This window comes from Litoreibacter arenae DSM 19593, from assembly GCF_000442275.2.
Lineage (GTDB): Bacteria > Pseudomonadota > Alphaproteobacteria > Rhodobacterales > Rhodobacteraceae > Litoreibacter > Litoreibacter arenae.
In genome coordinates, this window is sequence record NZ_KE557310.1 from 1 (window position 1) to 56229 (window position 56229).

Genomic DNA, 56229 nt, shown 5'->3' on the forward strand with positions numbered 1-56229 from the left:
AATAGCCCTAAACTGGCCCATAAGCGCTGAAGTCAGACACTTCTCGGAAATCATCAACAAGTTCCGCTCCGGTTACTCCCTGCGCGACGCGCTCGACATCATCGACACGCTGAACTTCGGCTCCTCCGAGGCCAAGCACGAACTGTCCGACCTTTATGAGACCCGTATCAAGAAGATGGGCAATGCCGGGCGCAACGGCGGCGAATACTACACGCCCCGCCCGCTGATCCGCGCCATGATCAAGGTCGTCGATCCGCAGGTGGGCGAGACGATCTATGACGGTGCCTGCGGCTCTGCGGGCTTTTTGTGCGAGGCGTGGGACCACCTGCGCACCGACAACCTTTCCGCTTCCGACTGGGACACGCTCCAGCGGCGCACTTTCTACGGACAGGAAAAGAAATCCCTCGCCTACGTCCTCGGCGTCATGAACATGATCCTGCACGGTATCGATGCGCCCTCCATTCGCCACACCAACACGCTGACCGAAAACGTGATGGACATACAGGAGGCCGACCGCCACGACATCGTGCTGGCCAATCCTCCCTTCGGCGGCGGCGAGCGCAAGGAGGTGCAGCACAACTTCCCGATCAAATCGGGCGAGACCGCATATCTGTTCCTGCAACACTTCATGCGCAAGCTGCGCGCGGGTGGTCGTGGCGCGATCGTCATCAAGAACACGTTCCTGAGCAATACCGATCAGGCCAGCGTCGCTTTGCGCAAGGAGCTGCTGGAGACCTGCAACCTGCACACCGTGCTGGACTGTCCCGGCGGCACGTTTCAGGGCGCGGGGGTCAAGACGGTGGTGCTGTTCTTCGACAAGGGCAAACCGACCCGCGACGTGTGGTATTACCAGCTCGACCCCGGGCGCAGCTTGGGCAAGACCAACCCGCTGAACGACGCCGATCTGGCGGAGTTCATCAGACTGCAACCGGACAAGACCGACAGCGCGCACAGCTGGTCGGTCCCCGTGGCGGGGCTGGACCGCGACACATGGGATCTGACAGTGAAGAACCCCAACGCGCCCGAGGCCGAGGCCCTGCGGGCACCCGCGCAAATTATCGAAGACATGCTGGCACGGGATGCGGAGACGGCGGTGATACTGGAAGAGATCAGGGGGATGTTGTGAAGGACGGTGTGGCGTCAACCATGGACCTGCCAGACAAATGGAAAATCACGCCCCTGTCTGATATTTGCCAGTTCAAACCACCCAAGAGCATTCCGCGCACGGAATTGGCCGCGAAGGCTCAGGTGTCCTTCGTTCCAATGAACGATCTCGGGGAAATATCTAAGGACTTCACAGCAACGGACACGCGCCCTCTGGAGAGCGTCATCAAGGGTTATACGTATTTCGCGGACGGCGATGTGATATGCGCAAAGATCACGCCTTGTTTCGAGAATGGAAAACTCGGTCTTGCTCAGGGGTTGAGTAACGGCGTCGGATTTGGGTCCAGTGAATTTGTAGTCATGCGAACGAGTCCAAAGCTGGAAGCCGAATACTTGTATTATTTCTTAGCCCGCGATGAATTCCGCGAAGCGGGTCAAAAGGTCATGTCTGGCGCGGTTGGCCATAAGCGCGTTCCGAAAGAATACTTCGAAATGTTGCCCATCCCCCTCCCCCCACTGGAGGAGCAGAAGCGGATCGTGGCGGTGCTTGATCAGGCCTTCACCGCCCTCGACCGCGCCCGCGCCCATGCAGAGGCCAATCTGGCGGATGCGGGGGAGTTGTTTGAGGTATCGGTAGGTGAAATCTTCGAGGCGCTGTCTGAGAATCACGCAAACGAAGCGCTCGCTGACATTGCGGAGAAGATTACCAAGGGATCGTCTCCAAAGTGGCAAGGCATCAGTTACGTCGACGAACCTGGCGTCCTATTCGTCACGAGCGAGAACGTGACAGCAAACGCCATGGATTTCACGAAGACCAAATATGTCGAAGATGCGTTTAATGAGAAAGACAAAAAATCTATCCTTCAACGCGACGACGTGCTGACAAACATCGTTGGCGCTTCTATTGGGCGAACGGCTGTATTTGACCGCGATGATATCGCGAATATCAATCAGGCAGTTTGTCTTATTCGACCTGATCGGGAAAAACTCCGTAGTTCCTATCTTGCTTATCTGTTGAACTCTCCGTTCTTCAAAGTCATGCTTCATGCAGGGGAGGTGAACATGGCACGTGCAAACTTAAGTTTGACATTTTTTAGAGATTTCCGAGTGCCTTTGCCTTCGATCGAAGATCAAGATGCGGCGGTGAGCCAAATCGAGGAATTGCATCAGAGGTCGCTTAATCTGAGCAATCACTACCAAACCAAACTCACCGACCTCGCCGACCTCCGCCAATCCGTCTTGCAAAAAGCCTTCTCGGGCCAGTTAAAATGAAAGCCTCCTGACCATGGCGAAAAATAAATTCACCAAGAAACGAGCAAAACTGCTTGCAGATCTTGAGCATCTCGTTGGGAAGAATTGCTACAACGGCAATATTCAAAACTACGGTGCTGGCGGGTTTTATGAAGGTGCCGGCCGCGATTTTCGGTATCCGCTAACCATGATTGATGAGGCAGGTGAGAAACGCAAACGGAAATTCCCTCCTGCAACTGAAGTATCACCAGAAATGCTCTCATCTGGATACTATGCTTTTGGAGCAAATCGCCTCCACATCATCAAAGCACTCAACGAGGTCTTGGAGTACCTCGAAGTCAATTCTAACTTGAAGATCTGATGCTATGATCGAGACCGAAGCCGACACCCGCGCCAACCAGATCGACCCTGTCTTGCGGGACGCGGGCTGGGGTGTCGTCGATGGCTCACACATCGCCCGCGAACTGACCATCGCACCTGGCCGGATCATGGGCGCAGGCCAGCGCGGCACGTCCCTGTCAGCCGACTACGTCTTGTCCATGCGCGGGCGGCAACTGGCGGTGGTCGAGGCCAAGCGCGCAGGCCTCGGTCACACGGACGGCGTGGGACAGGCCAAGGACTACGCTCGCCGCCTGCAAGCCCGCATGGCCTATGCCACCAACGGCCACGGCTGGTACGGCATCGACATGAACACCGGGGCCGAGGGCGACCTGACCGCCCCCTTCCCCGCCCCGCAAGAGCTGTGGGACCGCTGCTTTCCCACCGGCAACGATTGGCGCGATCGTTTCGGCGCGGTCCCGTTCGAGACGGGGGGCGGCAAATGGCAGCCGCGCTATTACCAGCACAACGCCATCACCGCCACGCTGGAGGCCATCGCGCGCGGCGACACCCGCATCCTGCTGACGCTGGCGACGGGCACCGGCAAAACCTCCATCGCGTTCCAGATCGCGTGGAAGCTGTTCCAGTCGTCCTGGAATCTGACTGGCGATCCCATACGCCGCCCGCGCATTCTGTTTCTGGCCGACCGCAACATTCTCGCCGATCAGGCCTACAACGCCTTCAGCGCCTTCCCGCCCGACGCCCTGTCGCGCATCAGCCCCGACGAGATCCGCAAACGGGGCAAGGTGCCCAAGAACGCGAACATCTTCTTTACGATCTTTCAGACCTTCATGACCGAGGATGGGCAGTTCCGGTTTCAGGATTACGACCCCGATTTTTTCGACATGATCGTGATCGACGAATGCCACCGCGGCGGGGCCAAGGACGAAAGCACATGGCGCGGCATTTTGGAGTATTTCGCGCCTGCCGTGCAACTGGGCCTGACCGCGACGCCGAAACGCAAAACGAATTCAGATACCTACGCCTATTTCGGCGATCCGGTGTATACTTACGCCCTGAAAGAAGGCATCGGTGACGGCTTTCTCACGCCCTTCAAGGTGCGTCAGATGGCGAGCACGATGGACACCTACACCTTCAGCGATGGTGACGAGGTGGTGAGCGGCGAGATCGACCCCGACCGCGAATACACCGAAGCCGATTTCAATACCAAGCTGGTGATTGACGAACGCGAAGAAAGCCGCGTGACCGAATTTATGGACCAGATCGACCAGCGCCAGAAGACACTGGTGTTCTGCGCCACCCAGGACCACGCCGCCCGCGTCCGCAATTTCATCAACCAGATCAAGGCTGACCCCGACCCGCATTACTGCGAACGGGTCACGGCAGATGACGGAAAGCTGGGCGAGCAGCACCTGCGAGAGTTCCAAGACAACGAAAAGAGCCTGCCGACAATCCTGACGACCTCCCAAAAGCTCTCCACCGGCGTCGACGCCCGCAACATCCGAAACATCGTGCTGCTGCGCCCGATCAAGTCGATGATCGAGTTTAAGCAGATCATCGGACGCGGGACGCGGACCTTCGACGGCAAGGACTTCTTCACCGTCTACGACTTCGTGAAGGCCTACGAGCATTTCAACGACCCGGAATGGGATGGCGAACCGCTCCCACCCGATGATCCCAAGCCGAAACCCACGCCCGGCGACCCTCCTCTGCCGCCTGCCGACCCACCTGGAGGCGGCGAAGATCCTCCGCCAACGGAAAAGATCGTGATCAAACTGGCCGACGGCAAGGACCGCAAGATCCGCTACCTCGCAACGACGACCTACATGTCCCACGACGGTCGCCAAATCACGGCCCAGGAGTTCATGGAGCAGCTGTTTGGCGATCTCGGCACTATGGTCGCCGATGAAGACGAATTGCGCGCGATCTGGAGCGACCCGGAACGGCGCGAGGCATTCATGCAACGTCTCAAGGAACTCGGCTACGGCACTGAACGTCTCGCCGACATGCAGCGCCTCATTGATGCGCCCAACAGCGACATCTTCGACGTTCTCGCCTACGTGCGATTCACGCTGGCACCTCTCGCGCGGTCCGAGCGCGCAGAGGTCGCAAGGGCGAATGGACTGTCCGGCTATGAAGATGAAATGCGCAGTTTTCTTGACTACGTCCTGCATGCCTACGAGACAAATGGGGTAGAGGAGCTCTCTCCGCGGAAGATCTCAGATTTTCTCCGAATTCGATATGGTGGCACGAACGATGCGAAGGCAAAGCTCGGACCCGTGAAGGATATCCGAGGTGCATTTGTCGAGATTCAAAGACATCTATTTCGGTAGCTCAGAACGCCAGTACCGGCCCTTACCTGCCATCGGTGAGCAGCGCAGCGAACGGCTGGTCTCGACTTGCGAGCAAAATTGATGAAATATCAGAATTTTACTCGACCTTGGACCATCGGGAACGCCGAAAAGTGGTCCAAAACCTCCTCTATTCTGTCAAGGACAGGGGAGAAGGAGGCGAAATCAATGCTTGCGTGGTCTCTCGACACCTTCTCAGCTAAAATTCTTTTCCCATAATGCTTTTTCCTGTCGAAAGTCTTCTCGTCCGGGTTGAAGAATTTTCCACCAAGTTTTTGAGTTACTACCGAAGAAGGTAGAAAGTCTTCGATCATGCTATCTTTTCCGCCGGTCAGCTTGGGTGTCGGAACGACATAAAGGTTCTTGGTGACATGGTAGTATCCCTTTGTTCCATCAACTTTCTTCGTTGCGCCTGATGCTGTCTTGACTGCCCCCCAAAGGCCCTCTCGCGATCCCTGATCATTATCGACCAAGAGGATGACTGGAGAAACGAATCCTCTGTTCGCCAAACTATTTGTGCGGACCTTATATTTATGAATAAGTTCCTTGAGGTCACCAGTGCCGCCATTGAGGTGCTGAACCGAGCTTGGCACTCTTAATTTGCTTCCAATCTTTGGATATTGGAACAGCTTGATTGCCAAGCCGCTTAAAGACTTGGCATCTTGGAGTTTCGGGCGCGCGGCTTTGCTGCGCTTAATTGCACATTTGATGTAGATACTGTCAGTTATGCCTTCGCAAATAACCACAGGCTGGGGAGAAGCAACAAACGTTTTGTAATCGAGGAAACGTCGATATTCCCTGTAGAAGCCTGGTTCGTTAGGGCCTGTTGGCCTATTAAGCCTCTTATAGTTAAACTCTGCACCCTTGACCCAGAAAATGTGGCTAAGCATTCCCTCGAGTGCGGCCTCTGATACTTTTACCTCCCTTTTCACACCTCCAATCTTCACTTTCTTAAAGCAAACGTCATCTTTAATGAAACTATGCACTTGAGCTCGAACTTGTTTGTAGAGTTCTCGCTTGACATTTACTTTTGTATTGACAACGAGCCCGGTTACGTCTTGTCGAGACCTCCTAAAAAGCATTCGAGTCTTTTTGGCGTTTATTTCAAAACCCGACCTTCTAACTTCAGAGCGGATTCTTTTGGATAGCTCCCAATCTCCAGATGGGCTGCCATCATCACGATTCGCCGCAATACCTTTCGGAAAGTCCTTTTTATTCGTGGAGAAAGTTATGTCATCAGCATAACGGGTGTAGGTGCATCTATTCTTCGTGGCAACTCTCGAAAGTCTGATGTCCAGATGGTTGGCTATGAGATTGGATATAACTGGAGATGTAGGCGCCCCCTGGGGAAGAGCTCCCTTATGGCACGCCAATTGCGCAACTATAGTGGCCACCTTCTCGTCAAGTAGAAAGTGCTTATTCTTCATAAAAAACCCACGCACTCTGCCAAAATTTATCGAGGGAAAGAAGTCCTTCAGGTCGAAATTCAGAACCCACTTCCTATTGACATGCCGGGCGCCGTTTGTTGAAATTGATAGGTGGCGCTTGAATCCGTGAGATATGATGCAATTCTCACCACTGGCTTGCCCCTTCTCAATTTCCGCCAGGCAATCTTGCAGAACATGGGCCAGCCGACTTTGAGCAAGCTTAAGTTCGGGGATCGGCGCGGATATTTTCCGAACGCCCTTCGTCGCCTTTGGAATCTCAAATTCCATATACTTCGATTCATCTGGAATTTTATAGAGAATGTAGGACAACTTCTTGGGCTGATATCCGACGAGATACGCAAGATCAGAGACGTTTTTACAAGACCTAAATCTGGATAGAGAACTCATATGACCAGCCAAATATCTATTTTGGTGAGCCCGTGGGCACTCTTAGGCAACCGAAGGGTCACATAAAATATGCTGAAGGAAACCCGATAGGGCATATCCACCTAACAGTGGTTTCATCCGTTGCGAACGCACAACGGTAAAATCTGCCCACGCGCTCGGACCTTACAGTGCCACTACAGTAGGAGGCGTGCAACCTGCTATTGCTCTTCGCTTGTTTCACTTGCCAAACGCCACTTGCACATTGCGGTCCTCCAAGTGACGTGCCGCGAAAGTCCGAGACCGCCCAAACTAATTACGCTCCTGGCTATCGATGATTCATACTCTATTCATGGCTCAACCGATTTTGCACAGCGCGCAATCCATCCGGTGATCCCAAAGAGGGTACATGGCCGCCTTATGCTTGCAAACTGGCAGCCATTAGCTTGTGGGCGGTCATTATATGCTTGTCCCGACACGACAATACACCTTCAAATGGTCAGCTACACTTCGAATGCCCACAAGCGCCACAAGTCATGCAACCTTCGACCATGCGCATATCGTACTGCCCGCAACTCGGACACGCAGGCCCCCGGTTGCCGTTGAGGTTCACAACCTGCGCCTGAGGATCGGCCTTCAGGCCCATTCCCTCGCCCGCGATGAAGCCAGTGGCGATCATGTGTTTCTCGATCACCCCGCCAATAGCCGCCAAAATGGAAGGGATATATTTTCCCTGCATCCACGCGCCGCCACGGGGGTCAAACACGGCCTTCAGTTCTTCGACCACAAAGGACACATCCCCGCCCCTCCGGAATACCGCCGAGATCATGCGGGTCAGCGCCACGGTCCAGGCAAAGTGCTCCATGTTCTTGGAGTTGATGAAAACCTCGAACGGGCGCCTGTGGCCGTTCAACACGATGTCGTTGATGGTGATGTAGATAGCATGCTCGCTGTCGGGCCATTTCACCTTATAGGTCTGGCCTTCCAACTCCGCCGGACGATCCAGCGGCTCGGACATATAGATTACATCGCCATCCGTAGCTGTTTCCGGATTTTCAGATGGCGTGGTATCGGCGCTCTCCGACACGCTCAGAACCGATCCCGTCACTGCGTTAGGGCGGTAGGTGGTGCAACCTTTGCAGCCGGTATCCCACGCCGCCATGTATACGTCCTTGAAGGCGTCAAAGCTGATATCCTCGGGGCAGTTGATGGTCTTGGAAATTGACGAATCCACCCATTTCTGCGCCGCCGCCTGCATGCGCACATGATCCAGCGGGGCCAAGGTTTGCGCATTGACGAAATAATCGGGCAACTCCTTATCACCGAACTTGTCGCGCCACATTTGCACGGCGTAATCGATCACCTCCTCCTCGGTGCGCGAGCCGTCTTTTTGCAGAACCTTCCGCGTGTAAGCGTAGGCGAAGACCGGTTCGATCCCCGAGGACACGTTGCCCGCATAAAGCGAAATCGTCCCGGTCGGCGCGATGGAAGTCAACAGCGCGTTGCGGATACCATGTTCGCGGATCGCGTCGCGCACGTCCCCGTCCATCGCCTGCATGGTGCCGGACGCCAGATAGGCCTCCGCGTCGAATAGGGGAAACGCCCCCTTCTCCTTCGCCAAATCCACCGAGGCCAGATATGCGGCGCGGGCGACCGCGTGCAACCACCGCTCCGTCAGACGCGCCGCCTCCTCGGAGCCATAGCGCGAACCGACCATGAGAAGTGCATCAGCCAAGCCGGTCACACCCAGCCCGATCCGCCGTTTCGCAGCTGCTTCCCGAGCCTGCGCCTCCAACGGAAACTTGGACGCATCGACCACATTGTCCATCATTCGGACGGCTACAGCGACCAATTCTGTCAGTTTTGCAACATCCAGGTCTGCGCCCTCTTCAAACGGACGGTCGACCAGTCGGGCCAGATTGATCGAGCCCAGCAGGCACGCGCCATAGGGCGGCAAAGGCTGTTCACCGCACGGGTTGGTGGCCGCGATCTGCTCAACATAGGACAGGTTGTTGGCCTGATTGATCCGGTCGATGAAGATGACGCCCGGCTCGGCATAGTCATAGGTGCCGCGCATGATCTTGTTCCACAGATCAAGCGCCTGCACGGTCTTGTAGACCTTGCCGTCGAAGACCAGCTCCCAAGGGCCATCGGCCTTCACCGCATCCATGAAATCGTCCGTAATCAGTACGGAAAGGTTGAACATGCGCAGCCGAGCGGAGTCCTGTTTGGCGGCGATGAACGCCTCTACGTCGGGGTGGTCGCAGCGCATGGTCGCCATCATCGCGCCACGTCGCGAGCCTGCGGACATAATCGTGCGACACATCGCGTCCCACACATCCATAAACGACAGCGGGCCAGAGGCGTCCGCCGCTACGCCCTTCACATCCGCACCTTTGGGCCGGATGGTCGAGAAATCGTAGCCAATACCGCCGCCCTGCTGCATGGTCAGCGCGGCCTCTTTCAGCATCTCGAAAATACCGCCCATATTGTCGGGGATCGTGCCCATCACGAAGCAGTTGAACAGCGTCACCGACCGCTTGGTACCGGCGCCTGCGATGATCCGGCCTGCAGGCAGGTATTTGAAGTCCGACAGCGCGTCGTAAAACGTCTCTTCCCACTTCGCAGGATCGTCCTCGACCTTCGCCAGATCACGGGCGATGCGCCGCCAAGTATCCTCGACCGTCTGATCCACCGGAGTGCCGTCCGCGTCCTTGAAGCGGTACTTCATATCCCAAATTTGCTCGGCAATGGGGGCGGCGAAAGCGGTCATATCGGCATCCTAGGGGTTGGAATCGCATTGAAGTCGGGAGCGGGAAGCATACAATATATAGATATGATCAATCTCATCAAGCTAAGCGTTGGCACAGAATCGGTAGAAAGCCTGCAAGCGTGGCACAATTCACCGCGCCCGAAAGGTCCCGATGGCCTGCCCCGCCATATCACCCGCATGTGGCCCAAGCGGGAGGCCGAACTACTGGACGGCGGCTCCATCTATTGGGTCATCAAGGGCGTGGTGCAGGCCCGCCAGAAATTGCTGCGTCTGGATGAGGTTATCGGAGAAGACGGCATCCGCCGCTGTGCGCTGGTGTTCGAGCCGGAGCTGATCCGCACCGCCCCTGTCCTGAAGAAGCCGTTCCAAGGCTGGCGCTACCTCAAACCAGAGGACGCGCCGCCCGACATATCCGCCCGCCGCGCCACGGAAGACGCGCTGCCGCCAGAGTTGTCCGCTGCCCTAGCCGATATCGGTATTCTCTAGCCCCAGAACCCGTGTCAAACCGGCCAGATCGCAATCTGTCCAGTCAGCCACCTTGCTGGCAAACAAGGTCGCCTGAGACGCCAAAATCGGCCCGTCCGACAACATCCGCAAATGGTTCGCCTCCAGCGTGGCACCAGTGGAGGTGATGTCCGCCACCGCCTCCGCCGTCAGGTTCGCCACGGTGCCCTCCGTGGCCCCTTGGCTGTCGACCAACTGATAATCCGCGACCCCATGCTTTTGCAGGTATTCCCGCACCAACCGATGGTACTTGGTGGCGATCCGTAACCGAAACCCGTGTTCTTTTCGAAACGCGGCGGCAGCGGCGTCGAGGTCGTCGACGGTCTCCACATCCACCCAGAAGTTCGGCACGGCGATAATCAGGTCGGCATGGCCAAAGCCCATCTCCGCCAGCGTCTCGGTTTTCTCGAACCAAAGCGGCATCTTCTCACGCACCATATCGGTGCCGGTCACGCCCAGATGAATGCGCCCCGCCGCCAGCTCGCGCGGGATCTCGCCCGCTGATAGCAACACCAGCGACACGCCATCCACGCCTGACACCTCCGCCGCATATTCGCGGTCGGAGCCGGTTCGCGCCAGCGTCACGCCCCGCGCGGCGAACCACGCAAACGTGTCCTCCATCAACCGCCCCTTGGAGGGGATGCCCAGCTTTATCATAGCAGGGCCTCCAGCAATTCGGGCCGGATCACACCACCCACGGCGGGGATTTCCCGACCCTGCCCCAGCACGCGGGTCAGCGCGTCGTAGCGCCCGCCTGTGGCGACCGGCACCGGATTGCCCGCATGAAAGCCGAAGACGAAACCGTCGTAGTATTCCATCGTGGTGCGCCCGTAGGTGCCGGAAAATGGCAGAGCATCCACGTCGACGCCGCGCTTTGCCAGCGCAGCCAAGCGCGCCTCGAACCGGTCCAGCGCAGGCTTGATCGCGGGCAAATCCTGCGCGATCTCGCGCAACTGCGCCAAGGCGATCGGGGCCATGTCGGACACCTCAAGCACAGCCTGCAACGCCCGCAACTCCACCGCATCCAGCGGTGCCGTTTGCGCGTCCTCGCGCAGGGCGACGAGCCGTGCCTCGACCTCCGCGACCGAGCGCATCCCGATCTCCGGCACCTCCGCCCTCACGGAAGGGATAACGCGGGTTAAAGCCTGGCTAAACCGCTCCAGCAACGCGCGGAACCGCCCAGGCCGCCACAAGTGGCGCAGCAACGCGGCGCGACGCCGCTCGGTCGTCGACAGCCCCGCAACAGCGGCAATCAGCACGCCAATGTCGCCTGTTTCCGCCTGCACCGGAGCGCCCTGCAATGCCTCCGCAAACAAGGCGAACACCTCCGCATCCGCGCTCGCGGGATCGCTACGGTCAAACACTTCGTAGCCCACTTGCAGATATTCCGAGGCGCGACCCGTCCCAGCTTCCTGCTTCCGGAAAACCAGTCCCTGATACGTATATCGCGCAGGCTCCGCCCCGTCCGCCATATGCCGCTGCACCACAGGAACGGTGAAATCCGGTCGCAACATCTGCTCCCCCAAAACAGGGTCCGAGGTCACATAGGCCCGCGCGCGGATGTCCTCCCCGTAAAGGTCCAACAGCGTGTCCGCAGGCTGCAAAACAGACGTCTCCACAGGCACCGCGCCCGCGTCGCGGAACAGGGCCGACAGCCGCTCCGTCTGTTGGCGAACCCGATCCACTAGCCCAGCATCTTCTTGACTTCAGACACCAAATCGCCCCGCGCGACTTCACGCTGCGCGGGCTGGTCTTTCCATTCCTCGTGGGTCGCGGTCTCAGCGATCTTCGCGCCCAGCACAAGGTCCTTGACCTGCAGCACGCCCCGCTCCGCCTCGTCGGAACCTTCGATAATGGCTATCGGCGCGTTCCGTTTGTCGGCGTATTTCAACTGGTTGCCGAAGTTCTTGGGATTGCCCAGATAGACCTCCGCACGGATACCGGCGGCCCGCAGCTCGCCCACGATGCTTTGGTATTCCGCCATCCGCGCGCGATCCATGACGGTCACGATCACCGGGCCAACCGTGTCTTTGCCCAAGCGGCCTTTCGCGTGCAGTGCGGCCAGCAGCCGGTCGACGCCGATCGAGACCCCCGTCGCAGGCACTTCCTGCCCAGTGAACCGCTTGACCAGATCGTCATAACGGCCCCCGCCAGCGACCGAGCCGAACTGCCGCGGGCGGCCCTTCTCGTCCTTGATTTCGAAGGTCAGCTCCGCCTCGTAGACGGGACCGGTATAGTAGCCAAGACCACGGACGACGGAGGGGTCGATGACTATGCGGTCGGGGCCGTAGCCTTGGGCGGCGAGTAGTTCAGCCATAGTTTCGAGTTCGGCGACGCCTTCAAGACCTACTTCACTCTCGCCGATCAAAGATCGAAGCTGCTGAAGTGCAATGCTGTTCCAAGCAATTTGCGCATCAGTGAATTTTCTCGCGTTTTCTAGGCCAAAAGTGTTTTCTACATGCTGCAGACCACCAGTCGCTACTTTCATGACTTGCTGAAGGATGTCTTGAGAAGCTGTTGCGAACCGCAGTATGTGATCGATCGTCGAACTGTTCAAATCAGCGCCCTTGGTGAAGTCACCGCTTTCGTCTTTGCGGCCCTCTCCCAAAAGCGACCGAACCCCGTCCGGTCCCAGCCGGTCCAGCTTGTCGATGGCCCGCAACACGATCCCGCGCTCGTCGACTTTGTCGTCACCGGACAGCCCCGCGACCTCCATCACCCCGTTCAAAACCTTGCGGTTGTTCACGCGCACAATGTAGTCGCCGCGCTCGATCCCAACCGCCTCCAGCGTGTCGGCCAACATCGCGCAAATCTCGGCATCCGCCGCCACTGAAGGCGCGCCCACCGTATCCGCATCGCATTGATAAAACTGGCGGAACCGCCCCGGGCCGGGCTTCTCGTTGCGCCAGACCGGACCCATCGCGTAGCGGCGGTACGGCGTCGGCAGATCGTTGCGATACTGCGCGTAGACGCGGGCCAAGGGCGCGGTCAGGTCATAGCGCAGCGCCAGCCAGTCGGCCTCGTCCTCCTGCCACGCGAACACGCCCTCGTTGGGACGATCCACGTCGGGCAGGAACTTTCCAAGCGCCTCCACCGTTTCGACCGCGCTGCTTTCCAGTGCGTCGAATCCGTAAAGCTGGTAGACTTCGGAAATCTTGTCCAGCATCGCCTTTCGCTGAGTGACCTCCGCGCCGAAATAGTCGCGGAACCCTTTCGGGGTCTCGGCCTTGGGGCGGGGCTGCTTTTTGACTTTGGCCATGGCGGGCTGTCCTGCTTGTATTGTTCGGCCCAGCCTTTACCCCGCAGCCCTTGCGGGGGCAAGCAAAGCGCCATATCTGCGACATGAAAACCGGAGGTTCCCATGACTGACACGACCCAGCTGGAAGAGAAAATCGCCCACCTGACCCGCACGGTCGAGGATATGTCCGACATCGTGGCCCGTCAGGAAGCCGAAATCGCCACCCTGACCCGCCGCGTGGAAATGCTGATGCAACGCTCCGCCGAGCAGGAGCTGGACGTCGGCGGCACCGCCGTTCTGGCCGACCAACGCCCGCCGCATTGGTAGGCTAGACCTCTTCCACCATCACCACGCCACCCAGCGACTTGATCGCGCCCTTGACCTGCGGGTTGATGGCAAAGCGGTCGCCCAAGGCGACCTCCACTTCGCCTGGCAGATCAGGCGACATGAGGCATAGCGACACCGGCCCCCGCGCGCGGATCTTGGGGTCTTGGCCGGAGCGTTCCAGCACCGAGGCAATCGCCCCGATGGCGCTGTCGTCCTCTACGAAAATCTTCAGGCCCAGCGAGCCCGCATCCGCCACCGCGCCATCCACCGGCTGCGCCCCACGGCACAGAAGTTTCAGTTGCTCCGCCTCCAGTGTGGCCTCCACGGTCAGCACCACATTGGCGCCCGTCACCATATGCTCGCCGGATTTCTCAAGCGTGTCGGAAAACACCGTGACCTCGAATTGCCCTGTCGGATCAGATCCTTGCACAAAGGCAAAGCGGTTGCCGCGTGCCGACTTGCGATCCTGACGCCCCGCGATATTCGCCGCCAGTTGCGCCACAAACGGCCCGCCTTGGGCACGTTGCTCAATCTCGGTCAGGGTCATGATGCCCTTCCGTTTCAGCGACAGCATGTAGTCATCCAGCGGATGACCCGACAGGTAGAAACCGATGGCCTTGAACTCCTCCATCAGCCGCTCGGCCGGCAGCCAGTCCTCGACCGGAGACAGACGCGGCTCCGGCAGGTCGTCGCCCGCCTCGCCGAACAGCGACACTTGATTAGAGTTGCGCTGCTCGTGGATCGCAGCGGAATAGTTCACCAATCCGTCCAACGACGCAAAAACGCGGTTGCGGTTCGGGTCCAACTGATCAAACGCGCCGGAGCGCGCCAGCATCTCCAACGGCCGCTTGCCGACCCGCTTCAAATCCACCCGCCGCGCGAAGTCGAACAGCGTGGCAAATGGCGTGTCACCGCGCCCCTCCGTGACCAGCTTCATCGCTTCGGCACCGACGTTCTTCAGGCCGCCCAGCGCATATATGACCTTGCCGTCGCCCACGGTAAACATCGCGTCGGAGCGGTTCACGCAAGGCGGCACCACCTCGATATCCATGCGCTTTGTGACTTCGTCGAAATACGTCGCCAGCTTATCAGTCAGGTGCAAGTCGCAGTTCATGACGCCCGCCATGAACTCCACCGGATGGTTCGCCTTCAACCACGCCGTCTGGTAGCTGACCACCGCATAGGCCGCCGCGTGGGACTTGTTGAATCCGTAATTGGCGAATTTCTCAAGCAGGTCAAAGACCTCGCGGGCCTTCTTCGCGTCGACGCCGTTTTCCTTGGCGCCTTTCTCGAATTTGGGCCGCTCGGCATCCATCGCCTCCTTGATCTTCTTACCCATGGCGCGGCGCAGCAGATCGGCGCCACCAAGCGAGTAACCTGCCATGACCTGCGCGATTTCCATCACCTGCTCTTGGTAGACGATGATGCCTTGCGTCTCGGCCAGAATGTGGTCGATCAAAGGGTGAATGGATTCAAGCTCTTTCTGCCCGTTCTTCACCTCGCAATAGGTGGGGATATTTTCCATCGGGCCGGGCCGGTACAAGGCCACCAATGCGACGATATCCTCGATGCAGGTGGGCTTCATGCGCCGCAGCGCATCCATCATTCCCGAACTTTCCACCTGAAAAACAGCCACGGTTTTGGCCGAGGAATATAACTTATACGACTTTTCGTCATCTAGCGGGATCGCGCCGATATCGTTCTCGGCACCTGCGGGCGGCTCGAACAACGTGTTGCCGTCGGCGTCCACATGAAGGGGCCGAGAGGGTATAATCAAGTCGATGGCATTCTGGATCACCGTCAGGGTTTTCAGCCCCAGAAAGTCGAACTTTACCAGCCCCGCCTGCTCCACCCATTTCATGTTGAACTGCGTCGCAGGCATGTCGGAGCGCGGGTCTTGATAAAGCGGCACAAGCTCGTCCAGCGGGCGGTCGCCGATCACCACACCCGCCGCGTGGGTCGAGGCATTGCGCAGCAGGCCTTCGACCTGCTGGCCATAATCCAAAAGCCGCGCCACGACCTCTTCGTTCTTGGCCTCTTCGCGCAGCTTCGGCTCGTCGGCCAAGGCCTTTTCGATCGAGACCGGCTTGACCCCTTCCACAGGGATCATCTTCGACAGGCGGTCCACCTGCCCGTAAGGCATCTGCAACACGCGGCCCACGTCGCGCACGGCTGCCTTGGACAACAGCGCGCCGAAGGTGATGATCTGCCCCACCTTGTCGCGGCCGTATTTCTCTTGGACGTAGCGGATCACTTCCTCGCGGCGATCCATGCAAAAGTCGATATCGAAGTCGGGCATGGAGACCCGTTCGGGGTTCAAAAACCGTTCGAAAAGAAGGGAGTATCGCAACGGATCAAGATCGGTGACCGTCAACGCATAGGCCACCAGAGAGCCCGCGCCGGAGCCCCGACCGGGCCCTACCGGAATGTCGTGGTCCTTGGCCCATTTGATGAAATCGGCCACGATCAGGAAGTAGCCGGGAAAGCCCATGCCTTCGATGATGCCCAACTCGAATTCCAGCCGCGCCTCGTACTCCTCGACCGGTGCGGCGTGGGGGATCACGGCCAGCCGCGCTTTCAGTCCCTCTTGGGCCTGGCGGCGCAATTCCTCGACCTCGTCATCGGCGAATTTGGGCAAGATCGGGTCGCGCTTGTAGACTTTGAACGCGCAGCGCTGCGCAATTTCCACGGTGTTTTCCAAAGCCTCCGGCAGATCGGCAAACAACGTCGCCATTTCCTGCGGTGACTTGAAATAGTGCTGCGGCGTCAGGCGGCGGCGGTCTTCCTGCTGGTCGACATACGCGCCTTCGGAAATGCAGATCAGCGCGTCATGCGCCTCGTACATGTCGGGTTTTGGAAAGTAGGCGTCGTTGGTTGCGACCAGCGGCAGGCCCATTGCGTAGGCCAGTTCCACGTGCCCGCGCTCGGATTTCTGCTCGGCCTCCGGCAAGCCGCCATCAACGGGGTGGCGTTGCAATTCGACGTAGAGGCGGTCGGGATAGATCTGCGCCAACTCGCGCATAAGCCCTTCTGCCTTGGGCATTTGCCCCGCTTGCAGCAACCGCCCGATGGGACCGTCCGGCCCGCCCGTCAGGCAGATCAGCCCTTCATTGTGGACGTCCAGCTGCGCCACGGAGACTTGCGGTAACTGCCCGTCTGACTCCAGATACAGGCAGGAGTTCAGTTTCATCAGGTTTTGATAGCCGCGTTCGGTTTGTGCAAGCAGCACGATGGGTGCGGGGTCGCGCGGACGCTCACCCGGAGCGGCTTGCTCGTAGGTCAGATCGACCTGACAGCCGATGATCGGCTGGATGCCTGCGCCGGATGCGTATTCCGAAAACTCCAATGCTGCGAACATGTTATTGGTGTCGGTCAACGCGACAGCGGGCATGCCAGCGGCGGCGCAGAGGCCCGGCAGTTTCTTCAGGCGCAGGGCGCCTTCCAGCAGGGAATACTCGGAATGCGTGCGGAGATGGATGAATCGGGGGATGCTGCTCATGGGATCACATTAGGATGCACCCCGCCCCTCGGAAACCCCGAAACCACCGCAGTTGTGTACACCACGTACGCCGCGTACATGAGATTGCCAATTTTGTACAAAATGTTAGTTAGACCCATGGCTAACCATTCGCTCGACATCCTTTTCGCCGCCCTTGGCGACCCGACCCGCCGCGCCATTATCGAGCGGCTGGCTCACGGTCCCGCCCCCGTCAAGGAACTGGCCGCACCGCATGACATGGCGCTGCCCTCGTTCCTGCAACACATCAAGATCATGGAGACCGGCGGCATCATCGCCACCCGCAAGGAGGGCCGCCAGCGCATTTGCTGGATGGAGCCAAACGCGCTGATCCCGCTGCAAGGCTGGCTGGAATGGCAACGGCAGGCGTGGGAGGCGCAGGCGCGGAAAAGCTGAAAGGCTTGCCAAACGGCGCGTCCTGCGCTTTTCTGGATGCCAGATAATTCCCGCGCGCCTTCTACGCCGCATCGAAGGCGCGCAAGACGGGAACACCCGACAGGTAAGGCGGCGGGATACTATCCATATGCTGACGTTTCTTCTGAACGGAGAGACCGTGGAGGCCGAGGTCGGCGCCACCGAAACCCTGCTCGACTTCCTGCGCGAGCGGCGTTGCCTGACGGGCACCAAGGAAGGTTGCAACGAAGGCGACTGCGGCGCGTGCTCGGTCATCGTGACGGGCGAGGACGGGGTGGCGCGGGCGATGAACGCCTGCATCCTGTTCATGCCGCAGCTGTCGGGCCGTGCCGTGCGCACGGTCGAAGGCGTGGCGGGACCGGACGATGCGCTGCATCCGGTGCAACGCGCGATGGTGGATCACCACGGCTCGCAATGCGGGTTCTGCACGCCCGGTTTCATCACCACCATGGCCGCCGCCCACAAGAACGGTGCTGTGGATCACAGCGACCAACTGGCGGGCAACCTGTGCCGCTGCACCGGCTACGCGCCGATCATCCGGGCGGCGGAGGCGGCGGCGTCCGAGCCGGTGCCCGCGTGGATGGACGAGGCAGTGGCGGGGTCAACCCCGCCCTACCCGATGCCGCAAAGTTCCGACGAATTGGCGGCGTGGTGTCAGGACAACCCCGACGGCACCCTGATCGGCGGGGCGACGGATGTGGGGCTGTGGGTAACCAAGCAGTTGCGCGAGTTGGATAAGGTCGCCTTCACCGGACGCTGCGCCGATTTGCAACGGATCGAGGACACCGAAGACGGGCTGCGCATCGGGGCGGCCTGCACGATCGGCCAAGTGTTGGAAGCGGTGAAGCCGCTCTACCCGTCGTTTGCGGAAATGCTGCGCCGCTATGGCTCGGTTCAGGTGCGCAATGCGGCGACGATCGGCGGCAACATCGCCAACGGCTCGCCCATCGGGGACAGCCCGCCCGCACTAATCGCCTTGGGTGCCACCCTGCATCTGCGCAAGGGCGACACCCGTCGCGAAATGGCGATGGAGGAATTCTTTGTCGAATATGGCAAGCAGGACCGCCAGCCGGGCGAGTTCGTGGAATTCGTCACCATCCCCAAGCAGCGCGACACGCTGCAATGCTACAAGCTGTCGAAGCGGTTCGATCAGGATATCTCTGCCCTGTGCGGGTGTTTCAACATCGTGGTCGCGGGTGGCTCTGTCGCAAAGGCGCGGATCGCGTTCGGCGGCATGGCGGGCACGCCCAAACGCGCCACGCATGTGGAAAACGCGTTGACCGGCAAGGCATGGACCGAAGAGAACATGGAGGCAGCCTTGGCGGGCTTCACCAAGGACTACGCGCCGATGAGCGATATGCGGGCCTCCGCCGCCTACCGCTTGCAGGCTGCGCAAAACATGCTGCGCCGCGTTTATGTGGAGAGCCTCGGCATCCCCGCCTCAGTGCTGGAGGTGCGGCCATGAGTGTCGGGAAGCACACCGCCCATGACGCGGGCCCGCTGCATGTCACGGGGGCTGCCCGCTATACCGACGACATACCCACGCCGCGCGGGACACTGCATCTTGCCTTCGGGTTGAGCACCATTGCACGAGGGAAGATCACGTCGATGGACCTTGATGCGGTGCGCAAAGCTGACGGCGTGCTTGATGTGCTGGTGGCCGATGATCTGCCGCATGACAATGACGTCAGCCCCTCGATCCATGACGAGCCGTTGCTGGCCACGGGTCGGGTGCATTATCTGGGCCAGCCGCTGTTTCTGGTGGTCGCCACCTCGCATCTGGCCGCCCGCAAGGCGGCGCGGCGGGCGCAGGTGGAGTATACAGAGGAAACCCCGCTGCTGACGATCGACCACGCCATGGCGGCCAAGTCGCATTTCGAGGACGGGCCGCGCATCTACACCAAGGGCGACCCGGATGGGGCTTTGGCGGGCGCCGCCAACCGTCTGCAAGGTCGTGTCGAGATTGGCGGGCAGGAGCATTTCTATCTGGAAGGCCACGCCGCGCTGGCGGTGCCGCAGGACAATGGCGATATGGTCGTGCATGCGTCCTCGCAGCATCCGACGGAGATCCAGCATAAGGTGGCCGAGGCCATCGGCACCCCCATGCATGCCGTGCGGGTGGAGGTACGCCGCATGGGTGGCGGATTTGGCGGCAAGGAAAGTCAGGGGAATGCCCTGTGCGTGGCCTGCGCTGTCGTCGCGCAGAAGCACCGTGCGCCGGTGAAGATGCGCTATGACCGCGACGACGACATGATCGTCACCGGCAAGCGCCACGAGTTCCGCATAGACTATGACGTGGGCTTTGACGACACGGGGCGGATCACGGCGGTGGACTTCACCCAATATGCCCGCTGCGGCTGGGCGCAGGACCTGTCCCTGCCCGTGGCGGACCGCGCCATGCTGCATGCGGACAACGCCTATAATCTGGACCACGCGCGGATTACCTCGCACCGGCTGAAGACCAACACCCAAAGCAACACCGCGTTTCGCGGATTTGGCGGGCCGCAGGGGATCGTCGGGATCGAGCGGGTGATGGACCACATCGCGCATCATCTGGGGCTGGACCCGTTGCAAGTGCGGCGCGAGAACTTTTATGCGTCGATGGTTGGGGGCGCGGATGCCTCCCCTCTCAGCGATGCTGCGCATCGCCTGCCGGCAATGGGCGGGAATATTTCCGAAGCAATGAAATCAGGGGCGGCGCATGAAGACCTGACGTCGCGCGGCGCGGCCCCTGCGGGAGGGGGCGAGGTGCATGTGGCCCCGGAACCGCAGACCACGCCCTACGGGATGAAGGTCACGGATTCGATCATCTGCGAGATGGTGGACGCTTTGGAGGTGTCGTCGGATTATCAGGCGCGGCGCAAGGCGGTCGCGGCGTGGAACGACAAGAACCCCGTGCTGAAACGCGGCATCGCGCTGACTCCGGTGAAGTTCGGCATATCGTTCACGCTGACCCATCTCAATCAGGCGGGGGCCTTGGTGCATGTGTATCAGGACGGCTCGATCCATCTGAACCATGGCGGCACCGAGATGGGGCAAGGGTTGTTCACAAAGGTCGCGCAGGTCGCGGCGCAGTCGTTCGGGGTGCCGCTGGACGCGGTAAAGATCACCGCTACGGATACCGGCAAGGTGCCGAACACCTCGGCCACCGCGGCGTCGTCGGGGTCGGATTTGAACGGCATGGCGGTCCTGAACGCCTGCGAGACGATCAAGGCGCGGATTGGTACGGTCTTGTCGGAGGGTGAGGTGCGGTTCGAGGAAGGCCGCGTGCGGTTTGACGGGACCGAGTTGAGCTTTGCGGAAGCCGCCGCAAAGGCCTACCAGAACCGCGTGTCACTGTCTGCGACGGGCTTCTATGCCACGCCGGATGTTGAGTGGGACCGGATCAAGGGCCATGGTCGCCCGTTCTTCTACTTCGCCTATGGCGCGGCGGTGACAGAGGTGGTGGTCGACACGCTGACCGGCGAGAACCGCATCCTGCGGGCCGACATTCTGCACGATTGCGGCAGGTCGCTGAACCCCGCGCTGGATATCGGCCAGATTGAAGGCGGCTATGTGCAGGGCGTAGGGTGGCTGACGACGGAAGAACTGGTCTGGGACGACAAGGGCCGCCTTACGACCCATGCGCCTGCGACCTACAAGATCCCCGCCGCGTCGGACCGGCCGGAGGTGTTCAACGTGGCACTCTGGGACGGGGCGAACCGGGCGGAGACGGTGTTCAAGTCCAAGGCGGTAGGGGAGCCGCCGCTGATGCACGGCATCTCGGCCTGGCTGGCGCTGTCGGATGCGGTGTCGGCCTGCGGGGACGGCTATCCCGACCTCGACGCACCCGCCACGGCAGAGCGGGTGTTGATGGCCTGCCAGAAGCTGCGCGCATGAGCTTCGACGCTGAAGCGCTGCGCAACGCGCTGGCCGCACATGGCCGCGTTGCGCGGGTGGTGATCGCGGCGCATCAAGGCTCCAGCCCCCGCGAGGCGGGGGCGTCGATGCTGGTCTGGGAGGGCGGGCAATCGGGCACCATCGGCGGTGGCGCGTTGGAACTGGACGCGGCGCGGCAGGCGTTGTCAGTCGCTACCTCGCGCGTCACCCGCGTGCCGCTGGGCCCTGCCTTGGGGCAGTGCTGCGGTGGGGCAGTGACGCTGGTGACCGAAGTTTTCGAGGACATGCCGGAACTGGGCGACAGCTACGCCCGCCGCGTCGAAGGCAACACGGAGGAGCCGCTTGCGGTGACGCGGGCGCAGGCGGATGGGCGCAACGGGTCGGGCGTCGGGATGGTCTTCGAGCGAGGCTGGCTCTGTGAGCCGGTGCAGCCCGCACGCGTGCCGCTTTGGGTCTGGGGCGCGGGGCACGTGGGGCGTGCGATTGTCGATGTGATCGCTCCCACGCAAGCGTTCAAGATAACATGGATAGATAGCGGTGCCGACCGCTTCCCCGACCGCAGCGACGCAAAAAATTCATTTGTCATTAACGAGTTGACAGCTGTCAACATTCCCGACGCCGTCCCGCACGCGCCGCGTGATGCGCATCATCTGATCCTCACCTACTCCCACGCGTTCGATCTGGACCTGTGCCACCGGCTGCTGGGTCACGGGTTTGCCAGCGCGGGGCTGATCGGCTCGGCCACCAAATGGGCGCGGTTCCGGTCGCGGCTGCGGGCGCTTGGACATTCGGAGGCCCGGATTTCGTGCATCCGCTGCCCTATCGGCAACCGACGCTGGGGAAACACCCGCAAGCCATTGCGGTGGGCGTGGCTTCTGAGCTACTGCTAATGGCGCAAGCGGGGGCGCGTGTGGGCATGTCTGGGGAGGATGTCGCGGTTTGACGGAAGAGCGGCTGAGCACAGCGGGTGAAGACCTGCTGACGATCAATGGCCTGACCAAGGCCTATCCCGGCGTTGTTGCCAACGACCATGTATCGTTCTCCATCCGCCCCGGCGAGGTCCACGCCCTGCTGGGCGAAAACGGTGCAGGTAAGTCCACGCTGGTCAAGATGATCTACGGGCTGGTGACGCCTGACGCAGGCTCCATGACGCTTAACGGCCAGCCCTACGCACCGGCTGAGCCGCGCGCGGCGCGGGCGAGCGGCGTGGCCATGGTGTTCCAGCATTTCTCGCTGTTCGAGGCGCTGGACGTGGCCGAAAACATCGCCCTTGGCATGGAAAACCCGCCGAAGATGCGCGACCTTGCGGCGCGTATCAGAGAGGTCTCGCAGAATTACGGCCTGCCGCTGGACCCCGACCAACTGGTCGGTGACTTGTCCGCCGGAGAACGCCAGCGGGTCGAGATCATCCGCTGCCTGTTGCAAAACCCCAAGCTGCTGATCATGGATGAGCCGACCAGCGTTCTGACCCCGCAAGAGGTGTCGATCCTGTTCCAGACGCTGGAAAAGCTGCGCGGCGAGGGCTGCGCGATCCTGTATATCTCGCACAAGCTGGAGGAGATCCGCACCCTGTGCGACCACGCGACGGTGCTGCGGCTGGGCAAGGTCGTGGGCAACTGTAACCCGCGCGAGGAGACCGCCCGCGCCATGGCGGAAATGATGGTGGGCGAAGTGCTGCACGTGCCGCAGAAAGCCCCGCGCGTGCCGCAGGAGGTCGCGCTGGAGATCGAGGCGCTCGACGTGGCGGCGCGGACGCATTTCGGCACCGCGCTGAAAGATATCAACATGGCGGTGCAGATGGGCGAAATCCTCGGCATCGGCGGGGTAGCGGGCAACGGGCAGGACGAGCTGTGCTCGGTCATTGCCGGGGAGATACTGGTTCCGGCGGATAAGGTGCGGCTGTTGGGCAAGGACGTTGGCGACAAAGGACCGAACGCGCGACGGGCCTTGGGGATGCTGGCCGCCCCCGAAGAGCGGCTGGGCCACGCGGCGGCGCCTGATATGTCGCTGATAGAGAACGCGCTGTTGTCGGGTGCCGTGCGCGAGGGGCTGGAGCGGCGCGGCATGATCAACTGGGGCAAGACCCGCGATTTCGCCAAGCGGATCATCAAAGAATTCGACGTGCGCACGCCGTCGGAAAACACGGCGGCGCGGGCCTTATCGGGCGGCAATTTGCAGAAATTCGTCATCGGGCGGGAGATCATGCAGAACCCCTCGGTTCTGGTGGTGAACCAGCCGACATGGGGCGTCGACGCCTCTGCGGCGGCGGCGATCCGGCAGGCCTTGCTGGATCTTGCGGCCAAGGGGGCGGCGATTGTCGTGATCAGTCAGGATCTGGACGAGTTGATGGAAATCTCGGACCGGTTCGCGGCACTGAACGAAGGGCGTCTTAGTGCGCCCGTCGACGCGGCAGGGCTGACGGTGGACCAGATCGGTTTGATGATGGGAGGGGCCCATGATCTGGAGCCTGTGCAGGTGGCCGGGTGAGGAATTCAGGTATTTATGAAGCAATGATGGGGTGTGTTGTGTCAGGAATTCAGCCGTGATCGCGCTGGAGAAACGTCCGCAGCCCTCGCAGCTATGGACCGCCGTAACGCCGCTGCTGGCGGTGTTGGCGACGATGGTCGCGGGCGGCATCATGTTCGCGTTTCTGGGCAAAGACCCGCTCATAGCCATTCGCACGATCTTCTGGGACCCGCTGTTCAACGAGCAGTTTGCCAACTACTCGCGGCCGCAATTGCTGGTGAAAGCCGCACCGCTGATCCTGATCGCCACGGGGCTGGCCATGGGCTTCCGCGCGGGCGTGTGGAATATCGGGGCGGAGGGGCAATACATCATCGGCGCGATCTGCGGCGCGGCGGTGGGGCTGGCGTTCTACCCGACCGAGAGCGTGCTTATCTTTCCGCTGATGGTCGTCGCGGGCGCGTTGGGCGGGTTCCTTTGGGCGATGATCCCGGGGGTATTGAAGGTGAAGTTCCACACCAACGAGATTTTGGTGTCCTTGCTGCTGGTCTATGTGGCGGAGTTCATACTGGCCTCCATGGCGTTGGGGGCGCTGCGCAACCCTGAGGGCTCCGGCTTTCCGGGGTCACGGAACCTGAAGGAATACCCCCCGGCCTACAACGCGGAGCTTCTGCCCGGCACCGGCCTGCATTGGGGCGTGGTCGCGGCACTGGTGGCGGTGATCTTTGCCTATGTGTTGTTCAGCAAGCACATGATGGGCTTCCATATCCGGCTGGCGGGCCAAGCGCCCAAGGCCGCGCGGTTTGGCGGTGTGCAGCCTGCGCGGCTGATCCTGTTCTGCCTTGGCACCGCTGGTGCCTTGGCAGGGCTGGCAGGCCTATTCGAGGTGTCGGGGCCTGCGGGGCAGATCAGCATCGACTTCAACGTGGGCTACGGGTTCACCGCGATTATCGTGGCGTTTCTCGGTCGTCTGAACCCTATCGGCATCCTGCTGGCGGGGCTGTTGATGGCGTTGACCTACATCGGCGGCGAGTTGGCGTCTTTCATGCTGGGCGTTCCGGCGGCGGCCATTCAGGCGTTTCAGGGGATGTTGTTGTTCTTCCTGCTGGCGGTGGATGTGTTGACGAATTACCGGATCAGGTTCGGCAAGCGGGAGGTGGCGTGATGTTTAAGCACAAAGGACCATTATTGATGGGCGGCATGATGGGGCTGATGCTGCCCTGGATGATGCATATGGACAGCAACATAGGCGTGGCGTTCATGCTGAGCCACGTCGTGCTGGTGGGCGGGCTTGCAGCGCTTGCGATGTTCATTCCAGCTCTGCGGCGCAAGCTGGTGGCGTTCAAGGGACGGCATTCGCACATGTCGCATCTGCCGATGATGGGTCTCGGCGTGATCGGAGGATGGGCCGCGACCTGCGCCTATTGCCTTGCCATTGGAGGTGCCCATTGGACCTGAGTGCGATCTCCCCCACCCTGTTGCTCGCCTCCCTCATGGTTGCCGCGACGCCGATTCTGCTGGCCGCCTTGGGCGAGTTGGTGGTCGAGAAATCGGGCGTGTTGAACCTCGGGGTCGAGGGGATGATGATCACGGGCGCCATCTGCGGGTTTGCGATTGCGGTAGAGACCGGCTCGCCCGTTGTCGGGTTCATCGCCGCCGCCGTGGGGGGCGCGTTGCTGTCGCTGATTTTCGGGATACTGACGCAGTTTCTGCTGTCCAACCAAGTGGCAACGGGGCTGGCGCTGACCCTGTTCGGGCTGGGGCTGTCGTCCTTGTTGGGCCAAAGCTATGTGGGCATCCGGCCCCCTGCGGTGGGCAAGCTGGACCTTGGGCCGCTAGCGGATATTCCGTTTATCGGTCCGGTTTTGTTCAACCATGACCTGATGGTCTACCTGTCGCTGGCGCTGTGCGTCGGAACGTGGGCCGTGCTGAAATACACCCGCGCAGGCCTGATCCTGCGCGCGGTAGGCGAGAACCACGATGCGGCGCATGCGCTTGGCTACAAGGTCGTGAAGGTGCGGCTGCTGGCGATCATGTTCGGCGGGGCCTGCGCGGGGCTGGGGGGCGCTTACCTCAGCCTGATCCGCGTGCCGCAATGGACGGAAGGCATGACCGCAGGGGCGGGCTGGATCGCGCTGGCGATTGTCGTGTTCGCCTCGTGGCGGCCCCTGCGGGTGCTGCTGGGGGCCTATCTTTTCGGCGGCGTGACCGTGTTGCAGCTAAACCTGCAAGCGGCGGGGATGGCAATTCCTGTCGAGTACTTGTCGATGTCGCCGTATCTGATAACCATCGTGGTGCTGGTCATCATGTCGGCCCCCCGAAAGGGTGGCAAAGCCCGCGCTTCACTTGCCGCGCCTGCCTGTCTGGGCCGCGCATTCCACGCCTCTCATTGAGGCCATTACGAGTTTTTAAACCTTGGGGAGATACCATCCATGAAACGCAGAACCATCCTTGCCGGGGCCGTCGCGGCCTTCGCGCTGACCGGCGCAGCTTATGCGCAAGACAAAACCAAAGTGGGCTTCATCTATGTCGGCCCTGTGGGCGACGGCGGCTGGACCTATGAGCATGACCAAGCCCGTCTGGCCGTCGAAGAGGAATTCGGCGACAAGGTCGAGACCATCTATCAGGAAAGCGTGCCTGAAGGCAGCGACGCGGAGCGTGTAATCACGCAGATGGCGCTGTCGGGCGCGGACCTGATCTTTACCACTTCGTTCGGCTACATGGACCCGACCATCGCCGTTGCCGCCAAGTTCCCGAATGTGAAGTTCGAGCACGCCACGGGCTTCAAACGTGCCGACAACGTGTCCACATACTCTGCCCGCTTCTATGAAGGCCGCGCGGTGCAGGGGCATATTGCGGGCAAAATGACCAAGACCAACAAGGTCGGCTATATCGGCTCGTTCCCGATCCCTGAAGTTATCCGGGGCATCAACTCGGCCTATATCCACGCCAAGAAGGTCAACCCTGACGTCGAGTTCAGCGTCGTGTGGGCCTACACATGGTTCGACCCGGCCAAGGAAGCGGATGCCGCGACCGCGCTGATCGAGCAAGGGGCGGACGTGATCTTGCAGCACACGGATTCCACCGCGCCTCAGGCGGCGGCACAGAAAGCCGGTAACGTCATCACCTTCGGTCAGGCCTCCGACATGGCGGAATATGCGCCGATGCCGCGTGTCTCGTCGATCATCGACAACTGGGCGCCCTACTACATCGACCGCGTTCAGGCCGTCATGGATGGCACCTGGGAAAGCACCGACACATGGGACGGCATCGGGCCGGGCATGGTCGGCATCGGCGAGATTTCCGACGCGGTTCCTGCCGACGTGAAGGCCGAGGCGCTGGCGTTGAAAGACAGCATCGCGGACGGCTCCTACCACCCGTTCACCGGCCCGCTGAAAAAGCAGGACGGCTCTGACTGGTTGGCCGAGGGCGAGACTGCTCAGGACTTCGGCGATGACGGCCTAGCTGGAATGAACTTCTACGTCGAAGGAATCAAGGGCGACATTCCGAACTAAGGTTCGACCCTTCTGAAACATTGAGGCCCGCGAGCGTTTCGCGGGCCTTTTGCGTTATATCTGCGGGAACAGATAGAGCCCGAGCAGGATCAGGCAGAACAGGGTCAGCGCCAGATTGAAGCCCCTGCGCCACGAGGGCGCGTCGGCCAGCCCGAGGTAGCGCGACAGGATAACGCGGGCCTTCAGCAAGGCCAGCGCAAGCACGAGGCTGCCGGTCAGGCGTTGGTCAAAGCCGTTATTGACCAGTCCGGCGGCAACCATCGACAGGGCGCTGAAGACGATCAGCGCGATCCATGCGCGGGTGAGGGTGTCGGGTTTCATCATGATCAGGCCAGCAGGTAGACGACGGGGAAGAGCAGCACCCAGACCAGATCGACCATGTGCCAGAAGGCGGCGCCGATCTCGATATTGTCTGGCGCGTCGCGCCACGCGACGAGCAGCAGCACAAGGATGCCCGCGACCACGTGGAACGCGTGAAATCCGGTCAGCAGGTAGTAGAACATAAAGAACGGGTGGGTCTCGTAGGTGATGCCCTGCGCCGCCTTGTCGGCATATTCGACACCTTTGATGACAAGGAACACCACCCCCAAAGCCGCCGCCGCGACCAGAGCCATACGTGCGGCGGTGCGTTTGGCGAGCGTCCGCCAGTGCAGGGCTTTGGCGGCTAGATAGCCGCTGGTAATGAGCACGATGGTGTTGAACGCCGCCCCCGTGCGGTGGAGGTGCGATTGCGCCTCGGCGAAGCCTGCGGGATCGCTGAGACGCACAGCCAAAAACGCCGCCAGCCCGGCACCGAAAATCAGAAGCTCGCTGACGATGAGAACCCACATCATCAGATCGCCCGGCAACTCTTCGAGCAGGGAGGGCTGGGGGTTTGCGGACATGAGGGCTCCTTACGTTCGGCTACTTCATGGACCGCTTGGGAGGCGGTGACGTTGCTCTATATCAATGTCGAACGGATTGATCTTTAACGAACGCAAATTCTCTGCCAGTCTCGCGCAATGGAACATTTGACCACGGCCAATGGCGCCCCCGCATCGCAGCTTTGTTTCGGCACCATGCAGTTTGGTGGCAAGGCGGATATCGTCGCCAGCCAGTCGATGTATGCCGATTGCCGCGCTGCGGGGATCAACTTTTTCGACACCGCCTATGTCTACACCGACGGGCAGTCCGAAACGATGCTGGGCCGGTTCGTCCAATCCGAGCGCGACGACGTGCTGATCGCCACCAAGGCCGCGTATAACAAGCCCGCAACGAAGGCCAACGTGCTGGCGTCGTTTGAGGAAAGCCGGGCGCGGATGAATGTGGACACGGTCGATCTGATGTATCTGCACCGCTTCGACCCCGAGACGCCGTTGGACGAGAGTTTCGGCGCGCTGGCCGAGCTGCGCGAGGACGGATTGATCCGATATATCGGCATCTCCAACTTCGCCGCGTGGCAGGTGATGAAGGCCGCGCAGGTGGCGCGGGGGTTGGGGGTGACGGTGGACGTGCTTCAGCCGATGTACAGCCTTGTGAAGCGGCAGGCAGAGGTGGAGTTGTTCCCCGCCTGCGCCGATCAGGGGATCGCGGTGGTGCCCTATTCGCCTTTGGGCGGAGGGCTGCTGACGGGGAAATATGCAGGCGACGACGCGGCGGGGCGGCTGATCGACGACGCACGCTACAAGGCCCGCTATGATGTGCCGTGGATGCATGAGGTCGCTGCTGCCCTGCCCGCCATCGCGGCGGAGAATGGCACCGACGCCGCGACGCTGGCGGTGGCGTGGGTGATGAAGAACCCGCATGTGACGGCCCCGATCATATCGGCACGGTCGAGCGAGCAACTGGCCCCGTCACTCGCAGCGATGTCGTTCGAGATGAGCGACGATCTGTATGACCGGCTGACGGCCCTGACACAGGCCCCCGCCCCGGCGACTGACAGGCTTGAAGAAGCATGACCGATTTCGTGGTCATCGGCGGCGGCATCGCAGGCGCGTCCGCCGCCGCGCGCCTGTCCGCATTGGGCAGCGTCACGTTGCTGGAGCGTGAGGACGCGCTGGCCTACCACGCCTCGGGTCGCTCGGCGGCGCTGTTCGAGGAGACGTATGGAAAGCCCTCCACAGTGGCGCTGAACACCGCCAGCAAGGACTGGCATCTGGACGTGAACGGCTCGCGCGACTTGCCGCGCGGGTTGATGCTGGTCGGGCGCGAGGGCAACGAGTTGGCGTTTGCGACGGACATGGTGTCGATGCACATGCGCCGCCTGACGATGGACGAGGCGCTGGACATGGTGCCGGTGCTGGACCCCGCGCGGGTTACACAGGTCGGCTACCACGCGGAGGCGTGGGACATCGACACCGACGCCGCCGTGCAACGGTTTATCCGCGAATTGCGCGGCAATGGCGGCAGTGTGGTGACCCGTGCCGAGGTTACGGCGATAGAGAAAACCGCGACCGGCTGGCGCGTGACCGCAGGCGAGGACTACGAGACGCGGGCGGTCGTGAACGCGGCTGGCGCATGGGCCGACGAGATCGCGAAAATGGCGGGCGTGACGCCTTTGGGGTTGCAACCGATGCGCCGCTCCATCGCGCGGGTGGCCGCGCCGGAGGGGCTGGACGTGTCCAAATGGCCGATCATCTTCGGCCCCGGCGAGGCGTGGTATGCCAAGCCGGATGCCGGTGCGCTGCTGATTTCCCCCGCCGACGAAGAGCCGTCAATCCCGATGGACGCATGGGCGGACGACATGGTTCTGGCGGAAGGCATCGCGCTTTATGAGGAGCACGTCACCACCCCCGTGCAACGGATGATCGCCAACTGGGCGGGGCTGCGCACCTTCGCGCCGGACCGCTGCCTTGTCATTGGCGCCTCGGAGCGGGACGGGTTCTGGTGGTGTGCGGGGCAAGGGGGCTACGGCTTCCAGACCGCACCCGCGGCGAGCCGGTTGCTCGCCGACTTGGTGGGCGGACGTGCGCCTGAATTGGACGGCGGCACCGTTGCTGCGCTTTCGCCTTCGCGGTTCGGCAGCGATTGATTAGCGCCCGCACACGTCTTATGTGACACTCCATGATGGCAACTGACCCAAGTAGACAAGACCGCGCGACGCGACGCTTCGAGCGACAGTTCGCGATGTTCGAACGCAAGGTGCCTGCCCTGCGCCGACCGTTGAACGCCATTCGCGCAAAGGGCTGGTGGGTTGTGCGGGTGCCGGTTGCGTTCTTCTTCATTATCGGTGGGATTCTGGCGATTTTGCCGGTGTTCGGCGTCTGGATGCTGCCCATCGGGTTTCTGCTCTTGGCCGTCGATATTACGGCCCTGCGCGGCCCGTTGGCGGATGCGATTGTACGCGGTCGGCGGCGGATCGCTCTTTGGCGGAGACGGCGCTAGACCTGTCGGGGCGGCTTTGGCACACTGGCTCCGTTTACCAAGGAGCTTTTTTGATATGACCCGTATTTCCATTCTGGCGGCGCTGTTCGCCCTGCCCGCATCGGCGCTGTTGGCCGACAATCTTGAACGGCTCGAAGCCGCATCCGAGTTGGGCGGGCAGCAGCTGTCCACCTTCCTGCTGAGCCGCGCACCGGAACTGGAGCCGAACCTACCCAGCTGGGAATGGGACGACACATACCGTCAGGCAGGACGGTGCTTTCTGGACAATCTGGAGACCAGCCAAGGCGCCGACGGGGTGGAGCGGTATCTGAGCGTCATCGAGACCTACGCGGCGCGACCGATCACGTCACTGGATCAGACCGCAGAGCAACCGCCGGAGATGATGGCCCCGCCGGTGATGGCCGCGATGCAGACCTGCGGCGTGCAGCAAGAAGTTATGAAACGCATGACCGAGAGCGGGCTGATGGGCGCGATGATGAACCCTGAAACAATGTCGAAGCTGGGGGGCTAGGCCCCCCGGAGCCTTATCCGTCCTTGCGGATGGTTTCGTTTTTCGGATCGTAGGGGCTGTCCTCGACTACGGTGGCGTCCCAAAGCTCGCGTTGCATACGGACTTTCAGCTTGGTGCCGACCTCCGCCAGTTCCGGTTTGACGTAGCCCATGCCGATGCTTTTGCCGAACGCGACGGAGTATCCGCCGGAGGTCAGGCGGCCCACTTTGGTGTCGCCGTCATACAGCGCCTCGCGGCCCCACGGGTCGGCGTCGTCCGGCCCGTCGATCAGCAGCGTCACGCATTTGGAGCGGATGCCCAAGGTTTGCATGGCGTCCTTGCCACGGAAGTCCTTTGACAGGTCTACGAAGCGGGGCAGATCGGCCTCCAGCGGGGTCGCGTCGCGGCCCAGCTCGTTGCCGAAGGCACGATAGGATTTTTCCTGACGCAGCCAGTTTTGCGCCCGCGCGCCGACCAGTTTCATACCATGCGGCTCACCTGCTTTTTCCAGCAGGTCAAACAGGTAGTTCTGCATCTCGATGGGGTGGTGCAATTCCCAGCCAAGCTCGCCGGTATAGGCTACGCGAATGGCGTTAACGGGGCACATGCCCAGCTCGATCTGTTTCGCTGACAGCCATGGGAAGCGCTTGTTGCTGAGCGCGGTAGCGGGGTCGGCGTCCTTGATCACGGCGTTCAGCACGTCGCGGGATTTCGGTCCTGCGATAGCAAACACGCCCCATTGGGTGGTGACGTCCTGGCATTCGATGCGGCCGAATTCTGCCTCTTTGTCCTCGATGCTTTTGCGCAGATAGTCGGCGTCATAGGCGGTCCATGCACCGGCGGAGACGAGGTAGAACTCATCCTCGGCCAGCCGTACGATGGTGTATTCCGTGCGCGTCGTGCCTGCATCGGTCAGCGCGTAGGTCAGGTTGATGCGGCCCACGCGGGGCAGCTTGTTGGTGGTGAACCAGTCAAGGAAGGCGGCAGCGCCTGCCCCTTTGACGATGTGTTTGGTGAAGGCGGTCGCGTCGACAAGGCCCACGCCCTCGCGGATGGCCTTGGCCTCCTCCACCGCGTATTGCCACCAGCCGCCGCGCCTGAAGCTGCGGGCGTCGTGGTCGCTGAAGCCTTCGGGGGCATAGTAGTTGGGGCGTTCCCAGCCGTTGACCCAGCCGAATTGCGCACCGCGTGCGGCTTGGCGGTCATAGGCGGGCGATGTGCGCAGGGGGCGTGCTGCGGGGCGTTCTTCGTCCGGATGGTGCAGGATGTAGACGTGGTCGTAGCATTCCTCGTTCTTGCGGGCGGCGAACTCGGTCGTCATCCAGGAGCCGTAGCGTTTGGGGTCGAGGGACGCCATGTCGATCTCTGCCTCGCCCTCGACCATCATCTGGGCGAGGTAATAGCCGGTGCCGCCAGCCGCCGTGATCCCGAAGGAGAAGCCCTCGGCCAGCCACATATTGCGCAGGCCCGGTCCGGGACCGACGAGCGGGTTGCCGTCTGGCGTGTAGCAAATCGGGCCGTTGAAATCGTCCTTGAGGCCACATTCCTCGCAAGAGGGGATACGGTGGATCATTTCCATATATTGCTGCTCGATCCGCTCCAGATCGAGCTGGAACAGATCGGCGCGGAAGCTGTCGGGGACGCCATATTCAAAGCGGGCGGGCGCGTTCTTCTCATAGACGCCAAGGATCCAGCCGCCACGTTCCTCGCGGACATAGCTTTGCGCGTCGGCGTCGCGGATGACGGGGTGTTCGGGGTTGGTCTTGCGCCATTCGACCAGCGCGGGGTCCTGCTCCATCACGATGAACTGGTGCTCTACGGGGATGGCGGGAATATTGATCCCCAGCAGCTGCGCCGTGCGCTGCGCGTGGTTGCCGGTGGCGGTGACGACGTGTTCGGCGGTGATGACGGTCTGCTCGTCCGAAGCGACCAGATTGCCGCCCTTTTCCACCATCTTGGTGACGGTCACACGCCATTCGGAGCCGGTCCACTCGTAGCCGTCGACCTGCCATTTCCGCTCGATCGTGACGCCGTGCTGGCGCGCGCCCTTGGCCATCGCCATGGTGACATCGGCGGGATTAATATAGCCATCGGTGTTGTGGTAGATCGCGCCTTTCAGGTCGTCGGTGCGGATCAGCGGCCAGCGGTCCTTGATCTGCGCAGGGGTCATCCATTCGTGGGGCACACCGACGGTTTCGGCGGTGGAGCTATAGAGCGCGTATTCGTCCATACGGTCCTGCGTGCGGGCCATGCGCAGATTGCCGCAGACCGAGAAGCCCGCGTTCAGGCCGGTTTCCGCCTCAAGCTGCTTGTAGAACTTGATCGAGTAGTCGTGGATATGGGTCGTGGCAAACGACATGTTGAAATACGGCAAAAGCCCCGCCGCGTGCCAAGTGGAGCCGGAGGTCAGCTCGTCGCGTTCCAGCAGCATGGTGTCCCAACCGGCCTTGCCCAGATGGTAGGCGATCGAGGTTCCGACGGCACCACCGCCGACGACCAGTGCTTTGACATGCGCTTTCATACTAACCGACTCCCGTTGGGCTTACTTGGCCTCTGTCTAGCAAGGCAAACGCCGATCCCCGCGCATCTTTCGACGCATAATCCACCGTTTCCGACAAGCGAAGCGGTGCCAGTTGCGTGTGGTCCGCCGCGCAGCTAATCTGCGGCGGATTGTTTCATACAAATGGATTTCCGTCATGCTTCGCTCTGCTCTTCTCATCGCCGCCCTGACCCTGGCCTCCCCCGCGCTTTCGGCCCAATGCGGCAATAGTGCTGGTGGCTACAACGCGTGGAAGGCGGCCTTCGCCAAGGAAGCGGCGCAGGCCGGTGTCGGCAAGCGCGGACTGGCGGCGTTGGCGAATACGCAATATGCGCAGCGCACGATCAATGCGGACCGCAACCAAAAGAGCTTCAAGTATTCGCTGGGCAAATTCATGCAGGTGCGCGGGGCGGATACCATCGTGGCCCAAGGACGCAAACGCAAGGCACGCAACGCGGCGTTCTACGACTCGCTGGAGCGGAAATACGGCGTGCCTGCGGGGGTGATTATCGCCATTCACGGGATGGAAACCGGCTTTGGCAACTTCATGGGGGACAGCAATGTGGTGTCGTCGATCTCGACGCTGGCCTATGACTGCCGCCGGTCGGAATTCTTCACCGGCCACGCGCTGGCGGCGCTGCAACTGGTGGATCGCGGCATCATCTCGCCGAACTCCATCGGGGCCAAGCATGGCGAGTTGGGACACACCCAATTCCTTCCCGGCAACGTGCTGCGCTACGGGCAGGACGGCAATGGCGACGGGCGAATTGATTTGAACAACATGGCGGATGCACTGGCCTCAACGGCCAACTTCCTGCGCGGCAAGGGCTGGCGGCCCGGCGCTGGCTACCAAGAGGGTCAGCCGAACTTCGCGGTCATCAAGCAGTGGAATGCGGCGGGGGTCTACCAAAAGGCGATTGCCATTATGGCGGCGAAGATCGACGGGTAGGTCTGTTTACCCCGACTATCAAACAAAAGCCCCGCCGTTTGGCGGGGCTTTTGTTTTCTTAGGCAGCGGAGGCGAAGTTGATCACCTTATGCGTGCCGGTTTGCGCCGTGCTGTCGGTCATGTTGGCGCGGAGCACCTCTATGCCGAAAGCGAACGGGTTGCCGGAGGACGACCAGATCGCCGCCTCGCGCAGAGGCATGTGCAGCAGGCAGACGTCACGGTCCTCGCGACCACCCTCAAAATAGGCGGCTGCTACGGCGGACCAAATCTCGTCGAGTTTGGCCTCATCCTGACTTTGGCGGATCGGGCCGGACAGGCAGGCGTAATAGTCCTGCGACGTGCTTTGGACGCAGAAATGTGCCGTGTTCCCCTGTCCGATGCCCCGAACCAGGTCCGTGTCGCGGGACGTGATGAACCACAACTCGCCGGTATCACGGTCGAAATAGTGGGTCATCGGTTGCATGTGCTGCCCGGAGCCTTCGACCCCCAACATGCCCGCACGGACATCGTCGAGTTGGTCGAAAAGCTGGCCCCGAGCGTCAGTTTCAGTACGGTCAGTGTCAGCCATGGCTTAGCCCTTCATGAAGTGATCGACTTCTTCGCGGGCTTCTTCTTTGGTCTTGCCGTACTTTTGCTGGATCAGCCCCTCGATTTTCTCGCGGTTGCCTTCGGCCTGGTCGAGCTCGTCATCGGTCAGCTCACCCCATTTGGCTTTGGCTTTGCCTTTCCATTCTTTCCAGTTGCCTTCGATTTGGTCCCAGTTCATCTCGTATTCCTTTCATTCGGTTACGGTATGAAAGGAGAACGGTCTGGCTGCGAAATTGTTCCGTGCTGCGGACACGATTTCCGCGCGTGAGCGGCTTAGAGCATCCCGGGCACAACCTGATCGGGCGGGCGGTGGCCGTCGGCGAAGGTTTTAATGTTCAGCAGCACCTTTTCGCCCATCTCCAGACGCCCCTCGCGGGTGGCGGAACCCATGTGGGGCAGCAGCACGACGTTGTTCAACTCGCGCAGACGGGGATTAATCTGGGTGCCGTGCTCGAACACGTCGAGACCCGCGCCCGCCAACTCACCAGCGCGCAACATACGGGTCAGGGCGTTTTCGTCAATCACCTCACCCCGCGAGGTATTCACGATCACCGCGTCGGGCTTCATCAACTTGAGACGGCGGGCGTTCATCAGGTGGTACGTGGAGGGCGTGTGCGGGCAGTTGATCGACACGACATCCATCCGGGCAATCATCTGGTCGAGACTGTCCCAATAGGTCGCCTCCAGCTCGTTTGCGATGCTTTCGTGGACTTTCTTGCGGTTGTGATAGTGGACCTGCATCCCGAAGGCCCGGGCGCGGCGGGCGACCGCCTGCCCGATGCGGCCCATCCCAAGGATACCGACGCGGCGGCCGGATATGCGACCGCCCATCAGCGCGGTGGGCGACCAGCCCTGCCACTCGCCCCCCTGCATAACCGCAAGCCCTTCGGGTATGCGGCGGGTGACGGCAAGGATCAGCGCCATGGTCATGTCTGCGGTGTCCTCGGCGGCGGCACCCGGCGTGTTCGAGACCAGAATACCGCGCTGACGGGCAGTTTGGACGTCGATATGGTCGACCCCAGCCCCATAGTTGGCGATCAGTTTCAGCTTGTCGCCCGCCTGCCCCAAAAGCCCTGCGTCGATTTTGTCGGTGAGCGTCGGTACCAGCACGTCGGCGGTTTTGACGGCATCGACCAGCTCTTCGCGGGTCATCGGGGTGTCGTCGGGGCGCAAGGTGACGTCGAACAACTCTTTCATGCGGGTTTCGACATGCTCGGGTAACCGTCGCGTCACGACAACACTCAGCTTCTGGTTTGGCATCTGCGCTTATCCTTGAGTGGAATTTCCTGCCCCATAGTGCCAAGATCACGACCGAAGGGGCAAGGCAAGAAATGCCCTAAAAATGACAAGTGCAGCAGTGCAATCAGGACGGTCGATGAAACGGGTATTTGGAATTGCGGCTTTGGTCGCATGTTTGCTGTTGTCACCCATGGCCGCGCTGGCGTCCGAGCGTGGCCCCGTCACCAATCTGCCGCTGCCCCGTTTCGTGTCGCTGAAAGCGTCCGAGGGTAATGTGCGGCGTGGTCCGTCACTGTCGCACCGCATCGACTGGGTGTTCAAACACCGCAACATGCCGCTGCAAATTGTGGCCGAGCACGGCCATTGGCGGCGCGTCGTCGACCGCGACGGCGCGGGGGGCTGGGTGCATTACACTCTGCTCAGCGGCTCGCGGTTCGGGTTGATCGAAGAGGATATGACGCCGGTCTATAGGCTCGCCGATTCCGCGTCGGACATCGTGGCCCATGCCGAGGTCGGCGTCGTGGCGCGATTGGGCAAATGCGACCTTTACTGGTGCCGCGTCACGCTGGACGGCACCAAGGGCTGGCTGCCGCGTGAAAAGCTGTGGGGGCTGATGCCCGGCGAGATACGGGAATAGTTTTAGTTGAGGAATGCGAAGCGTTCGGCCAGATCGTCCCAGAGCTGAGGCGAGGCGGCGGTGAGCAGGTTTCCCTGTCGCATCGTCGGGTGATAATCGCGCCCGTCCAGAAGCCGCGCCACGCCGCCAGCCTCTTGGTAGATCAACACGCCAGCGGCGTGGTCCCAGACGTTGAGCATTCCGGTCAGGCAAAACTGCGACGCCCCGCCCGCAAGGGCGCGGTATTCGTGGCAGGCGCAGCGCAGGGCTTGTGTGCGCCGGAAATCTGGCAACCGGGCAGCGATTTGCGCTTGTTGGGGCTTTGTGAACAGATACAATCCGACAAAGCCGAAACAGTCAGACACGGGCGGCGGCACCGACAACGACAGCGGACGGCGATTACCGCGCGCGTCGCAAAACCACGCGCCCTGCCCTTTTATCGCTACAATCCAGTCGTCATAGCCGGGATCATAGAGCAGGCCGAAGACTATCTCGCCGTCCTCGATCACCGACAGGATCACGCCATAGGTGGCGATGCCGTGGGCGAAATTCCATGTGCCGTCGATCGGGTCGATGACGACCACCTGCCCGTCGCCTACGCGATCCAGCACGGATTTGTCTGCTGCCACCGCTTCTTCTCCGACGATGGAGGCTTCGGGCAATAGGTCGCGCACGGCTTGGGAAATGGCGACTTCCGCCGCGCGGTCGGCGACCGTTACCAGATCATCCGGCGCGGACTTGCTGTCGATATCCGACAGGACGAGGTTGCGAAACAGCGGCCGGATCTCGCGGGCCGCGACGATGCGGACAATTTCGATCAGGGCGTCGGCCTGCTGCTCCGAAAGTTTCATGCGACCTTGTCCAGCCCGCGACCCTTAAGCAGCGCCTCGACACCGGGCAAGCGGCCACGGAACTCGACGTAAAGCTCGTCGGCCTCGCGCAGGCCTCCGACCGAGAGGATGTGATCCTCCAGCTTGCGGGCGGTGGCTTTGTCGAACGCGCCGCCTGCTTCCTCGAACGCGGCGAAGGCGTCGGCATCCATCACCTCGGACCACATGTAGCTGTAATAGGCCGCCGAATAGCCGTCGCCGGCGAACACATGGGCGAAATGCGGCGTCGCGTGACGCATGCGGATGGCGGAGGGCATGTCCAAGCCTTCAAGGATTTCCTCCTGCGCGGTCATCGCGTCTTCGGGCGCGTCGCCGGTGTGGAATTCCAGATCGACCATGGCGGAGGCGACGTATTCCACCGTCGCAAAGCCTTGATCATAGGTGCCCGCATCCAGCATCCGTTGCAGCATGTCAGCGGGCATCGGCTCGCCGGTTTCCGCGTGGGTTGCGTATTTGGACAGGACTTCGGGGACTTCGAGCCAGTGCTCGTAAAGCTGGCTGGGCAGTTCCACAAAGTCACGCGCGACGGAGGTGCCGGAGATGGATTCGTAGGTCACATCGGATAGCATCTGGTGTAGCGCGTGGCCAAACTCGTGGAACAGCGTCCGCGCGTCGTCATAGGACAGCAGCGCGGGCTTGCCCTTGGGCGGCTTGGCGAAGTTGCACACGTTGATGACATGGGGCCGGATGTCTCCGCGCAGCTTTTGTTGCGACCGCAGCGCAGAGCACCATGCGCCGGAGCGCTTGCCACCACGGGCGAAATAGTCGCCGATGAACACGGCGATGTGTTCGCCTTTGCGGGTGACCTCCCATGCGCGGGCGTCGGGGTGGTGTAGCTTGACGTCGAGCGGTTTGAACTCAAGGCCGAACAGGCGGGTGGCGCAGTCGAACGCGGCCTCGATCATGCGGTCGAGTTGCAGGTAGGGTTTCAGCTCCGCTTCGTCCAGATCATGCTCGGCAGCGCGGCGTTTCTCGGAATAGTAGCGCCAATCCCACGGCTCCAACGCGTCGTTCACGCCGTCATTATGCATCATCGCGGCAAGGCTTTGTGCGTCCAGATCGGCCTGCGCTTTGGCGGGTTCCCACACCTCCATCAGCAGCTTGCGCACCGCGTCGGGGGTCTTGGCCATCTCGGTTTCGAGCTTGTAGGTGGCGAAGTCGTCATAGCCCAGCAGGTGCGCGCGTTCTTCGCGCAGGGTGAGGATTTCCGTAGCAATCGCGCGGTTGTCGGTCTCGCCACCGTTGGCACCGCGCGAGGTCCATGCCTCGTAAGCGCGTTCGCGCAGGTCGCGGCGGGCGGAGAATTGCAGGAACGGCACAATGAGGGAGCGGGACAAGGTGACGGCATGGCCTTGTGCATCCTTCTCCTCGGCGGCTGCCTTGGCCGTGGCAAGGACAAAATCAGGCAGGCCTTCCAGATCCTCGGCGTCCAGTTCCATATACCACGCGCGCTCATCTGCCAGCAGGTTCTGGGTAAACCGCGTGCCAAGCACGGCAAGCCGTTCCTTGACCTGTTTCAGACGGTCGAACGCGAAGCCTTCCAACTGTGCACCGGCGCGGACCAGACCGCGGCGGGTGAGTTCCAGCACGCGCAGTTGCTCGGCGGTCAGGTCAAGATTGTCCCGGTCCTGCCAAAGCGCATCAACGCGGGCGAAAAGGTCGGGGTTCATCGACACTTCGGACCCCCACGCGGCCAGCTTTGGCGAAAACTCCCGCTGAAGCGCCTCGCGGGCGGGGTTACTGTCGACGCCTGCCAGCGTGTAGAACGGCGACAAGACCTTGTGCAGCCCCTCGCCCATCAGCTCCAGCGCGTCGATGGTGTTGGCGAATGTGGGCGGGTCGGGGTTCTCGGTAATCGCGGCGAGTTCCGCGCGGGCCTCGGTCAGGGCAGTCTCGAAACCGGGGGCGAAGTCGTCGTCGGAGATGTCGGAGAAAGGCGGCAGGCCGAAAGGTGTTTTCCAGTCAGCGAGAAGGGGGTTGGTCATTCAGTACTCCTTTGCGCCTAACCTATGCGCTTGGGAGCAGGATGCAATCAATCGTAGTCGGACTGGCGCATGTGCCGCTCGAAACGGCGCAAAAGCAGGGAGAGGGTGACGGTCAATGTCAGGTAGATCAAGGCGACGACGTTATAGGTCTCGAAATAGCGGAAATTTCCAGCGGCAGTGACCTTGCCAAGTTGCGTTATGTCGCCCACGCCCAGCACCGAGACGAGGCTGGAGTCTTTCACCATTGCAACAAAATCGTTGCCCAACGGGGGCAGGACCGTGCGAATCGCTTGTGGAAATACAATATAACGGAAGCGCTGCCAGCGGTTGAGCCCCAGCGTGTGCGCGGCCTCGATCTGGCCGTGATCGACGGACTGCAAACCGGCGCGAAACACCTCTGCGATGAAGGCCGAATAGCCGATGGCGAGCGCCAGAGTAGCCCGCCAGAGCAGCGGGAAGTGGCGGGTGCGCATCAGCTCTGCGTCGAAGAAGGCCAGCACCCAGTTTGCCAGCGCGACGAGGGCGGGAGCGACGACGAAAGCCGTGTAGAGCAGCAAGACGATGATCGGGATGCCGCGCACGACCTCGATATAGAGGCGTGCGATCTGGCGGATGATGATACTGCGGGACAGCGACATCAGCGCCAGCAGCAGCCCCAGCGCTGACGCGAGCGCGAAGCCCACCAGTGTAACGATCACCGTGATCTTGATGCCCTTGGACAGCGTGCCGAGCACCTGCGCATAGAGATCATCGGCCACCACCTGATAGCCGAGATAGGCGACGACGCCCCCTAGAAGCACCAGCCAATAGGGGAAGTCGTCAGACTGCTTTGACGGGCCAAGCACGTCGGGTTTAGCCGCCGAGTTTGTAGTCCAGGAACCACTTCTTGTTCAGGGCTTCGAGCGTGCCGTCCTTGTCCATATCCGCGATTGCAGCGTTGATCGGTTCGACCAGGTCGGAGCCCTTGGGGAAGATGAAGCCGAAATCCTCGGTGCCGAGTTTCTCGCCGACGATCTTCAGCTTGCCCTCGGACGCCGACGCGTAGCCATAGCCTGCGGTGCTGTCGGTCAGCACCAGATCGACATCGCCGGTGCGCAGGGCTTGGACACCTGCGCCGAAAGTTTCGAACTTGATGATGCGGGGGTTTTCCTCGTTGCCGTCAAGCACGTCATAGACGCCAACGTAGAACGGCGTCGTGCCGGGCTGGGCCGCCATCAGCAGGTTTTCATCCGCCGCGAAAGAGGCCGCGTCGGAGAACCGCTCCTCATCGCCGCGCACCAGCATCAGCATGGCGGAGGTCATGTATTTGTCGGAAAAGTCCACCTTTTCCTTGCGGTCGTCGCGGATGGTGATGCCGGTCATGCCTAGGTCATACTGGCCTTGCGACACGGCGGGGATCATCGCGTCCCAGCTGCTGTTTTCATAGACCACGTTGATGTTGATGCGTTTGGCGATCTCCGCCATCGCGTCATACTCCCAGCCGATGGGGTTTCCTGTGCCCGGCTCGATGAATTGCAGCGGCGGGTAGGCGTTCTCAGTGACGACGACGACTTCCTTGCCCTCCAGATCGGGCAGGTGCCCGTCGGCGATGGCGGCGGTGGCGGTGAAGGCGGCAAGCGCCGCGGCAGCAAAACGAAGCATGGGTCAGGTTCCCTGATTTGTTGGACCTCGCGACCCTAAGTGACCCGCGCGGGGAATGGCAAGGTGGCTTGCATCTTCGATGTGGGCGGGACAGGCTTGGCGGACGCTTTGAAGGAGGCCCACATGAGCATCGGACGCGTTCAATCCCCCCGTATCATCCGCATCGGCGGCGGCGTTGCCAAAGAAACCGCCGAGGTATTGACCCAACTGGGCCTGTCCAAGCCGCTGATCGTGACTGATCGCAACCTTGTGGAGCTTGGCCATGGGGCTAAAGTCACGGACGTGCTGGACAGCGCGGGGATCAGTTACGGCATTTTCGATGGTGTGGTGGAGGACCCAACAGACACCTGCCTGGAGGAAGGTCTGACAGCTTTTCGAGCGGGCGATTATGACTGCGTGATCGGTCTCGGTGGGGGCTCGCCAATGGATACCGCCAAGGCAGTTTCGTTCATGTCGGCGAACTCCGGCCATGTGCGCGACTACAAGGCGCCAACGCAGATCGACCGATGCGGCCCGCCTGTGATCCTGATCCCGACCACGGGCGGCACCGGCTCGGAATTGACCCGCTGGTGCGTGATAACCGACACGGTGAAGACCGAGAAATACAACCTGTCGGGGCTGGCAGCCGTCGCCACGGCGGCAATCATCGACTGGGAATTTACCGTCACCAAACCGTGGCGCATCACGGCGGACACGGCGGTGGACAGCCTGACCCACGCGATGGAGGCCTATGTTTCGCGTAAGGCCTTCGCCTATACCGACGCCTTCGCGCTGTCAGCGATGCCGTTGATCGCCAAGCATGTGCGGGCGGCATGTATGGACGGCTCCAATGCCGAGGCGCGGGAGGGGTTGATGCTGGCGGCATCTCAGGCAGGAATGGCGTTCTCGAACGCCTCGGTCGCGCTGGTGCACGGGATGAGCCGCCCGATCGGGGCGCATTTCCATGTGGCGCACGGGTTGTCCAACGCAATGTTGCTGCCGGCGGTGACCGCATTCTCGGTAGATCACGCGCAAGCGCGCTACGCGGATTGTGCGCGGGTCATGCAGATGGCGCAAAGCGACGACAGCGATGCTGTGGCCTGCGGCAAGCTGGTGGAGGAATTGCGTCGATTGAACGAAGACTTGAGGGTTCCAGCCCCGTCAGAGCAAGGGTTGGACAAGCAGCGCTACTTCGACACGCTGCCCCTGATGGCGGAGCAGGCCTTGGCGTCAGGCTCGCCGCAAAACAATCCGCGCGTGCCGACGGCCGAGGACATCGTGCAGCTTTACAAAGACATCTGGTAGCGCGGGCGGCCTCAGGACCTCTTGGCCGCCGGTTTCTTCTTGGCCTCAAGCGCGTCGAGGCGGGTTTTCAGCGCTTCGTTCTCTTCGCGGGCCTTCTGGGCCATAAGGCGCACGGCCTCGAATTCGTCGCGTGTCACGAAGTCGCGGTCCGCCAGCCAGCGGTCCATCATGCCTTTCAAGGCATTGTCGGCCTCGGTTTTGGCACCCTGAGCCACGCCCATGGCGTTGGTCATCAGTTGCGACATATCGTCGAGAATCTTGTTTCGGCTCTGCATCCGGTCACTCCTTCGTCATTGCCCCCTATATGGGTCGGCTCGCCTCCGCGCACAAGGTTGACTTCGTCGCAGCCTCGGCGCACCAAACGCGCATGATTAATTTTGCCCTCCCCTTCCCCGATATCAGCCCCGAGATATTCACCATCGAAATCGGTGATTTCGCCTTCGCTCTGCGCTGGTATGCCTTGGCCTATATCGCCGGTCTGGTGATCGCGTGGCGCATCGTCGTGGGGTTGGTCAAGCGCCCTGCGCTGTGGGGTGGTGGCGGGCCGCCAATGACCAAGAACCAGCCTGAGGATTTGCTGACATGGATCATCCTTGGCGTCGTTCTGGGCGGTCGTTTGGGCTATGTCCTGTTTTATCAGCCGGGCTATTACCTGTCGAACCCCACCGAAATTTTGAAGGTCTGGGAGGGCGGCATGTCCTTCCATGGGGGCTTCCTTGGCGTCGTCGTCGCGGGGCTGGCCTATTGCTGGAAGCACAAGCTGCCTGCCTTGCGGGTCGGCGATGCGGTCGCGGTTTCCGCCCCGCCGGGCCTCATGCTGGGACGTCTGGCGAACTTCATCAACGCGGAATTGTGGGGCCGCCCCACGGATGTGCCGTGGGGGTTCACCTTTCCGGGACAAGCTGCACAGGACTGCCCCGGCGTTGACGGCCTGTGCGCCCGCCATCCGTCGCAGCTATATGAGGCGGGGCTGGAGGGGCTGATTCTTGGCGGCGTCATGCTGTGGCTCGCCTACCGTCGCGGGTGGCTTACGCGGCCCGGCGCGATGATCGGCGTTTTCCTTGTGGGCTACGGTCTGGCCCGCAGCTTTGTCGAGTTCTTCCGCCAACCCGACGCGCAATTCGTCAGCGAGGGTAACCCGCTGGGGCTGGCCTTCGAGGTCGGCGGCTACGGGTTGACGATGGGGCAGATCCTGTCGATCCCGATGATCCTTCTGGGCCTTGCGATGATTGCGCGGGCCAGACGTTTGTGACCGCGCTACGCGACCTTCTGGCGCGACAGATCGCGGCGGACGGCCCGATGAATTTGGCCGAGTATATCCAGACTTGCCTGCTCCACCCCGAGCATGGCTATTACGCGACCCGTGACCCTTTTGGCACGGCAGGGGATTTCACCACGGCGCCCGAGATCAGTCAGATGTTTGGCGAGTTGCTGGGCCTGTGTCTGGCGCAGGCTTGGATGGATCAGGGTCGACCCGACGCCTATCTGGCCGAGCTTGGGCCGGGGCGCGGGACGTTGATGAAGGATGTGTTGCGGGCTACTGCCACCATTGACGGGTTTCCCCGCAAAGTCGTGCTTGTCGAAGCCAGTGCACATTTGCGCGGCGTGCAGGCCGACACGCTGGAAGGCACGGATGTGGATTGGGTGACCCATGTCTCCGACCTTCCCGACGGCCCCGTCTTGTTGCTCGCCAACGAGTTTTTCGACGCCCTGCCCGTCCGCCAGTTCGTGCGCGGCAAGCAAGGCTGGAGCGAGCGCCACATCGGCCTGCAAGACAGCGCTCTGGCGTTTGGACTGACCGAAGAGACGCGGATCGACGCCCTGTCCCACCGGCTTGAGGACACGGGCACGGGTGATGTGGTCGAGCTGCGACCGGCCGCCGCCCCGATCATGGACGGCATTGCCGATCGCGTTGCGCAGGGCGGGGCCGCAATCATCGTCGATTACGGCGACTGGCGGTCTTTGGGCGATACATTTCAGGCGCTGGAGAACCACGCGCCTGTTGACCCTCTGGCCCGCCCCGGCGCGGCTGATTTGACGGCGCATGTGGACTTTGAAGCCCTGTCTGATGCGACCGCTTGCCAAACCAGCGCCATGACCCCGCAAGGAGTTCTGTTGGAGCGGCTGGGCATCACCGCTCGTGCACAAGCGCTCGCGCAAAATATGAGCGAGGCCACATTGGACGCGCATATTGCCGCGCATAGACGCTTGACGCACCCGCAAGAAATGGGGAGCCTGTTCAAAGCAATTGCCCTTGCGCCACACGGCGCCTCACTGCCCCCCGGCTTTGACCTTGCGAGCCCGACATGACGTTGGAAATTCTCACTGCTGACAGCCTTGCCCCGGTGAAGCACGGCTTTTTCACCCGCAAAGGCGGCGCCTCGTCAGGCGTGTTTGCAGGATTGAACTGCGGGCAAGGATCATCCGACCAGACCGAAGCGGTGCTGACCAATCGCGCCCGCGTCGCAGACGCCATGCAGGTTGCGCCGGATCATCTGGTGTCAGTGCATCAATGCCATTCGGCGGATGTGGTCGTTGTGGACGGGCCTTTGCCCGACAAGCCCAAAGCAGACGGCATGGTATGCGCGACCAAGGGAGTCGCCTTGGGCATTCTGACCGCCGATTGTCAGCCTGTGCTTTTTGCCGATACCGACGCGGGCGTGATCGGGGCCGCTCATGCGGGATGGGGCGGGGCTCTTGCTGGCGTTCTTGAGAACACCGTAGACGCCATGATCGGTTTGGGTGCCAAAAGAGACAACATTCGGGCCGTGATCGGACCTTGCATCAGCCAAGCCGCCTATGAGGTCGGTCCGGAGTATTTCGACCGCTTCTATGACGAAGACCCCGAAAACGCCCGCTTTTTCGCCAATGGCGGCGGCGACAAGATGCTATTTGATTTGCCCGGCTACGGGTTGCACCGGTTGCGAACTGCGGGCGTTCAGGCAGAGTGGACGCGACACTGCACCTATTCCGACCCCGCGCGGTTCTACTCCTACCGCCGCAGCGTTCATAAGATGGAGGCCGACTACGGGCGGCTGATCGCAACAATCACCATTTAGGACGACGTTTGTTGCGTCAAACTTGACGATCTTGAGGCGGCGGATCGCCTTAATCACGCCTTAAACCTCAACTGCTACGACTCGGTCCATGCAGCTACTTTATTCATACGTCCTTGAGTTACTGGCCTTTGCGCTTCTCTGTCTCGCGATTGTGCTGCGCCACAATCATTTGCAAAAGAATCTGGAAAAATCCGAACCGCGACATTCTGATGCCCCATTGGCGTGGTGGATTGATGACATCCCCAAACGGGACACGACACAATCTGGTCGGACCGGAATGCGGCCTTCAACCCGCAAGGATCCGACGCCTTAGGACGGAGCAGAACGATGGCCAAAAACAACCGCTGGATGACTTGGGCGCTGGAAGACAGCGAAAACACCGAAATCACCATGCCTTGGGCACGCGGGCAGCGTCCTGATTGGAAATCGCGCTTGGCCGAAGGAACGCCGGGCTTGGCTGTTGTCTTGAAGGACGCAATCGCAGAGCGCCCCGCTGCTGCGCGTTTCGCGGGGCTACCTCGCCACGCAGCGTCCTAAAGCTACCGCTCAGGGACACAATTGCAGATCAGATCGGGTCTGTGTTTGGCCGGCCGGTTAAGTGTCTATAGCTCCATACGCCTTGATAAACGGCGCCATGTCCTGCTCGAACTTTTTCCAAGCACCTACTGACGATGAATACATCGGCTGCCGCACCTGAGTGGCAGATAGTGTTCGCACCTCCCGCTTCGTCTCGTAGAACGACAGGCAGGCGTCCTCCCAGTCCAGACCGACGGCCGCGACCAGCGCCCTCGACTGCGCCTCTGGCTCTGCAATCAACTGCTCGTAGCGGATCTCATGGAACTTGGTGGGGCTTTGGTCGCGCCAGAATTCCACCATTTGCTCGAACTGTCTGAGAAAGAACGCGATATCGCCAAGGTCGTTGGCGTAGCGGTGCAACCCTTCGCGGAACTGGTTTTTGTAGAGCGACAACGCGTTGTCGCGGGGGTCGCGCCGGACGACCACGAAGCGGGCATCAGGCATGATCTTGGCGAGAAAGCCCAACGTGGCATAGCTGGAAATGGATTTGTCCGTCACCGTGGTCGCCTCGGGAAACAGCGCGGTAAGCTGCTTTTGAAAGTCGTCGGCAGCTTTCACGGCTTGGGCAAGCAGGACTTCACCGTTCAAATCGGAGCCGTCTCTGGAAACGGTCAGAAGCTCGGATATCTTGGGCTGCAAGATTGCCAACTCCCCGCCGCCTTCCACCGTCGAGTGGGACGCGAGGATCTGCTCCACGAGCGTAGTGCCGGATCGGGGGGCACCGGTCACAAAAATCGGGGCACATTTGCTGGTCGGGCCGTCGATATTTTTCACCCGCGCGAACAACTCTCGAATTTGCTCGGCGCTCGCCTCGACGGCGTCAATGTCATACGGATAGGCTTTCGACAGCGCAGAATTGGCCTTGTTGAGATAGCTGAAAACCTTGGTATTTTGCCCACTATCCTCCATTGCCTTCGCCAATCCGTAGCCCAAGGCCGGAATGTCCTTGTCGCCAGATGACTTGGAATTCAGCGCAGTTTTCATTCTTGCGATGTTGGGATCGTCGGCGGCCATTTTCGTGAGCGATGCGTACAACGCATAATTGCGTGCGATTTTGGGCGCAACGTCGATGGCGCGCTGGATCACGGCACGTGCGTCATCTATGCGGCCCACGGATTGCAAAAGGCTTGCCTTGCGAAACAGCACAAGGTCATGCGTCGGCGCGATGGCCAGAGCCTTGTCGAACTGCTCCATCGCAAGGTCGAATTTCTTCAGCTCGACCAGAACCAAGCCATATTCCGCGTAAACGCTGGCCTGACGGGCACCGCCATGGATCGCCGTCTCCAAAAATGCGGCAGCCTGTTCCCAACGCTCGTCCCGCAGCGCCGCAAGCCCTTCGTAGTACGAAAACGCCGCCGACTTGCCCAGAACCGGAGCCGCGCGTTTGCGCAAGATATCGAAATTCTTCGGGTTGGGGTGTCGGCTTGCCAGATCGAGGTAGCTCAACCAGATCGCGGCTTCACCCGGGCGCTGCGCAAGTGCCGCCTCGAAATGCTGGGCCGCTTCCGGCACCCGCCCGCGCTTGGCCAGAATCTCCGCCAGATTGAAATGTGCTTCCGCCAGTTGCGGGACGTCGCGCAGAAGGCGCTTATACCCCTTCTCGGCCTCTTCAAGGCGCCCCTTCTCCTGCGCCGCGCGCGCCTTTGCAAATTGCGCTTTGATTTGGTCTTTGCTCAGTGACGCCATGGGGTGTGCCTTCTCGCTATTGGCAGTGGACTGCTAGCATCGCGCGCCGCGCTTATCCAGCCTTGCTGCGCAAAGCGCACAGGCAGGTCGAATCGACCACACACCCTCAAGCTGATTGTGACAAAGCGGGCGCGGAAACCGAAACTGTCCAATCTGCGCGCAGACATTGTTTAACGTGAGGCAACGATTGGCGGCGGAAATTTGACTTTGTGCTGCAATGCCGGACATTGTTTAACCATTATAAACCAGCAGTTCTGCGCGCCGGTGGGGGCCGACGCAGTCACGCAAAAATTGAAGCGGGACGATGCATGACCTATTCCCCCAATTCCTTCTCTGATATCGGGCTACCAAAAACCGGCCCTGCACAGCGGATAGACTTTGGCGCGACAGGGCGCCAGCGCACACGGGCGATGGCGCGGCCTTACGATGTTGCCTGGCTCACGCCCGACAACCGCGCCCGTTACGATACCGTCAACGCACCAGCGTTGCCAGTCATCGAAAGCGCCTGCGCAAACATGGCGCGCGGTGCAGTGGTTGAGACCGAGGACGGTCCGGTAGCAGTCGAGGACCTGATACCCGGCATGCGTTTGATGACGTCCGAGTACGGCCCCATCCCGCTTCAATGGATTGGCTCCTACGAGATGTCGATGAGAGACGCGCAAACCGCTGATCGCGGCACCTTGTTCCGCGTCACAGCCGATGCGTTCGGGCTGGCAAAACCGTCGGCTGATCTGTTGCTCGCGCCACGATCACACATCCTGTATCGCCATTCCAAATGTCGCGCGTTGTTCGGTGCGGACCTTGCATTCGCCCCTATCCGCGCCTTCGAGGATGGGGTGTCGGTGTTTTCCATCCAGCCCGCCTCGCCCATCGCCGTGTTCAATCTGGGGTTCGACCGGCAGGCCACGATCAAGGTGAACGGGATCGAATTGGAGAGCTTTCACCCCGGACCCTATGCGGGCTCCTTGCACGATGATGAAGTGCTGTCCGCGCTTTTGCGTCTGTTCCCGCAGGCCCGCAATCTCGACTTCTTCGGCCCTCAACTGATCAACCGCCTGACCGCTTTCGAAGTGCGGGCACTGCGCGAGGGGACTTAGGCGATCTGCGACAGGCGTTCCTCGACGACTTCAAAGGGGACGCCGGGGTCGTCCTTGGCGACACGAATGACGAGCGAAGTCTTGACGCTTGCCACATTGTCGGCAGAGGTCAGTTCTTCGGTCAGGAAACGCTGAAAGCTGCTTAGGTCCGGCGCAACACATTTGAGGATGAAATCAACCTCACCGTTGAGCATGTGGCATTCCCGAACTAATGGCCAGCTGCGGCAGCGCGCCTCGAACGCCGACAAATCGGCCTCCGCCTGACTTTGCAGGCCGACCATCGCGAAAACCTTGACCTCGAAGCCCAAGGCGCGACCTTCAACATCGGCGTGGTAGCCGCGAATGTAGCCTGACTCCTCCAGCGTCCGCACGCGGCGCAGGCATGGCGGCGCAGATATCCCGACGCGCTTGGCCAACTCCACGTTGGTCATGCGCCCGTCGGCTTGCAACTCAGCCAGAATCTTGCGATCAATTTCGTCGAGTTTTGACATGGCCATAAATGACTCCCCTGTTTCAGCTTGTCTTACGCCTCAGACCTCGCTCGCGCAATAATATTTCAAGCCTGCGCAACAAATTATATGATCTGCAAATGACGCGCCGCCCCCTTTCGCTCGCTGGCCCGCGCAATTATATGGGGCTGACCGCATTAATTGCCCAAGGGTTCCCCCATGTCCGACACGCGCCACACGAAAGTTCTGATAATCGGCTCCGGCCCTGCCGGATACACCGCAGGCATCTACGCCTCCCGCGCCATGCTTGACCCTATTCTGGTGCAAGGCATCGAGCCCGGCGGCCAGCTTACCACCACCACCGAGGTCGAGAACTGGCCCGGCGACACCGAGGTCCAAGGCCCGGACCTGATGATCCGCATGCAGGACCATGCCAAGGCGATGGGCTGCGAGGTGATCGGTGACATCATCACGAAACTCGACACGACGTCGCGCCCCTTCAAGGCGACCGGAGACAGCGGCACCGTTTACACCGCCGACGCGGTCATCCTTGCGACCGGCGCACGGGCCAAATGGTTGGGGCTTGAGACGGAAGAAAAGTTCAAAGGCTTCGGCGTTTCCGCCTGCGCGACCTGCGACGGGTTTTTCTATCGCGGGCAGGAAATCGTGGTGATCGGCGGCGGCAACACCGCCGTGGAAGAGGCGCTGTTCCTGACGAATTTCGCCTCCAAGGTAACACTGGTCCACCGCCGCGACGAACTCCGCGCCGAAGCTATCCTGATTGACCGCCTGATGAAGAACCCGAAGATCGAGCCTTTGTGGTTTCATGAATTGGTGGAAGTCACCGGCACGGAGTCTCCGCTCAGCGTTGAGGGCGTAAAGGTCAAGCATACAAAGACCGGCGAGATCACCGAAATCCTTTGTAAGGGCGTGTTCGTCGCCATTGGCCACGCGCCGTCGAACGAGCTGGTAAAAGATGTGCTGGAAACCCACATGGGCGGATATGTGGTGACCAAACCCGACAGCACGGAGACCTCTATCCCCGGCATATTCGCAGCGGGCGACCTGACTGACCACAAATACCGCCAAGCGGTCACAAGCGCGGGCATGGGCTGCATGGCAGCGCTGGAGGCAGAACGCTGGTTGGCCGAACAAGGCGAGGTTGAAGGCAGGGACGTGTCAGAGCCGCTGGGCTACGGCGCGGTCGCGGAGTAACGCGGCTTTTCTGCCGCGTTTCCCCTGTAATTTATTCCGGCCCTTGATAGTGGTCGAAGTTGAACGCTAAACGCTCTTCCAACGGCGCTTGGAGGGGGCGTTATCTGTATTCTAAAAGAGAGATGCGACATGCAACCGACCAATCTGGCACCTATCCCTGAACTATTCGTCTCCTATGACAGCGCACAGAAACTGAAGCACGAGGCAGGCGCCTTGGCGTCGTGGGATCTTACCCCCCGCCAGATTTGTGACCTGGAGCTTTTGATGAACGGCGGGTTCAACCCGCTGAAGGGGTTCCTGTCGGAAGCAGACTACAACGGCGTCGTCGAAAACATGCGCCTGTCCTCAGGCGAGTTGTGGCCAATGCCGATCAATCTGGACGTGGGCGAAGATTTCGCGAATTCCGTTGAGGTAGGCCAGGACATTGCGCTGCGCGACCAAGAGGGCGTGATCCTTGCAATGATGTCGGTCACCGACAAATGGGAGCCGAACAAGGACCGCGAGGCCGAAAAGGTTTTCGGCTCCAATGACAGTGCCCACCCTGCCGTGAACTACCTGCATAACCAAGCGGGTAAGATTTACCTCGGCGGACCGATCACCGGTATCCAGCAACCCGTTCACTACGACTTCCGCGGCCGCCGCGACACGCCGAATGAGTTGCGCGCCTATTTCCGCAAGATGGGCTGGCGCCGCGTCGTGGCCTTCCAGACTCGCAACCCGCTGCACCGCGCCCATCAGGAACTTACGTTCCGTGCAGCGAAAGAGGCGCAGGCCAACCTGTTGATCCACCCAGTCGTGGGCCTGACCAAACCGGGCGACATCGACCACTTCACCCGCGTGCGCTGCTACGAGGCGGTGCTGGACCAGTACCCGGCCTCTACAACCTCGATGAGCCTTTTAAACCTTGCCATGCGTATGGCAGGCCCTCGTGAGGCTGTGTGGCACGGTCTGATCCGCAAGAACCACGGCTGCACGCATTTCATCGTGGGCCGCGACCACGCCGGCCCCGGCAAGAACTCCGCGGGCGAGGATTTCTATGGCCCCTACGATGCACAAGACCTGTTCCGCGAGCATCAGGAAGAAATGGGCATCGAAATGGTCGACTTCAAACACATGGTGTTTGTGCAGGACCGCGCCCAATACGAGCCTGCCGACGAGATCTTGGACAAGGACGAGGTCACGATCCTGAACATCTCCGGCACCGAACTGCGCCGCCGTCTGGCGGAAGGTCTGGAAATCCCCGAATGGTTCTCCTTCCCGCAGGTGGTCGAGGAACTGCGCAAGTCACGCCCGCCGCGCGCCAATCAGGGCTTCACCGTGTTCTTCACCGGCTTCTCCGGCTCCGGCAAGTCCACCATTGCCAACGCGTTGATGATCAAGCTGATGGAAATGGGTGGCCGCCCGGTTACGCTGCTCGATGGCGACATCGTGCGCAAGAACCTGTCGTCCGAGCTTGGCTTCAGCAAGGAACACCGCGACCTCAACATCCGTCGCATCGGCTATGTTGCCTCCGAGATCACCAAAAACGGCGGCATCGCCATTTGCGCCCCGATCGCGCCCTACGCCACCACGCGCCGCGCAGTGCGCGAGGATATCGAGGCGTTTGGCGCCTTTATCGAGGTCCATGTCGCCACCTCAATCGAGGAATGCGAACGGCGCGACCGCAAGGGCCTGTATAAGCTGGCACGAGAGGGCAAGATCAAGGAATTCACTGGTATCTCCGACCCGTATGATGTGCCGGAAAACCCTGAGTTGCGGGTCGAGACCGAGAATGTCGATGTCGACAACTGCGCACATCAGGTGATCCTGAAGCTCGAGTCGATGGGGCTGATCAAAGCCTGATCCTTCTGTCTGCACACAAAAAAAGGGCTCCCGATCAGGGAGCCCTTCTTGGTTTCGCGGCTATCTGGTGGTCAATGCACGGTGACAGGTGAGAAGTCGTTCTGTCGCGCGAGCATGAACGCCATATCGCGATCCAGCACCAAGGCTAGACGCTCGCCATCAGGCGCGTGAACTGCATAGAGCTGCTCCACGCCATCCACCTCGGATTGCACCTCGGCGGGAAGGTCGGCGACCGCCACGGGGCGCACATACACGATCCGGTCTGCGCCGCCCAAAGTTTTCAGGTCAATCGGTGTGTCCATGACATTTATCCTTTATTAATCTTAATGGTCTGCACGATGGTGTCCGGCTTCGCGCGTTTCAGGTCCACATGCAGCAAACCGTTCTCGGTGGTCGCGCCCGCCACTTCGACGCCATCGGCCAGAACGAACGCTTTTTGGAACTGTCGCGCCGCAATTCCGCGATGCAGGAAGATGCGGTCATCATCGGCCTCGGACTGACGTCCACGCACGATCAACTGCCTGTCTTCGACGGTGATGGACAGGTCGTCCTCCCCGAAGCCCGCTACGGCCAGTGTGATCCGGTAAGCATTGTCAGCGGATTGCTCGATGTTGAACGGCGGGTAGCCGTTCTCGGATTTGGCGGTGCGTTCCACCAACCGCTCAAGCTGGTCGAAGCCCAGCAGAAAAGGGTGCGACCCCAAGGTCAATTTTGTCATGGCACAGTCCTAAGTGTTCAAGCGACTTTGCGAAATTGGCCCCCGAAGGCGACCTTGCACTAAAAATGGGGCTTCTCTTGCGATGAATCAAGGGCAGCAGTTGCGAAACACTGGACAGAACGGGTTTGCATGCCCACATTGCTTCAAACTGCATAGCAAGGCTGCTAACCCCGTGAAATCGTCCGAAAACATGAGCAAAAACGACGTGCTCCGTGTCAAACTGGAGGTCCTGAAGCGCGAGCATCGGGATCTGGACGAGGCGATTGCCGCGTTGCAGGAGAAATCCGCGCCCGACCAGCTCACCCTACGTCGCCTGAAAAAGCAAAAGCTGTCCTTGAAAGACCGTATCGCCGTGCTCGAAGATCAATTGACGCCGGACATTATTGCGTGACGCACCCAAGCCGCTATAAGTGCCCCTTCAATTCGGCATCCTGAGATCGGCCCCCATTATGACCCACCCGCAAGTTCCCGTAGGCATCATCATGGGCAGCCAGTCCGACTGGCCAACAATGAAGGAAGCCGCCGACATAATGGACGCGCTCGGCATTGCCTATGAGGCCAAGATCGTATCCGCCCACCGCACGCCGGATCGTTTGTGGGACTACGGCAAATCGGCCGTGGACCGAGGCCTACAGGTGATCATCGCAGGGGCTGGTGGTGCCGCGCATCTTCCAGGCATGATGGCGTCGAAAACGCGGGTGCCGGTGATCGGCGTGCCGGTTCAGACCAAGGCGCTTTCGGGTGTGGACAGCCTTTATTCCATAGTTCAAATGCCGCGCGGCTATCCCGTCGCCACCATGGCCATCGGCGCAGCAGGCGCGGCAAATGCAGGGCTGATGGCGGCGGGCATTCTGGCGCTGCAAGACAGCGAACTGGCCGCCCGTCTGGATAAGTGGCGTGCCGACCTGTCGGCCTCCATTCCGCAGGAGCCACGCGATGAGTAATCCCTTGCCCACAGGCGCGACCATCGGAATTCTGGGCGGCGGCCAGTTGGGCCGCATGCTGTCGGTTGCCGCGTCGCGTCTGGGCTTCAAGACCTGCATTTTCGAGCCCGGCGGCGACTGCCCCGCGTCGCATGTGGCGAATTACCATTTTCAGGCCAGCTATGACGACACTGACGCCTTGCGAAAGTTTGGCGAGGCCGTGGACGTCATAACCTATGAATTCGAGAATATCCCCGCATCGGCGCTCGACCAGTTGGAGGCTATTTGCGAGGTCCGCCCGAACCGCCGCGCTTTGACCGTCAGTCAGGACCGCCTGACCGAGAAGAACTTTCTTCAGGAAGTTGGCCTGAAAGTCGCACCTTTCATGGCCGTCGACACGCTTGAAGACATGCACAAGGCCGTGGCCGAAATCGGCACGCCCTCGATCCTGAAAACGTGCAGGTTGGGCTATGATGGCAAGGGCCAAGCGCGGTTGCGCGAGGAAAGTGATGCCGAGCAAGCCTTCGCGTCCATGAATGGTGCAGCTGCCGTGTTGGAGGGATTTGTCGACTTCTCTTGCGAGATTTCCGTGATCGGCGCACGCGCGGCGGATGGTCAGGTCGCCTGCTTCGATCCGGGCGAGAACGTCCACCGCCACGGAATTTTGCATACGACAACGGTGCCCGCGTCGGTCCCTGCTTCAGTGCGAACCGACGCCGTGCTGATTGCCGCGCGGATTTTGAACGCGCTGGACTACGTGGGCGTTCTTGGGGTCGAATTGTTCGTGACGCCGGACGGTCTGATCGTGAACGAAATCGCCCCGCGCGTGCACAATTCCGGCCATTGGACCCAAAACGGCTGCGTTATCGACCAGTTCGAGCAGCACATCCGTGCGGTCGCAGGCTGGCCCTTGGGCGATGGCAGTCGTCACGCTGATGTCGTGATGGAGAACCTTATCGGCGCTGACATGGACCGCGTGGCCGACTTATCCGCCGATCCGGCCGTGGCGCTGCATCTTTATGGCAAGGCTGACGCCAAGGCGGGGCGCAAGATGGGCCATATAAACCGGATCCAGCCAAGATCCTGATCAGTCGGAGCCGTCGGTCCCAAGCGTTTCCTCTACCGTTTCCGTCACGGCGGCCCCGACCTCGCTGGCGGCTTCCGACACCGCGTCACCGACGTCTTCCGCGACGTTTACCACCACATCCGCAAGGGTCAGGTTCTTGTCGAACTTGCCGTTCTGCAAGAAGCGGACAGTTTGCGCGACGACGAGCGGCGAGTTCATCATAAACGTATGTGTTGCGGGCACGGACAAATGGCCCGCCATCCCTTCAACCTTGGTGCTTTCCACCGACACCTTGCCGTCATCCGGTCCGTCGATCAGTGCGGAGTAAAACGGGTTCAGCGTCTGCGTGCCTGCGATCACACCAAGCGGGAAGTCCACCGGCCCCAGTGTGTTCGGCAACGACGTTGGCCCTGTATGCAGCTGCGCGCCTGCCGGGCCGTTCACCCACTCGAACGGCTCCCAAGAGCTGAGTTGATCCACAAGCTCCGACCCCTTGTTCGGCGGGGCCAGCATCACCACGCGGCCCAG

At 61.1% G+C, this 56229-nt stretch carries 53 protein-coding genes and 1 pseudogene (1 of these 54 only partly in view); 32 read left to right on the forward strand and 22 right to left on the reverse strand.

Translation table 11 applies throughout. The annotated features are described in order from the left end of the window. The 4 genes from THALAR_RS07695 to hsdR all read left to right on the forward strand — a co-directional run. Positions 1 to 1126: HsdM family class I SAM-dependent methyltransferase (locus THALAR_RS07695; RefSeq protein WP_040818086.1), on the forward strand; the 1126-nt coding region annotated here is incomplete at its 5' end. A 20-nt stretch (positions 1127 to 1146) separates the two neighbouring features. Then, positions 1147 to 2376, forward strand: coding sequence for a restriction endonuclease subunit S (locus tag THALAR_RS07700; protein WP_051153685.1), 1230 nt, complete (start codon positions 1147 to 1149; stop codon positions 2374 to 2376). A 13-nt stretch (positions 2377 to 2389) separates the two neighbouring features. Further along, positions 2390 to 2716: a hypothetical protein gene (locus tag THALAR_RS07705; RefSeq protein WP_051153687.1), complete on the forward strand. Its 327-nt coding sequence runs from the start codon at positions 2390 to 2392 to the stop codon at positions 2714 to 2716. Between the two features lie 4 nt (positions 2717 to 2720). Continuing rightward, positions 2721 to 5027: an EcoAI/FtnUII family type I restriction enzme subunit R gene (gene hsdR / locus THALAR_RS07710; RefSeq protein ID WP_021100958.1), complete on the forward strand. Its 2307-nt coding sequence runs from the start codon at positions 2721 to 2723 to the stop codon at positions 5025 to 5027. Between the two features lie 89 nt (positions 5028 to 5116). Here the strand turns inward: hsdR and THALAR_RS07715 are convergent, their stop codons facing one another. Then, on the reverse strand, positions 5117 to 6880 hold the full coding sequence (locus tag THALAR_RS07715) for a retron Ec67 family RNA-directed DNA polymerase/endonuclease (RefSeq protein ID WP_021100959.1): 1764 nt from the start codon (positions 6878 to 6880) through the stop codon (positions 5117 to 5119). A gap of 475 nt (positions 6881 to 7355) precedes the next feature. Then, a complete protein-coding gene (locus tag THALAR_RS07720; protein WP_021100960.1) occupies positions 7356 to 9629 on the reverse strand; it encodes an adenosylcobalamin-dependent ribonucleoside-diphosphate reductase in 2274 nt (757 codons plus the stop codon). Positions 9630 to 9692: 63 nt separating this feature from the next. On the opposite strand from THALAR_RS07720, the gene THALAR_RS07725 reads away from it, so the two are divergent. Next, complete coding sequence (locus tag THALAR_RS07725; RefSeq protein ID WP_021100961.1) at positions 9693 to 10115, forward strand: DUF1489 family protein; 423 nt, start codon at positions 9693 to 9695, stop codon at positions 10113 to 10115. Here the strand turns inward: THALAR_RS07725 and hisG are convergent. Genes hisG through hisS form a run of 3 tightly spaced genes read right to left on the reverse strand, consistent with a single transcriptional unit; the run spans position 10092 to position 13392 of the window. Beyond that, positions 10092 to 10790, reverse strand: a complete 699-nt coding sequence (gene hisG, locus THALAR_RS07730; RefSeq protein WP_021100962.1) for an ATP phosphoribosyltransferase — start codon at positions 10788 to 10790, stop codon at positions 10092 to 10094. The genes THALAR_RS07725 and hisG overlap by 24 nt on opposite strands. After that, positions 10787 to 11818: an ATP phosphoribosyltransferase regulatory subunit gene (locus THALAR_RS07735; protein WP_021100963.1), complete on the reverse strand. Its 1032-nt coding sequence runs from the start codon at positions 11816 to 11818 to the stop codon at positions 10787 to 10789. The genes hisG and THALAR_RS07735 overlap by 4 nt, the downstream gene beginning before the upstream one ends. After that, positions 11818 to 13392: a histidine--tRNA ligase gene (gene hisS / locus THALAR_RS07740; RefSeq protein ID WP_021100964.1), complete on the reverse strand. Its 1575-nt coding sequence runs from the start codon at positions 13390 to 13392 to the stop codon at positions 11818 to 11820. The genes THALAR_RS07735 and hisS overlap by 1 nt, the downstream gene beginning before the upstream one ends. 102 nt (positions 13393 to 13494) lie before the next feature. Here hisS and THALAR_RS07745 point away from each other — a divergent pair, with 102 nt between their 5' ends. Continuing rightward, on the forward strand, positions 13495 to 13698 hold the full coding sequence (locus THALAR_RS07745; protein WP_021100965.1) for a SlyX family protein: 204 nt from the start codon (positions 13495 to 13497) through the stop codon (positions 13696 to 13698). A gap of 1 nt (position 13699) precedes the next feature. On the opposite strand, the gene dnaE is transcribed toward THALAR_RS07745, so the two are convergent. Next, complete coding sequence (gene dnaE, locus THALAR_RS07750) at positions 13700 to 17197, reverse strand: DNA polymerase III subunit alpha (RefSeq protein ID WP_021100966.1); 3498 nt, start codon at positions 17195 to 17197, stop codon at positions 13700 to 13702. A 117-nt stretch (positions 17198 to 17314) separates the two neighbouring features. On the opposite strand from dnaE, the gene THALAR_RS07755 reads away from it, so the two are divergent. From THALAR_RS07755 to THALAR_RS07795, 9 genes and pseudogenes are all read left to right on the forward strand, one after another. Next, on the forward strand, positions 17315 to 17611 hold the full coding sequence (locus THALAR_RS07755) for an ArsR/SmtB family transcription factor (protein ID WP_021100967.1): 297 nt from the start codon (positions 17315 to 17317) through the stop codon (positions 17609 to 17611). A 127-nt stretch (positions 17612 to 17738) separates the two neighbouring features. Continuing rightward, positions 17739 to 19094 (forward strand): xanthine dehydrogenase small subunit, encoded by a 1356-nt coding sequence (locus tag THALAR_RS07760; protein WP_021100968.1) that lies wholly within the window; start codon positions 17739 to 17741, stop codon positions 19092 to 19094. Further along, entirely contained in the window at positions 19091 to 21508 is a 2418-nt protein-coding gene (xdhB, locus tag THALAR_RS07765; protein ID WP_021100969.1) for a xanthine dehydrogenase molybdopterin binding subunit, read from the forward strand. The genes THALAR_RS07760 and xdhB overlap by 4 nt, the downstream gene beginning before the upstream one ends. After that, positions 21505 to 22451: pseudogene (gene xdhC, locus THALAR_RS07770) on the forward strand (xanthine dehydrogenase accessory protein XdhC). Before xdhB ends, xdhC begins: the two are co-directional and overlap by 4 nt. Beyond that, positions 22448 to 23995 (forward strand): ABC transporter ATP-binding protein, encoded by a 1548-nt coding sequence (locus THALAR_RS07775; RefSeq protein ID WP_021100971.1) that lies wholly within the window; start codon positions 22448 to 22450, stop codon positions 23993 to 23995. Before xdhC ends, THALAR_RS07775 begins: the two are co-directional and overlap by 4 nt. Before the next feature lie 55 nt (positions 23996 to 24050). Beyond that, the gene (locus THALAR_RS07780; RefSeq protein WP_021100972.1) at positions 24051 to 25136 is read left to right on the forward strand and encodes an ABC transporter permease; all 1086 of its coding nucleotides are present in this window, start codon (positions 24051 to 24053) and stop codon (positions 25134 to 25136) included. Next, on the forward strand, positions 25136 to 25429 hold the full coding sequence (locus THALAR_RS07785; RefSeq protein ID WP_154666779.1) for a hypothetical protein: 294 nt from the start codon (positions 25136 to 25138) through the stop codon (positions 25427 to 25429). Before THALAR_RS07780 ends, THALAR_RS07785 begins: the two co-directional genes overlap by 1 nt. After that, positions 25420 to 26364, forward strand: coding sequence for an ABC transporter permease (locus THALAR_RS07790; RefSeq protein ID WP_021100974.1), 945 nt, complete (start codon positions 25420 to 25422; stop codon positions 26362 to 26364). The genes THALAR_RS07785 and THALAR_RS07790 overlap by 10 nt, the downstream gene beginning before the upstream one ends. 39 nt (positions 26365 to 26403) lie before the next feature. Continuing rightward, complete coding sequence (locus tag THALAR_RS07795; protein WP_021100975.1) at positions 26404 to 27486, forward strand: BMP family ABC transporter substrate-binding protein; 1083 nt, start codon at positions 26404 to 26406, stop codon at positions 27484 to 27486. A 54-nt stretch (positions 27487 to 27540) separates the two neighbouring features. Here THALAR_RS07795 and THALAR_RS07800 read toward each other — a convergent pair whose 3' ends face one another. Together THALAR_RS07800 and THALAR_RS07805 are read right to left on the reverse strand one after the other, a co-directional pair. After that, positions 27541 to 27810, reverse strand: coding sequence for a cytochrome C oxidase subunit IV family protein (locus THALAR_RS07800; RefSeq protein WP_021100976.1), 270 nt, complete (start codon positions 27808 to 27810; stop codon positions 27541 to 27543). Between the two features lie 2 nt (positions 27811 to 27812). Beyond that, on the reverse strand, positions 27813 to 28370 hold the full coding sequence (locus tag THALAR_RS07805) for a cytochrome c oxidase subunit 3 (protein WP_021100977.1): 558 nt from the start codon (positions 28368 to 28370) through the stop codon (positions 27813 to 27815). 117 nt (positions 28371 to 28487) lie between these two features. Between THALAR_RS07805 and THALAR_RS07810 the strand changes: the two genes are divergently transcribed. Genes THALAR_RS07810 through THALAR_RS07825 form a run of 4 tightly spaced genes read left to right on the forward strand, consistent with a single transcriptional unit; the run spans position 28488 to position 31360 of the window. Then, positions 28488 to 29423 carry an aldo/keto reductase gene (locus tag THALAR_RS07810; protein WP_040818091.1) on the forward strand — a complete coding sequence of 312 codons (936 nt, stop codon included), beginning with the start codon at positions 28488 to 28490 and terminating at the stop codon, positions 29421 to 29423. Continuing rightward, a complete protein-coding gene (locus tag THALAR_RS07815; protein WP_021100979.1) occupies positions 29420 to 30496 on the forward strand; it encodes an NAD(P)/FAD-dependent oxidoreductase in 1077 nt (358 codons plus the stop codon). Before THALAR_RS07810 ends, THALAR_RS07815 begins: the two co-directional genes overlap by 4 nt. A 35-nt stretch (positions 30497 to 30531) precedes the next feature. Then, the gene (locus tag THALAR_RS07820; RefSeq protein WP_040818184.1) at positions 30532 to 30849 is read left to right on the forward strand and encodes a hypothetical protein; all 318 of its coding nucleotides are present in this window, start codon (positions 30532 to 30534) and stop codon (positions 30847 to 30849) included. A 55-nt stretch (positions 30850 to 30904) separates the two neighbouring features. After that, the gene (locus THALAR_RS07825) at positions 30905 to 31360 is read left to right on the forward strand and encodes a hypothetical protein (RefSeq protein WP_021100981.1); all 456 of its coding nucleotides are present in this window, start codon (positions 30905 to 30907) and stop codon (positions 31358 to 31360) included. A gap of 13 nt (positions 31361 to 31373) precedes the next feature. Here the strand turns inward: THALAR_RS07825 and THALAR_RS07830 are convergent, their stop codons facing one another. Continuing rightward, the gene (locus THALAR_RS07830) at positions 31374 to 33860 is read right to left on the reverse strand and encodes a GcvT family protein (RefSeq protein WP_021100982.1); all 2487 of its coding nucleotides are present in this window, start codon (positions 33858 to 33860) and stop codon (positions 31374 to 31376) included. Between the two features lie 175 nt (positions 33861 to 34035). On the opposite strand from THALAR_RS07830, the gene THALAR_RS07835 reads away from it, so the two are divergent. Then, positions 34036 to 34827: a lytic murein transglycosylase gene (locus THALAR_RS07835; RefSeq protein ID WP_021100984.1), complete on the forward strand. Its 792-nt coding sequence runs from the start codon at positions 34036 to 34038 to the stop codon at positions 34825 to 34827. A gap of 58 nt (positions 34828 to 34885) precedes the next feature. On the opposite strand, the gene THALAR_RS07840 is transcribed toward THALAR_RS07835, so the two are convergent. The 3 genes from THALAR_RS07840 to THALAR_RS07850 form a co-directional block, all read right to left on the reverse strand. Next, the gene (locus THALAR_RS07840) at positions 34886 to 35395 is read right to left on the reverse strand and encodes a pyridoxamine 5'-phosphate oxidase family protein (protein WP_021100985.1); all 510 of its coding nucleotides are present in this window, start codon (positions 35393 to 35395) and stop codon (positions 34886 to 34888) included. A gap of 3 nt (positions 35396 to 35398) precedes the next feature. After that, the gene (locus THALAR_RS07845; protein WP_021100986.1) at positions 35399 to 35593 is read right to left on the reverse strand and encodes a CsbD family protein; all 195 of its coding nucleotides are present in this window, start codon (positions 35591 to 35593) and stop codon (positions 35399 to 35401) included. A gap of 95 nt (positions 35594 to 35688) precedes the next feature. Next, complete coding sequence (locus THALAR_RS07850; RefSeq protein ID WP_021100987.1) at positions 35689 to 36675, reverse strand: 2-hydroxyacid dehydrogenase; 987 nt, start codon at positions 36673 to 36675, stop codon at positions 35689 to 35691. Positions 36676 to 36790: 115 nt separating this feature from the next. Here THALAR_RS07850 and THALAR_RS07855 point away from each other — a divergent pair, with 115 nt between their 5' ends. Beyond that, positions 36791 to 37291: an SH3 domain-containing protein gene (locus THALAR_RS07855; protein WP_021100988.1), complete on the forward strand. Its 501-nt coding sequence runs from the start codon at positions 36791 to 36793 to the stop codon at positions 37289 to 37291. A 2-nt stretch (positions 37292 to 37293) separates the two neighbouring features. On the opposite strand, the gene THALAR_RS07860 is transcribed toward THALAR_RS07855, so the two are convergent. The 4 genes from THALAR_RS07860 to THALAR_RS07875 are packed head-to-tail and all read right to left on the reverse strand — an operon-like array spanning position 37294 to position 41786. Beyond that, the gene (locus THALAR_RS07860; RefSeq protein WP_021100989.1) at positions 37294 to 38121 is read right to left on the reverse strand and encodes an inositol monophosphatase family protein; all 828 of its coding nucleotides are present in this window, start codon (positions 38119 to 38121) and stop codon (positions 37294 to 37296) included. Continuing rightward, complete coding sequence (locus tag THALAR_RS07865) at positions 38118 to 40145, reverse strand: M3 family metallopeptidase (RefSeq protein WP_021100990.1); 2028 nt, start codon at positions 40143 to 40145, stop codon at positions 38118 to 38120. Before THALAR_RS07865 ends, THALAR_RS07860 begins: the two co-directional genes overlap by 4 nt. A 47-nt stretch (positions 40146 to 40192) precedes the next feature. After that, a complete protein-coding gene (locus THALAR_RS07870) occupies positions 40193 to 40990 on the reverse strand; it encodes an amino acid ABC transporter permease (protein ID WP_021100991.1) in 798 nt (265 codons plus the stop codon). Positions 40991 to 40997: 7 nt separating this feature from the next. Next, a complete protein-coding gene (locus THALAR_RS07875; RefSeq protein WP_021100992.1) occupies positions 40998 to 41786 on the reverse strand; it encodes a transporter substrate-binding domain-containing protein in 789 nt (262 codons plus the stop codon). 123 nt (positions 41787 to 41909) lie between these two features. On the opposite strand from THALAR_RS07875, the gene THALAR_RS07880 reads away from it, so the two are divergent. Further along, a complete protein-coding gene (locus THALAR_RS07880) occupies positions 41910 to 43070 on the forward strand; it encodes an iron-containing alcohol dehydrogenase (RefSeq protein ID WP_021100993.1) in 1161 nt (386 codons plus the stop codon). Positions 43071 to 43081: 11 nt separating this feature from the next. Here the strand turns inward: THALAR_RS07880 and THALAR_RS07885 are convergent, their stop codons facing one another. Further along, entirely contained in the window at positions 43082 to 43345 is a 264-nt protein-coding gene (locus THALAR_RS07885; protein WP_021100994.1) for an accessory factor UbiK family protein, read from the reverse strand. A gap of 92 nt (positions 43346 to 43437) precedes the next feature. Here THALAR_RS07885 and lgt point away from each other — a divergent pair, with 92 nt between their 5' ends. From lgt to THALAR_RS07905, 4 genes are all read left to right on the forward strand, one after another. Next, positions 43438 to 44322 carry a prolipoprotein diacylglyceryl transferase gene (lgt, locus tag THALAR_RS07890; RefSeq protein ID WP_040818185.1) on the forward strand — a complete coding sequence of 295 codons (885 nt, stop codon included), beginning with the start codon at positions 43438 to 43440 and terminating at the stop codon, positions 44320 to 44322. Next, positions 44319 to 45380: a class I SAM-dependent methyltransferase gene (locus THALAR_RS07895; protein WP_021100996.1), complete on the forward strand. Its 1062-nt coding sequence runs from the start codon at positions 44319 to 44321 to the stop codon at positions 45378 to 45380. Before lgt ends, THALAR_RS07895 begins: the two co-directional genes overlap by 4 nt. Then, positions 45377 to 46129 carry a peptidoglycan editing factor PgeF gene (gene pgeF, locus THALAR_RS07900; protein WP_021100997.1) on the forward strand — a complete coding sequence of 251 codons (753 nt, stop codon included), beginning with the start codon at positions 45377 to 45379 and terminating at the stop codon, positions 46127 to 46129. Before THALAR_RS07895 ends, pgeF begins: the two co-directional genes overlap by 4 nt. Before the next feature lie 327 nt (positions 46130 to 46456). Beyond that, positions 46457 to 46666 carry a hypothetical protein gene (locus THALAR_RS07905; protein ID WP_021100998.1) on the forward strand — a complete coding sequence of 70 codons (210 nt, stop codon included), beginning with the start codon at positions 46457 to 46459 and terminating at the stop codon, positions 46664 to 46666. 57 nt (positions 46667 to 46723) lie between these two features. Here the strand turns inward: THALAR_RS07905 and THALAR_RS07910 are convergent, their stop codons facing one another. After that, the gene (locus THALAR_RS07910) at positions 46724 to 48391 is read right to left on the reverse strand and encodes a tetratricopeptide repeat-containing sulfotransferase family protein (protein ID WP_021100999.1); all 1668 of its coding nucleotides are present in this window, start codon (positions 48389 to 48391) and stop codon (positions 46724 to 46726) included. A gap of 308 nt (positions 48392 to 48699) precedes the next feature. Here THALAR_RS07910 and THALAR_RS07915 point away from each other — a divergent pair, with 308 nt between their 5' ends. Then, positions 48700 to 49488, forward strand: coding sequence for a Hint domain-containing protein (locus tag THALAR_RS07915; RefSeq protein WP_021101000.1), 789 nt, complete (start codon positions 48700 to 48702; stop codon positions 49486 to 49488). On the opposite strand, the gene THALAR_RS07920 is transcribed toward THALAR_RS07915, so the two are convergent. Continuing rightward, positions 49485 to 49985, reverse strand: coding sequence for an Lrp/AsnC family transcriptional regulator (locus THALAR_RS07920; RefSeq protein WP_021101001.1), 501 nt, complete (start codon positions 49983 to 49985; stop codon positions 49485 to 49487). The two genes, THALAR_RS07915 and THALAR_RS07920, sit on opposite strands and share 4 nt — an antisense overlap. A 171-nt stretch (positions 49986 to 50156) precedes the next feature. On the opposite strand from THALAR_RS07920, the gene trxB reads away from it, so the two are divergent. Both trxB and THALAR_RS07930 read left to right on the forward strand, forming a co-directional pair. Continuing rightward, the gene (gene trxB, locus THALAR_RS07925; RefSeq protein ID WP_021101003.1) at positions 50157 to 51152 is read left to right on the forward strand and encodes a thioredoxin-disulfide reductase; all 996 of its coding nucleotides are present in this window, start codon (positions 50157 to 50159) and stop codon (positions 51150 to 51152) included. A gap of 129 nt (positions 51153 to 51281) precedes the next feature. Continuing rightward, a complete protein-coding gene (locus THALAR_RS07930) occupies positions 51282 to 52994 on the forward strand; it encodes a bifunctional sulfate adenylyltransferase/adenylylsulfate kinase (RefSeq protein ID WP_021101004.1) in 1713 nt (570 codons plus the stop codon). Positions 52995 to 53065: 71 nt separating this feature from the next. Here THALAR_RS07930 and THALAR_RS07935 read toward each other — a convergent pair whose 3' ends face one another. After that, positions 53066 to 53296 carry a DUF1150 family protein gene (locus THALAR_RS07935; RefSeq protein ID WP_021101005.1) on the reverse strand — a complete coding sequence of 77 codons (231 nt, stop codon included), beginning with the start codon at positions 53294 to 53296 and terminating at the stop codon, positions 53066 to 53068. A gap of 5 nt (positions 53297 to 53301) precedes the next feature. After that, positions 53302 to 53712 carry an Hsp20 family protein gene (locus THALAR_RS07940; protein ID WP_021101006.1) on the reverse strand — a complete coding sequence of 137 codons (411 nt, stop codon included), beginning with the start codon at positions 53710 to 53712 and terminating at the stop codon, positions 53302 to 53304. Between the two features lie 190 nt (positions 53713 to 53902). On the opposite strand from THALAR_RS07940, the gene THALAR_RS07945 reads away from it, so the two are divergent. The 3 genes from THALAR_RS07945 to THALAR_RS07955 are packed head-to-tail and all read left to right on the forward strand — an operon-like array spanning position 53903 to position 55722. Further along, positions 53903 to 54103, forward strand: a complete 201-nt coding sequence (locus THALAR_RS07945) for a YdcH family protein (RefSeq protein ID WP_040818193.1) — start codon at positions 53903 to 53905, stop codon at positions 54101 to 54103. Between the two features lie 58 nt (positions 54104 to 54161). Then, positions 54162 to 54656, forward strand: a complete 495-nt coding sequence (gene purE / locus THALAR_RS07950) for a 5-(carboxyamino)imidazole ribonucleotide mutase (RefSeq protein ID WP_021101008.1) — start codon at positions 54162 to 54164, stop codon at positions 54654 to 54656. Next, entirely contained in the window at positions 54649 to 55722 is a 1074-nt protein-coding gene (locus THALAR_RS07955; protein WP_021101009.1) for a 5-(carboxyamino)imidazole ribonucleotide synthase, read from the forward strand. Before purE ends, THALAR_RS07955 begins: the two co-directional genes overlap by 8 nt. Here the strand turns inward: THALAR_RS07955 and THALAR_RS07960 are convergent, their stop codons facing one another. Next, positions 55723 to 56229, reverse strand: the 3' portion of a protein-coding gene (locus tag THALAR_RS07960) for an alpha/beta fold hydrolase (protein WP_021101010.1). Its footprint extends 309 nt past the window's final position; the window shows 507 of its 816 coding nt (coding positions 310-816); its start codon lies off the right edge, out of view; its stop codon occupies positions 55723 to 55725.

Excerpts from the sequence above, each read along its gene's own strand:
- THALAR_RS07755 (WP_021100967.1), top strand. The coding sequence starts at position 17,315 with ATGGCTAACCATTCGCTCGACATCCTTTTCGCCGCCCTTGGCGACCCG.
- THALAR_RS07800 (WP_021100976.1), bottom strand. The coding sequence starts at position 27,810 with ATGATGAAACCCGACACCCTCACCCGCGCATGGATCGCGCTGATCGTC.
- THALAR_RS07930 (WP_021101004.1), top strand. The coding sequence starts at position 51,282 with ATGCAACCGACCAATCTGGCACCTATCCCTGAACTATTCGTCTCCTAT.
- THALAR_RS07905 (WP_021100998.1), top strand. The coding sequence starts at position 46,457 with ATGGCCAAAAACAACCGCTGGATGACTTGGGCGCTGGAAGACAGCGAA.
- dnaE (WP_021100966.1), bottom strand. The coding sequence starts at position 17,197 with ATGAGCAGCATCCCCCGATTCATCCATCTCCGCACGCATTCCGAGTAT.
- THALAR_RS07795 (WP_021100975.1), top strand. The coding sequence starts at position 26,404 with ATGAAACGCAGAACCATCCTTGCCGGGGCCGTCGCGGCCTTCGCGCTG.
- THALAR_RS07855 (WP_021100988.1), top strand. The coding sequence starts at position 36,791 with ATGAAACGGGTATTTGGAATTGCGGCTTTGGTCGCATGTTTGCTGTTG.
- THALAR_RS07820 (WP_040818184.1), top strand. The coding sequence starts at position 30,532 with ATGGCAACTGACCCAAGTAGACAAGACCGCGCGACGCGACGCTTCGAG.
- hisS (WP_021100964.1), bottom strand. The coding sequence starts at position 13,392 with ATGGCCAAAGTCAAAAAGCAGCCCCGCCCCAAGGCCGAGACCCCGAAA.
- THALAR_RS07840 (WP_021100985.1), bottom strand. The coding sequence starts at position 35,395 with ATGGCTGACACTGACCGTACTGAAACTGACGCTCGGGGCCAGCTTTTC.
- THALAR_RS07745 (WP_021100965.1), top strand. The coding sequence starts at position 13,495 with ATGACTGACACGACCCAGCTGGAAGAGAAAATCGCCCACCTGACCCGC.
- lgt (WP_040818185.1), top strand. The coding sequence starts at position 43,438 with ATGATTAATTTTGCCCTCCCCTTCCCCGATATCAGCCCCGAGATATTC.
- THALAR_RS07885 (WP_021100994.1), bottom strand. The coding sequence starts at position 43,345 with ATGCAGAGCCGAAACAAGATTCTCGACGATATGTCGCAACTGATGACC.
- THALAR_RS07945 (WP_040818193.1), top strand. The coding sequence starts at position 53,903 with ATGAGCAAAAACGACGTGCTCCGTGTCAAACTGGAGGTCCTGAAGCGC.
- THALAR_RS07785 (WP_154666779.1), top strand. The coding sequence starts at position 25,136 with ATGTTTAAGCACAAAGGACCATTATTGATGGGCGGCATGATGGGGCTG.
- THALAR_RS07845 (WP_021100986.1), bottom strand. The coding sequence starts at position 35,593 with ATGAACTGGGACCAAATCGAAGGCAACTGGAAAGAATGGAAAGGCAAA.
- THALAR_RS07725 (WP_021100961.1), top strand. The coding sequence starts at position 9,693 with ATGATCAATCTCATCAAGCTAAGCGTTGGCACAGAATCGGTAGAAAGC.
- THALAR_RS07835 (WP_021100984.1), top strand. The coding sequence starts at position 34,036 with ATGCTTCGCTCTGCTCTTCTCATCGCCGCCCTGACCCTGGCCTCCCCC.
- trxB (WP_021101003.1), top strand. The coding sequence starts at position 50,157 with ATGTCCGACACGCGCCACACGAAAGTTCTGATAATCGGCTCCGGCCCT.
- THALAR_RS07860 (WP_021100989.1), bottom strand. The coding sequence starts at position 38,121 with ATGAAACTTTCGGAGCAGCAGGCCGACGCCCTGATCGAAATTGTCCGC.
- THALAR_RS07910 (WP_021100999.1), bottom strand. The coding sequence starts at position 48,391 with ATGGCGTCACTGAGCAAAGACCAAATCAAAGCGCAATTTGCAAAGGCG.
- THALAR_RS07810 (WP_040818091.1), top strand. The coding sequence starts at position 28,488 with ATGGAACATTTGACCACGGCCAATGGCGCCCCCGCATCGCAGCTTTGT.
- THALAR_RS07705 (WP_051153687.1), top strand. The coding sequence starts at position 2,390 with ATGGCGAAAAATAAATTCACCAAGAAACGAGCAAAACTGCTTGCAGAT.
- purE (WP_021101008.1), top strand. The coding sequence starts at position 54,162 with ATGACCCACCCGCAAGTTCCCGTAGGCATCATCATGGGCAGCCAGTCC.
- hsdR (WP_021100958.1), top strand. The coding sequence starts at position 2,721 with ATGATCGAGACCGAAGCCGACACCCGCGCCAACCAGATCGACCCTGTC.
- THALAR_RS07920 (WP_021101001.1), bottom strand. The coding sequence starts at position 49,985 with ATGGCCATGTCAAAACTCGACGAAATTGATCGCAAGATTCTGGCTGAG.
- THALAR_RS07760 (WP_021100968.1), top strand. The coding sequence starts at position 17,739 with ATGCTGACGTTTCTTCTGAACGGAGAGACCGTGGAGGCCGAGGTCGGC.
- THALAR_RS07865 (WP_021100990.1), bottom strand. The coding sequence starts at position 40,145 with ATGACCAACCCCCTTCTCGCTGACTGGAAAACACCTTTCGGCCTGCCG.
- THALAR_RS07880 (WP_021100993.1), top strand. The coding sequence starts at position 41,910 with ATGAGCATCGGACGCGTTCAATCCCCCCGTATCATCCGCATCGGCGGC.
- THALAR_RS07720 (WP_021100960.1), bottom strand. The coding sequence starts at position 9,629 with ATGACCGCTTTCGCCGCCCCCATTGCCGAGCAAATTTGGGATATGAAG.
- THALAR_RS07700 (WP_051153685.1), top strand. The coding sequence starts at position 1,147 with ATGGACCTGCCAGACAAATGGAAAATCACGCCCCTGTCTGATATTTGC.
- THALAR_RS07955 (WP_021101009.1), top strand. The coding sequence starts at position 54,649 with ATGAGTAATCCCTTGCCCACAGGCGCGACCATCGGAATTCTGGGCGGC.
- THALAR_RS07875 (WP_021100992.1), bottom strand. The coding sequence starts at position 41,786 with ATGCTTCGTTTTGCTGCCGCGGCGCTTGCCGCCTTCACCGCCACCGCC.
- THALAR_RS07935 (WP_021101005.1), bottom strand. The coding sequence starts at position 53,296 with ATGGACACACCGATTGACCTGAAAACTTTGGGCGGCGCAGACCGGATC.
- THALAR_RS07805 (WP_021100977.1), bottom strand. The coding sequence starts at position 28,370 with ATGTCCGCAAACCCCCAGCCCTCCCTGCTCGAAGAGTTGCCGGGCGAT.
- hisG (WP_021100962.1), bottom strand. The coding sequence starts at position 10,790 with ATGATAAAGCTGGGCATCCCCTCCAAGGGGCGGTTGATGGAGGACACG.
- THALAR_RS07940 (WP_021101006.1), bottom strand. The coding sequence starts at position 53,712 with ATGACAAAATTGACCTTGGGGTCGCACCCTTTTCTGCTGGGCTTCGAC.
- THALAR_RS07850 (WP_021100987.1), bottom strand. The coding sequence starts at position 36,675 with ATGCCAAACCAGAAGCTGAGTGTTGTCGTGACGCGACGGTTACCCGAG.
- THALAR_RS07715 (WP_021100959.1), bottom strand. The coding sequence starts at position 6,880 with ATGAGTTCTCTATCCAGATTTAGGTCTTGTAAAAACGTCTCTGATCTT.
- xdhB (WP_021100969.1), top strand. The coding sequence starts at position 19,091 with ATGAGTGTCGGGAAGCACACCGCCCATGACGCGGGCCCGCTGCATGTC.
- THALAR_RS07915 (WP_021101000.1), top strand. The coding sequence starts at position 48,700 with ATGACCTATTCCCCCAATTCCTTCTCTGATATCGGGCTACCAAAAACC.
- THALAR_RS07830 (WP_021100982.1), bottom strand. The coding sequence starts at position 33,860 with ATGAAAGCGCATGTCAAAGCACTGGTCGTCGGCGGTGGTGCCGTCGGA.
- pgeF (WP_021100997.1), top strand. The coding sequence starts at position 45,377 with ATGACGTTGGAAATTCTCACTGCTGACAGCCTTGCCCCGGTGAAGCAC.
- THALAR_RS07815 (WP_021100979.1), top strand. The coding sequence starts at position 29,420 with ATGACCGATTTCGTGGTCATCGGCGGCGGCATCGCAGGCGCGTCCGCC.
- THALAR_RS07825 (WP_021100981.1), top strand. The coding sequence starts at position 30,905 with ATGACCCGTATTTCCATTCTGGCGGCGCTGTTCGCCCTGCCCGCATCG.